General features: G+C 66.4%; 54 protein-coding genes and 1 riboswitch (1 of these 55 running past the window's edge). Of the genes, 25 read left to right on the top strand and 29 right to left on the bottom strand.

The genetic code is table 11. The features are described 5' to 3' along the window. Positions 1-1126, top strand: the 3' portion of a protein-coding gene (locus tag A5785_RS10010) for an adenylate/guanylate cyclase domain-containing protein (protein WP_197494555.1). 584 nt of this gene lie to the left of the window's left edge; 1126 of the gene's 1710 nt are visible here — the last part of the coding sequence; its start codon lies off the left edge, out of view; the stop codon is at positions 1124-1126. Positions 1127-1137: 11 nt separating this feature from the next. On the opposite strand, the gene A5785_RS10005 is transcribed toward A5785_RS10010, so the two are convergent. From A5785_RS10005 to A5785_RS09995, 3 genes are all read right to left on the bottom strand, one after another. Next, positions 1138-2934 carry an alpha/beta hydrolase gene (locus A5785_RS10005; protein ID WP_049697793.1) on the bottom strand — a complete coding sequence of 599 codons (1797 nt, stop codon included), beginning with the start codon at positions 2932-2934 and terminating at the stop codon, positions 1138-1140. Continuing rightward, entirely contained in the window at positions 2934-3152 is a 219-nt protein-coding gene (locus A5785_RS10000) for a hypothetical protein (protein ID WP_053117365.1), read from the bottom strand. The genes A5785_RS10005 and A5785_RS10000 overlap by 1 nt, the downstream gene beginning before the upstream one ends. A gap of 362 nt (positions 3153-3514) precedes the next feature. Further along, entirely contained in the window at positions 3515-4144 is a 630-nt protein-coding gene (locus A5785_RS09995; protein ID WP_049697794.1) for an alpha-ketoglutarate-dependent dioxygenase AlkB, read from the bottom strand. A 194-nt stretch (positions 4145-4338) separates the two neighbouring features. On the opposite strand from A5785_RS09995, the gene A5785_RS09990 reads away from it, so the two are divergent. Further along, positions 4339-6573 carry an MMPL family transporter gene (locus A5785_RS09990; protein WP_049697795.1) on the top strand — a complete coding sequence of 745 codons (2235 nt, stop codon included), beginning with the start codon at positions 4339-4341 and terminating at the stop codon, positions 6571-6573. Positions 6574-6611: 38 nt separating this feature from the next. Next, positions 6612-7256 (top strand): TetR family transcriptional regulator, encoded by a 645-nt coding sequence (locus A5785_RS09985; protein WP_156528028.1) that lies wholly within the window; start codon positions 6612-6614, stop codon positions 7254-7256. A 9-nt stretch (positions 7257-7265) separates the two neighbouring features. On the opposite strand, the gene A5785_RS09980 is transcribed toward A5785_RS09985, so the two are convergent. Then, complete coding sequence (locus A5785_RS09980; RefSeq protein ID WP_049697797.1) at positions 7266-7856, bottom strand: TetR/AcrR family transcriptional regulator; 591 nt, start codon at positions 7854-7856, stop codon at positions 7266-7268. Positions 7857-7982: 126 nt separating this feature from the next. Here A5785_RS09980 and A5785_RS09975 point away from each other — a divergent pair, with 126 nt between their 5' ends. Beyond that, positions 7983-9011 (top strand): NADP-dependent oxidoreductase, encoded by a 1029-nt coding sequence (locus tag A5785_RS09975; RefSeq protein ID WP_049697798.1) that lies wholly within the window; start codon positions 7983-7985, stop codon positions 9009-9011. Positions 9012-9032: 21 nt separating this feature from the next. Here A5785_RS09975 and A5785_RS09970 read toward each other — a convergent pair whose 3' ends face one another. After that, complete coding sequence (locus A5785_RS09970; protein WP_049697799.1) at positions 9033-10184, bottom strand: pyridoxal phosphate-dependent aminotransferase; 1152 nt, start codon at positions 10182-10184, stop codon at positions 9033-9035. Positions 10185-10205: 21 nt separating this feature from the next. Continuing rightward, entirely contained in the window at positions 10206-11873 is a 1668-nt protein-coding gene (locus A5785_RS09965; RefSeq protein WP_324288136.1) for a DNA repair helicase XPB, read from the bottom strand. A 183-nt stretch (positions 11874-12056) separates the two neighbouring features. Between A5785_RS09965 and A5785_RS09960 the strand changes: the two genes are divergently transcribed. After that, a complete protein-coding gene (locus A5785_RS09960) occupies positions 12057-13598 on the top strand; it encodes an MFS transporter (protein WP_049698063.1) in 1542 nt (513 codons plus the stop codon). On the opposite strand, the gene A5785_RS09955 is transcribed toward A5785_RS09960, so the two are convergent. Next, the gene (locus A5785_RS09955; protein WP_049697801.1) at positions 13595-15940 is read right to left on the bottom strand and encodes a helicase-associated domain-containing protein; all 2346 of its coding nucleotides are present in this window, start codon (positions 15938-15940) and stop codon (positions 13595-13597) included. The two genes, A5785_RS09960 and A5785_RS09955, sit on opposite strands and share 4 nt — an antisense overlap. Positions 15941-16008: 68 nt before the next feature. Between A5785_RS09955 and A5785_RS09950 the strand changes: the two genes are divergently transcribed. Genes A5785_RS09950 through A5785_RS09935 form a run of 4 tightly spaced genes read left to right on the top strand, consistent with a single transcriptional unit; the run spans position 16009 to position 17697 of the window. Continuing rightward, on the top strand, positions 16009-16212 hold the full coding sequence (locus A5785_RS09950) for a hypothetical protein (RefSeq protein ID WP_053117369.1): 204 nt from the start codon (positions 16009-16011) through the stop codon (positions 16210-16212). An 18-nt stretch (positions 16213-16230) separates the two neighbouring features. Next, on the top strand, positions 16231-16767 hold the full coding sequence (gene moaC, locus A5785_RS09945) for a cyclic pyranopterin monophosphate synthase MoaC (protein ID WP_049697803.1): 537 nt from the start codon (positions 16231-16233) through the stop codon (positions 16765-16767). Next, the gene (locus A5785_RS09940) at positions 16760-17257 is read left to right on the top strand and encodes a MogA/MoaB family molybdenum cofactor biosynthesis protein (protein ID WP_049697804.1); all 498 of its coding nucleotides are present in this window, start codon (positions 16760-16762) and stop codon (positions 17255-17257) included. Before moaC ends, A5785_RS09940 begins: the two co-directional genes overlap by 8 nt. Further along, entirely contained in the window at positions 17254-17697 is a 444-nt protein-coding gene (locus tag A5785_RS09935) for a molybdenum cofactor biosynthesis protein MoaE (RefSeq protein ID WP_049697805.1), read from the top strand. Before A5785_RS09940 ends, A5785_RS09935 begins: the two co-directional genes overlap by 4 nt. Positions 17698-17819: 122 nt before the next feature. Here A5785_RS09935 and A5785_RS09930 read toward each other — a convergent pair whose 3' ends face one another. The 5 genes from A5785_RS09930 to A5785_RS09910 form a co-directional block, all read right to left on the bottom strand. Then, positions 17820-18467, bottom strand: a complete 648-nt coding sequence (locus A5785_RS09930; protein WP_049697806.1) for a transglycosylase family protein — start codon at positions 18465-18467, stop codon at positions 17820-17822. Between the two features lie 7 nt (positions 18468-18474). Next, a riboswitch (cyclic di-AMP (ydaO/yuaA leader) is annotated at positions 18475-18655 on the bottom strand. Positions 18656-18914: 259 nt separating this feature from the next. Continuing rightward, positions 18915-19163 (bottom strand): MoaD/ThiS family protein, encoded by a 249-nt coding sequence (locus A5785_RS09925; RefSeq protein WP_049698064.1) that lies wholly within the window; start codon positions 19161-19163, stop codon positions 18915-18917. 8 nt (positions 19164-19171) lie between these two features. Further along, entirely contained in the window at positions 19172-20260 is a 1089-nt protein-coding gene (gene moaA / locus A5785_RS09920; protein ID WP_049697807.1) for a GTP 3',8-cyclase MoaA, read from the bottom strand. After that, positions 20257-20820, bottom strand: coding sequence for a flavin reductase family protein (locus tag A5785_RS09915; RefSeq protein ID WP_049697808.1), 564 nt, complete (start codon positions 20818-20820; stop codon positions 20257-20259). The genes moaA and A5785_RS09915 overlap by 4 nt, the downstream gene beginning before the upstream one ends. Continuing rightward, complete coding sequence (locus A5785_RS09910; protein WP_049697809.1) at positions 20817-21026, bottom strand: hypothetical protein; 210 nt, start codon at positions 21024-21026, stop codon at positions 20817-20819. The genes A5785_RS09915 and A5785_RS09910 overlap by 4 nt, the downstream gene beginning before the upstream one ends. Positions 21027-21266: 240 nt before the next feature. Between A5785_RS09910 and A5785_RS23900 the strand changes: the two genes are divergently transcribed. Continuing rightward, a complete protein-coding gene (locus A5785_RS23900) occupies positions 21267-21686 on the top strand; it encodes a cold-shock protein (RefSeq protein WP_049697810.1) in 420 nt (139 codons plus the stop codon). A 9-nt stretch (positions 21687-21695) separates the two neighbouring features. Here the strand turns inward: A5785_RS23900 and A5785_RS09900 are convergent, their stop codons facing one another. Further along, positions 21696-22298 (bottom strand): DUF2771 family protein, encoded by a 603-nt coding sequence (locus A5785_RS09900; protein ID WP_049697811.1) that lies wholly within the window; start codon positions 22296-22298, stop codon positions 21696-21698. Positions 22299-22301: 3 nt separating this feature from the next. Continuing rightward, on the bottom strand, positions 22302-24239 hold the full coding sequence (locus A5785_RS09895) for an MFS transporter (protein WP_420841299.1): 1938 nt from the start codon (positions 24237-24239) through the stop codon (positions 22302-22304). A gap of 119 nt (positions 24240-24358) precedes the next feature. Between A5785_RS09895 and A5785_RS09890 the strand changes: the two genes are divergently transcribed. Together A5785_RS09890 and A5785_RS09885 are read left to right on the top strand one after the other, a co-directional pair. Next, a complete protein-coding gene (locus A5785_RS09890) occupies positions 24359-25099 on the top strand; it encodes a DUF3027 domain-containing protein (protein ID WP_049697812.1) in 741 nt (246 codons plus the stop codon). Between the two features lie 12 nt (positions 25100-25111). Then, the gene (locus tag A5785_RS09885) at positions 25112-27949 is read left to right on the top strand and encodes a sacsin N-terminal ATP-binding-like domain-containing protein (RefSeq protein WP_049697813.1); all 2838 of its coding nucleotides are present in this window, start codon (positions 25112-25114) and stop codon (positions 27947-27949) included. On the opposite strand, the gene A5785_RS09880 is transcribed toward A5785_RS09885, so the two are convergent. Next, positions 27946-28530 (bottom strand): TetR/AcrR family transcriptional regulator, encoded by a 585-nt coding sequence (locus A5785_RS09880; RefSeq protein ID WP_049697814.1) that lies wholly within the window; start codon positions 28528-28530, stop codon positions 27946-27948. The genes A5785_RS09885 and A5785_RS09880 overlap by 4 nt on opposite strands. 124 nt (positions 28531-28654) lie before the next feature. On the opposite strand from A5785_RS09880, the gene A5785_RS09875 reads away from it, so the two are divergent. Further along, positions 28655-29809 carry an acyl-CoA dehydrogenase family protein gene (locus A5785_RS09875; RefSeq protein WP_049697815.1) on the top strand — a complete coding sequence of 385 codons (1155 nt, stop codon included), beginning with the start codon at positions 28655-28657 and terminating at the stop codon, positions 29807-29809. Positions 29810-29931: 122 nt separating this feature from the next. Beyond that, positions 29932-30525: a phosphatase PAP2 family protein gene (locus A5785_RS09870; protein ID WP_049697816.1), complete on the top strand. Its 594-nt coding sequence runs from the start codon at positions 29932-29934 to the stop codon at positions 30523-30525. A gap of 55 nt (positions 30526-30580) precedes the next feature. On the opposite strand, the gene A5785_RS09865 is transcribed toward A5785_RS09870, so the two are convergent. The 8 genes from A5785_RS09865 to A5785_RS09830 all read right to left on the bottom strand — a co-directional run bounded on the left by A5785_RS09865 (position 30581) and on the right by A5785_RS09830 (position 38506). Further along, positions 30581-31258 (bottom strand): TetR/AcrR family transcriptional regulator, encoded by a 678-nt coding sequence (locus A5785_RS09865; RefSeq protein WP_049698066.1) that lies wholly within the window; start codon positions 31256-31258, stop codon positions 30581-30583. 51 nt (positions 31259-31309) lie between these two features. Next, entirely contained in the window at positions 31310-32455 is a 1146-nt protein-coding gene (locus A5785_RS09860; protein ID WP_049697817.1) for an acyl-CoA dehydrogenase family protein, read from the bottom strand. A gap of 13 nt (positions 32456-32468) precedes the next feature. Next, positions 32469-33689 (bottom strand): acyl-CoA dehydrogenase family protein, encoded by a 1221-nt coding sequence (locus tag A5785_RS09855; RefSeq protein WP_049697818.1) that lies wholly within the window; start codon positions 33687-33689, stop codon positions 32469-32471. Next, positions 33686-35401 carry a class I adenylate-forming enzyme family protein gene (locus A5785_RS09850; RefSeq protein ID WP_049697819.1) on the bottom strand — a complete coding sequence of 572 codons (1716 nt, stop codon included), beginning with the start codon at positions 35399-35401 and terminating at the stop codon, positions 33686-33688. The genes A5785_RS09855 and A5785_RS09850 overlap by 4 nt, the downstream gene beginning before the upstream one ends. A gap of 29 nt (positions 35402-35430) precedes the next feature. Next, positions 35431-36180, bottom strand: a complete 750-nt coding sequence (locus A5785_RS09845) for an SDR family NAD(P)-dependent oxidoreductase (protein ID WP_049697820.1) — start codon at positions 36178-36180, stop codon at positions 35431-35433. 33 nt (positions 36181-36213) lie between these two features. Further along, the gene (locus A5785_RS09840; RefSeq protein WP_049697821.1) at positions 36214-37020 is read right to left on the bottom strand and encodes an enoyl-CoA hydratase-related protein; all 807 of its coding nucleotides are present in this window, start codon (positions 37018-37020) and stop codon (positions 36214-36216) included. A 192-nt stretch (positions 37021-37212) separates the two neighbouring features. Continuing rightward, entirely contained in the window at positions 37213-38166 is a 954-nt protein-coding gene (locus A5785_RS09835) for an esterase/lipase family protein (protein ID WP_049698067.1), read from the bottom strand. Positions 38167-38257: 91 nt separating this feature from the next. Beyond that, on the bottom strand, positions 38258-38506 hold the full coding sequence (locus A5785_RS09830) for a DUF2530 domain-containing protein (RefSeq protein WP_049697822.1): 249 nt from the start codon (positions 38504-38506) through the stop codon (positions 38258-38260). 252 nt (positions 38507-38758) lie between these two features. Between A5785_RS09830 and A5785_RS09825 the strand changes: the two genes are divergently transcribed. After that, positions 38759-40132, top strand: coding sequence for an NCS2 family permease (locus A5785_RS09825; RefSeq protein WP_231894325.1), 1374 nt, complete (start codon positions 38759-38761; stop codon positions 40130-40132). Positions 40133-40230: 98 nt separating this feature from the next. Beyond that, positions 40231-40674 carry a MarR family winged helix-turn-helix transcriptional regulator gene (locus A5785_RS09820; RefSeq protein ID WP_049697824.1) on the top strand — a complete coding sequence of 148 codons (444 nt, stop codon included), beginning with the start codon at positions 40231-40233 and terminating at the stop codon, positions 40672-40674. Positions 40675-40854: 180 nt separating this feature from the next. Here A5785_RS09820 and A5785_RS09815 read toward each other — a convergent pair whose 3' ends face one another. Then, complete coding sequence (locus tag A5785_RS09815; protein ID WP_049697825.1) at positions 40855-42096, bottom strand: GNAT family N-acetyltransferase; 1242 nt, start codon at positions 42094-42096, stop codon at positions 40855-40857. A gap of 66 nt (positions 42097-42162) precedes the next feature. On the opposite strand from A5785_RS09815, the gene A5785_RS09810 reads away from it, so the two are divergent. Continuing rightward, a complete protein-coding gene (locus A5785_RS09810) occupies positions 42163-43035 on the top strand; it encodes a TrmH family RNA methyltransferase (protein ID WP_049697826.1) in 873 nt (290 codons plus the stop codon). Then, positions 43032-43373 (top strand): DUF2537 domain-containing protein, encoded by a 342-nt coding sequence (locus A5785_RS09805; protein WP_049697827.1) that lies wholly within the window; start codon positions 43032-43034, stop codon positions 43371-43373. The genes A5785_RS09810 and A5785_RS09805 overlap by 4 nt, the downstream gene beginning before the upstream one ends. A gap of 42 nt (positions 43374-43415) precedes the next feature. Here the strand turns inward: A5785_RS09805 and A5785_RS23965 are convergent, their stop codons facing one another. The 4 genes from A5785_RS23965 to A5785_RS09785 form a co-directional block, all read right to left on the bottom strand. Continuing rightward, positions 43416-44645, bottom strand: a complete 1230-nt coding sequence (locus tag A5785_RS23965) for a DUF6928 family protein (protein WP_064866247.1) — start codon at positions 44643-44645, stop codon at positions 43416-43418. Positions 44646-44657: 12 nt separating this feature from the next. Continuing rightward, positions 44658-45617, bottom strand: a complete 960-nt coding sequence (gene sepH, locus A5785_RS09795; protein ID WP_049698068.1) for a septation protein SepH — start codon at positions 45615-45617, stop codon at positions 44658-44660. A gap of 208 nt (positions 45618-45825) precedes the next feature. Then, the gene (gene serC / locus A5785_RS09790; RefSeq protein ID WP_049697829.1) at positions 45826-46971 is read right to left on the bottom strand and encodes a phosphoserine transaminase; all 1146 of its coding nucleotides are present in this window, start codon (positions 46969-46971) and stop codon (positions 45826-45828) included. A 56-nt stretch (positions 46972-47027) separates the two neighbouring features. Next, complete coding sequence (locus A5785_RS09785; protein WP_005206634.1) at positions 47028-48155, bottom strand: citrate synthase 2; 1128 nt, start codon at positions 48153-48155, stop codon at positions 47028-47030. A gap of 185 nt (positions 48156-48340) precedes the next feature. On the opposite strand from A5785_RS09785, the gene pdxH reads away from it, so the two are divergent. The 6 genes from pdxH to A5785_RS09755 all read left to right on the top strand — a co-directional run bounded on the left by pdxH (position 48341) and on the right by A5785_RS09755 (position 54754). After that, complete coding sequence (gene pdxH, locus A5785_RS09780; protein ID WP_049698069.1) at positions 48341-49036, top strand: pyridoxamine 5'-phosphate oxidase; 696 nt, start codon at positions 48341-48343, stop codon at positions 49034-49036. 161 nt (positions 49037-49197) lie between these two features. Continuing rightward, the gene (locus A5785_RS09775) at positions 49198-49992 is read left to right on the top strand and encodes a hypothetical protein (protein WP_049697830.1); all 795 of its coding nucleotides are present in this window, start codon (positions 49198-49200) and stop codon (positions 49990-49992) included. Between the two features lie 126 nt (positions 49993-50118). Beyond that, positions 50119-51531 carry a hypothetical protein gene (locus tag A5785_RS09770; RefSeq protein WP_049697831.1) on the top strand — a complete coding sequence of 471 codons (1413 nt, stop codon included), beginning with the start codon at positions 50119-50121 and terminating at the stop codon, positions 51529-51531. 5 nt (positions 51532-51536) lie between these two features. After that, positions 51537-52250, top strand: a complete 714-nt coding sequence (locus A5785_RS09765) for a hypothetical protein (protein ID WP_049697832.1) — start codon at positions 51537-51539, stop codon at positions 52248-52250. Positions 52251-52320: 70 nt separating this feature from the next. Beyond that, on the top strand, positions 52321-53613 hold the full coding sequence (locus A5785_RS09760; RefSeq protein ID WP_005206629.1) for an MFS transporter: 1293 nt from the start codon (positions 52321-52323) through the stop codon (positions 53611-53613). A 55-nt stretch (positions 53614-53668) separates the two neighbouring features. Beyond that, complete coding sequence (locus tag A5785_RS09755; RefSeq protein WP_049697833.1) at positions 53669-54754, top strand: isopenicillin N synthase family dioxygenase; 1086 nt, start codon at positions 53669-53671, stop codon at positions 54752-54754. Between the two features lie 48 nt (positions 54755-54802). On the opposite strand, the gene A5785_RS09750 is transcribed toward A5785_RS09755, so the two are convergent. Continuing rightward, a complete protein-coding gene (locus A5785_RS09750; protein ID WP_049697834.1) occupies positions 54803-55321 on the bottom strand; it encodes a hypothetical protein in 519 nt (172 codons plus the stop codon). Positions 55322-55636: 315 nt separating this feature from the next. Here A5785_RS09750 and adhP point away from each other — a divergent pair, with 315 nt between their 5' ends. Then, the gene (gene adhP / locus A5785_RS09745) at positions 55637-56698 is read left to right on the top strand and encodes an alcohol dehydrogenase AdhP (protein ID WP_197500814.1); all 1062 of its coding nucleotides are present in this window, start codon (positions 55637-55639) and stop codon (positions 56696-56698) included. The last annotated feature ends 226 nt before the right edge of the window (positions 56699-56924 follow it).

Here is a 56924-nt window from a genome sequence, read left to right as displayed (position 1 = left end):
ACGCTCGGCCCGCCCGCTACTGATCATTGCGCTGCAGGATCACCCGGCGACCCATGCGGTGCAGGGCGTGCGAGCCCGTATGGCAGCGGTGTGGGCGATCAGTTGCCTCGTGCCGATGAGCGGATTGCTGATCATCAACCTCGGGAGGGGATCGGGACTGTTGCCCCCGGCTGCCGGCCGGATCGATTGGACGACGGTGGTGCTGGCCGCAGTCGGCCTCGCTGCGGGAGTGCGCGTCATCATGCTGGTCGGGCAGGCCATCATCGATCCGCTCACCGAACTGCGGCACGCGGTGCAGCGGGTCCAGGATGGCGACCTCACCACCCACGTCGACGTGTACGACTCGTCGGAGCTCGGCGTGCTGCAGCACGGCTTCAACGAGATGGTGGAGGGCCTCGACGAACGTGAGCGGATGCGTGAACTGTTCGCGCGGCACGTCGGCGACACCGTCGCGCAACTCGCCATCGAACACGGCGCAGGGATGCACGGATCGAACTGTCAGGTCGGGGTGCTGTTCGTCGACATCGTCGGATCCACGACGCTGGCCGAGCATCGGGCGCCGGAAGATACCGCGGCGCTGCTCAACTCGTTCTTCTCCGTTGTCGCCGATGTGGTCGATAGACACGGCGGCTTCGTCAACAAATTCGAGGGCGACGCGGCGCTTGCTGTGTTCGGTGCCCCTGTCGAACTCGACGACCCCGCGGCCGCGGCACTCGCCGCCGCGCGCGACCTCGCCAGGGGCCTGACCGAGGCGCTCGAGATCCGGTGGGGGATCGGGGTTTCCTACGGAACCGTGTTCGCCGGCAACATCGGTGCCGAACGGCGCTACGAGTACACCGTGATCGGCGACCCGGTCAACGAGTGTGCCCGTCTGTCGGAGGCGGCCCGCAGCGGTCGGTATCCGGTTCTTGCCAGCGGCGACGCGATAAACGCGTCGGAGGACGAGAGCGAACACTGGACGGCGGTTGATCGTCGAGTGGTGCGCGGGCGCAGTGAGATCACCGAGATGTATGCCCCGATCGGCCTCGACGGCCAGACCCCGTTGTCGATCGGCGGGTTGATCTCCGGACTGCTCGGCCCCGCGATCCGGATGGCGACGGGCTCGTCCAAACACTCCGATAAGTGAACGCGCGCAGCTTATTTCGGTAGGCGCAGCGGGATGTCGGGAAGGCCGAGCACGTCGATCAGGACCGCGGGCGGCAGGTGCTTCAGTGCCCCGACGAGGGGCATGTCTGGTGCTCGATAGACGTACGGTGTTGGTTGCTCGCCGACGATGACGCGCGCGATGTTGTTGAAGGCATCGGAGTTCGGGTCGTCCCAGTAGTCGCCGTGGCCTGCGGTGCCTTCCACGAGCCGCCGGGGATGCTGTCCGTCACCACCGAAATAACCCGAATCCATGCGCGTCACACCAGGGGCGGTGTCGGGATCGGCGCCGTGCGGGTTGCCGGGTAGCGACTGGATGCCCTGGATGAGGTCGCCCGGTGCGGTCATCGAGAACCGCTCGACGCGCGGATTGGCGTTGTCCCACCCGCCCTCGAACACTCCGGTGCCCGCCGACGACGCATAGATCACCCGATCGGCGCGCAGTCCCAACTGTTCGGCCGATCCGACGACCGAACCCCCGTAGGAGTGGCCGATGAACGTGGTCTTCGCGTCGGGGGCGTGGCGGGCGATCTCGGCGTCGAGTTCACGACCGAAATCGACGAGTCCCGGTGCCATGCTGCGAGCGAAGACGGGGTCGGCTGCAGAATTGTCCAAGGACTTCTCCATCCCCGACCGGATGCCGTCCCGCGCACCCGGCATGCCGTCGCGCAGCCCGCCCTCCAGTCCGTCGAGCGCGGCGGAGGGCGCACCCTCGTAACCCATCTTCTGCGGCAGTTCACCGTTCATATAGACGAAGACCGGCCCGTCGGTTTGCTTTGCGAGGTTCCACGCGGAGTTGCTGTTGCGCAGGCTGCCATTCATGTTGCTGTTCGTTCCGGGTACCACCACCGCAGCGTTACGTGTGTCCTTGTTGAAAGTGCCGATCATCTCGATGAACCGGCCGTTGCCGGTGTTGTCGAATGCGATGAATCTGCGCTCGGTCTTGTTGTCGTCGGCGAGGTAGGCGCCTGCGTTGTCGCGGTCGATCGCGGAGGCAGGGTCGTTCTTCTGTCGCAGGAAGTCGGTCAGCATCTGTGCGCGTTGACCCTCACCACGTCCGGCTGCGATCTCCGCTGCCAGTGCGGTGCGGATGTTGATCTCGTTGGCATCGGCGCGGGTGTCGAACGGCACGCCGTCGAGGTTGCCCATGACGTTCGGATCGGCCTGGATCAGACGACGCACGTCGGTGGGACTCATTGACTCCAGGTACTGGCGTCGGTGTTCGGCGGGTAGGTTACGCAGATCGGCGACCACCCGGTCCGGGTCGGCGCGGGTGCCGCCGGGCAGCGTGACGTCGGGCTGTCCGTTGACCATGGCTGCGATGTCGGATGCCAATTCGCCGATCCGACGGCCGTAGTCGGTGTCGAATTCGGTGAGGGTGTCGATGCCGATGGCGATCCGGTTCTCGCGGACGAAGGCGTTCATGTCCTCGTCGGGATCGGCGTGGGTCACCTCGCCGGTGTCGGACACGGTGAACCCGTCGGCGATCGCGTTGTCGACCTCGCGGATCAGATACGCCCGTGCATGGGCGATGTCTGTGGCGGCGTCCTTGGCCTCGTCGGCGATCTGGTTCAGCACATTACGTACCTCGGAGGCGTGGTCGCGTTCTTCGGTGATCCGCATCTGCGCGGCGTCGTGGGTTGCGCCTCGCCACGAGGCGGCGTCGTTCAGTGATCGCTCGACTGCCGCGAGGGACGTGTCGAGCGTCTGAGCCGCGGCCTGTGCGGCCGCGCCTGCGGCCGAGATCGCGTTGGTACTCCATCCGCGCACCGCTGAGATGGTCGGTTTCATCAGCGGGTCGGCACACTGCGTAGGGATGCCGCTGCGCGATCGTCGCGATCGATCGCCATGGCGTTGAACGTGACGAGCGAATCGGCCAGTGTCGCAAGTCGAGCCGAGATCGAGGCGATCGTCGGAACCGCCGAGGTCGACGCCGAGTGAAGTGCCGTCGTCACGTCACTCATCGCACCGGACACCGACGACAGCGCGTCGAGTTTCAGATCCGCCACGACCTTCGATTCACGTCGCCATGCACTCGCGGTCTGTTCGATCTCCTCGGGTCGAACACCGAAAGGTGCTCGGGCAGAGGAGGATTGGTCAGTGTCTGATCGATTAGGGCCGGGTCCAGGAGTAGGGGTGCTGTCCTCGCGGTCCGGCTTCCTCGCTCTGTTGAGGAGTTCGGCCAAACCTTCTCCGATGACATCCGCCATGCCATCGAGCGGCAGTTGAGGTGCTGTCACGTGTCGGTCCCCCTGATGTCACGGTCAGATGTTCCCGTCGGCTGGCACCGACGGCACAGACTCTGACGCACCCAAGGGGGCAAAGGTTCCAAAAATCTTTGGGTTCCAAAGATCTTCTGGGAGTCTCCCGCTCACCACACGCCGGGTGGGCGGAACTGCACGCTCATTCGCGCCCCGACGCCGCGGACTTTCGGCACCGCGTGCTCCCAGGTGCGTTGACAACTCCCGCCCATCACCAACAGATCGCCCGCCGACAACGTGAATTTCAACGACGCTCCGCCTCCGCGCGGACGCAGTGCCAACGGGCGCGGTGAGCCGAGGGAGACGATCGCGACCATCGTGTCGTGCGTGGCGCCACGCCCGAACCGGTCGCCGTGCCACGCAACCGAATCCGACCCGTCGCGATACAGGCACAGGCCCGCGGTCACGAAGCCCTCGCGCAACTCGTCGCGGTAATGCGCTGTCAGGGCCGCTCGCGCGTCGGCGAGTAACGGGTCGGGGAGTTCGTCACTCGCCTGGTAATTGCAGACCAGACGCGGGACGTCGACAACCCTGTCGTACATCCGACGACGCTCTGCCCGCCACGGAACGACGTCGCGCAGAGCGTCGAAGAGGTCGGTGCTGCCTGCGATCCATCCCGGCCGCAGATCTACCCACGCGCCGTTGGTCAGGACTCGACGCTCGACGTGCGATCCGAGATCGCGCAGCCGCGGTGACTCGGCGTCGAGGTCGAAGATCGATCCCTGGACTCCTGCGCTCATGGACGTCAGCCTACACCGATATCGAACGTGTGTTCGCAATGTAGTCGCAGGCGCTCGCGTGGGACGTCGCTCACAATCGCGGCTCGGAGGTGGCACATCGGCCGGAACGATCTGTATACCGGAGCACAAGTGTTAGCAACTAACACTTCTTAGTTGCTACCGGAATGTCGGAGTCTTCTCGAGGGAGTGCACAGATGGCGTCGTTGTTGTTTCGGGTGGGACGGTTCTCGTTCCGCCACAAGTGGTGGGTGATCGGGGCCTGGGTGGTCATCGCCGCGTTGCTCATCGGGCTAGTGGGCGCGTTGAATCCGAAGTTCGCGAAAGACTTCGAGCTTCCAGGAACCGACTCCGGGACCGCGACCTCGCAGGTCGAGGAGTACTTCCCCGAGGCGATGAAGCAGCAATCGCAGGCGTCGACCAGCGTCCTCGTCGCCGCGGACGACGGGCTGGCCGCCCATTCCGGTCAGATCGACGCACTCGTCGCCGACCTGCACACCCTGCCCGACCTCACCGACAAGGCAACGGTGCTGAACCCGGTCACCGTCGCCGCGGCCAAACCCGAGCTCGCGTCGTCGGTTCTCGGTGACGGCGGCAAGGTCGGTTTGATCCAGGTGCGGCAGAACATCGAGCTGACCGACCTCACCGTCGAGAACAAGAAGCAGTTGACCGACATCCTCGAGAAGCATCGGGGCAATGGCCTGCAGGTCGAGGCCACGGGCTCGCTGATGAGTGTCATGGAGGCGGGCGGCAAGGCCGAGCTGATCGGTTTCGCTGTCGCCTTCGTGGTGATGATCGTCGCCTTCGGGGCGCTGGTCGCCGCGTTCATCCCGCTGATCACCGGACTGATGGGCGTGATGATCACCATCATGCTGCTGCGGCTGAGCGCCGAGGTCATGACGGTCAACGAGACCGCGACCGCGATCGTCACCATGCTCGGCATCGCCGTGTCGATCGACTACGCGCTGTTCATCGTCTCGCGCTACCGCGGCGAGGTGAAACGCGGCGGAGACAGGGCCGACGCCGCGGGTCGCGCGGTCGGTACGGCAGGCTCCGCGGTGGTCTTCGCCGGTTTGACCGTGATCATCGCTGTCGTCGCGCTGATGGTGGTCGGGATCCCGCTGATCACCCAGATGGGGGCGGGCGCCGCCGTCGCGGTGTTCATGGCCGTGATCGCCGCGCTCACCCTGATCCCCGCGCTGCTCGGCGCCGTCGGACGTTTCGCGTTCACCCCGCGCATCCCGTGGATCAAGCACGCAGAAGAATCCGACACCGCCGACACCAACGGAGTTCGCTTCGGCCGCATGGTGGTTCGACGACCGATCCCGTTCATCGTCGCGGGTCTCGCGGTGCTGGTGCTCGCGGCGATCCCGGTCGGCAAGCTGCAACTGGGACTCTCGCTCTCCAGCGACGACGAGGCCCCCGCCCAGGCGCTGCTGCAGCGCGGCTTCGGTGAGGGCATCAACGGCCCGCTGCTCGTCGTGCTGCACTCCGAGGACGGCACGGTGGAGAAGGCTGCCACCGAGACCGTCGCGCACATCAAGTCGCTGCCCGACGTCGCCAATGCGTCGACGATGACGTGGCTGGGCAACGGCACACCGCAGCCGAATGTCGGGGCAACCGCCGCGCTGATCTCGGTGACGCCCGAGAGCGCGCCGTCGGATCAGGCGACGCACGACCTCATGGAGCAGATCCGCGCGTTCAGCCCCGAGGCTCAGCGGGCGGGGGCAGAGCTGCACGTCGGTGGCCAGACGGCGATCATGTCCGACCTGTCCGCCAAACTCGACAAGGCGCTGATCCCATATCTGATCGTGGTGGTCGGGTTGGCATTCCTGATCATGATCGCGGTGTTCCGGTCGATCTGGGTCCCGCTGATCGGAACGATCGGCTTCATCTTCTCGGTGTTGGCGACGTTCGGTGTGACGGTCGCGATCTTCCAAGAGGGTTGGTTCGGTCTGATCGACAACACCAAGCCGATCCTGTCGTTCCTCCCGATCTTCCTGATCGGCGTGGTGTTCGGCCTCGCGATGGACTACCAGGTGTTCCTGGTGACGCGAATACGCGAGGAGTACATCCACGGGATGAGTGCGAAGGACGCGATCATCGCCGGCTACCGGCACGGTGCGCGTGTCGTCACATCGGCGGCGATCATCATGATCAGCGTGTTCGCCGCGTTCATGCTCTCGCCCGACACGACGGCCAAGATGCTCGGCTTCTCGCTGGCAACAGCGGTCCTGTTCGACGCCTTCATCATTCGCATGATGGTCGTGCCCGCTGTGATCACTTTGCTGGGCGATAGGGCATGGGGTCTGCCACGATGGCTGGACAAGCTGGTTCCCAACCTCGACATCGAGGGTGAGAAGGTGCGCGACCGAGGCATCCCGCAGGCGAGCACCGACGAACCTCGCGAGGTGGCCGCGGCGTCGAGTTGAGCGGACTGGGATAAAGAGTAGATAGGGAGAGCACTGCGATGACCGAGGCGACGAGTACGGCAGCGATGGCTTCCGCGCCCGCCTCGGTCTCGCATGCGCCAGCCGCCCCGGTGCCGCCGATCGGGTTGCGCGAGAAGCACAAACGTCGTACCAGGGCGGCGGCGATGGAACTCTTCGACGCCAACGGCTACGCCCAGACGACGGTCGCCCAGATCGCCGAGGCGGCCGACGTCTCGCACACCACCTTCTTCCGTTACTTCCAATCCAAGGAGCAGGTGGTCATCAGCGATGACCTCGACGACGAGTGGCAGGCGGTCCTCGAGGCAATCCCGCCGGGGCTCGGCCGATTCGATCTGCTCCGCGCGATGGTGCGGGGACTGGTCGAGTTGGTGTTGGCCGACGACTGGGCGTCGGACCCGGCTCGCATGAAGCTCATCCAGTCCGAGCCCGCGCTGCTGCTGGTCAATCAGATCGAATCCGACCGCGCGATCTCGGAGGCGGCAGATTTCATCGCCGACTATCTCGGCGTGGAGCGCGACAATCCACGGTTACGCGTCTTCATCGCGGCGGTCGGCGGCATGATGTTCCACATCGCCAACGGCACCGAGGACGTGCGCGACGGCAGATTCCTCGAGACGCTTCTCGAGGCGATCGACCTGCTGGAGCAGGGCCTACCGCTGTGAGTTCGCGCGCTACGCAGACGTGCCGAGTGCGCTGGTCGCTGCGTCGACCGTGCGTGCCGCTTCGTCGGGATTGATGCGCGCGAGGCACTGCGCAGCGATGATCGCGGCGACGGTGAGTCGTGTGTGATGGTCGACGATGTTCGACGACGCGTCGGGCATGCGTGCCGCGATGCCGCGTCGGACAGCGTCGGACAACATCGCCCGATAGTTCTCGATGACGCTGTGCACCGCATCGTCGGCGCCGATCGGTGTCGCCGACGCGGTGAGTATGAGGCATCCCGACGGCGTCGCAGCGTCGGCCGCCGACGCTGCCGTGATGGCGTCGCGCAGTTCCGAGAGGTACGAGCAGATGGCGTCGGGGTGCACGTCGTCGCGGTTCAGCTCGGTCAGCAGCGGTGTGACGATGGTGGTCAGGTAGTCGTCGACCGCGGCGTCGAACAGTCCGCGCATGCTGCCGAACGCGTGATAGATGCTGGAGCGGCCGACACCTGACGCGGACTCGACGTCGGCAACCGAGACGTCGCTGAAACCCTTCTGCCAGAACAGGTCTCGAGCAGAAGCGATGAGTTCGGTCGAATCGAACGTTGCTGTGCGTCCCACGGCTGCCTCCTCGCACTGATTTTGCAACGATCATTCTACTATGCCTATAGTGCAATGAACAGTCCAGAATGTGCCCTGAACCAGAATGTGCCTTGACTGCGCACGCACACCGAGGAGAGTGGAGACATGACCGCAACCAGTACCCAGATCCAGTTGGTGTCCCGTCCGGTCGGATGGCCGAAGCAGTCCGATTTCCGCACCGTGACAGTCGTTCTCGACGATCTCGAGCCGGGTGAGGTGCGCGTGGCCAACGAGTTCATGTCCGTCGACCCGTACATGCGCGGGCGGATGATCGACACCCGCAGCTATGTTCCGCCTTTCAAGCTCGACGAGACGATGACCGGGGGCGCTGTGGGGCGCGTCGTCGAATCTCGCTCCGATGACGTGCCGGTCGGCGCGTTGGTGCTGCATCAGTACGGTTGGCGCGACGTCGCGCAAGGTCCGGCGAAGGCGTTCACCGTGCTACCGGAGCCGCCGTCAGATGCCAACGGCGACAGGGCGTTCGACTCGTCGCTCTATCTCGGTGTGCTCGGCATGACGGGTCTGACCGCCTACGTCGGCCTGACCGAGATCGCGAAGATGAAGCCGGGCGACATCGTGTTCATCTCCGGCGCCGCGGGTGCCGTGGGGACCGCCGCGGGCCAGATCGCACGACTGCTCGGCGCCAAGGCGGTCATCGGCTCGGCGGGTAGCGACGAGAAGGTCGAATTGCTCACCGGCCGTTACGGATTCGATGCTGCGGTCAACTACAAGGACGGCCCGATCCGCAAGCAGCTGCGCGCAGCCGCTCCCGACGGCATCGACGTCTACTTCGACAACGTCGGCGGCGACCACCTCGAGGCAGCCCTCGACGCATTCAACGACGGCGGGCGTGCGGCGCTCTGCGGGGCGATCGTCAGCTACAACTCCACCGAGCGGGTCCCCGGCCCGGACAACATGTCCAACATCATCACCCGCGCACTGACGCTGACCGGCTTCACCGTGGGGCATCACTTCGACAAGGCTCCGGAGTTCACCGCCAAGATGTCGGAGTGGCTTGCGGCCGGCGACGTGGTCTTCGACGAGACCGTCGTCGACGGCATCGACCACGCGATCGACGCCTTCCTCGACATGATGCGCGGCGCGAACGTCGGAAAGATGGTCGTGCGTCTGTAGGTGAGGGCTGTCGGGTGACGGTCAGAGTGTCCGCAGCCGCCGCGCGGCCTCGGCGATGACGTCGTCGCGTTTGGAGAATGCGAAGCGCACCATGTGTTTCCACGGCTCCTTGTCGTCGGCGAAGACGCTGACCGGCACCGCCGCGACCCCGATCCGCTCGGGTAGTGTGCGGCAGAACTCGACGCCATCGTCGTACCCGAGCGGCCGCGGGTCGGCGCAGACGAAATAGGTTGCCTCGCTGCGATGTACGTCGAACCCGGAGTCGACGAGCGCGGAGGTGAGGAGGTCACGCTTGGCCTCGAGCTCTGCCGCGGACTTGCGCACCCACTCCATCTCGTTGTCGAGTGCGACGGCAACCGCGGGCTGAAAGGGTCCCGACCCGACGTAGGTCATGAACTGCTTGGCCGCGCGTGCCGCCGCGACCAGTTCGGGCGGGCCGCTGATCCAGCCGACCTTCCAGCCGGTGCAGTTGAATGTCTTTGCGGCGCTGGAGATTCGCAGGGTTCGTTCGCGCATTCCGGGTAGCGTCGCCAGCGGGGTGTGGGTGCGGCCGTCGAACAGGAGGTGCTCGTACACTTCGTCGGTCACAGCGACGACGTCGTGCTCGATGCACAGGCGCGCGATCTCGGCGAGGTCATCGTCGGAAAGCACCGTCCCGGTGGGGTTGTGCGGTGAATTGACCAGCACGACAGAGGTGTTCGGTCCGAAAGCGTCGGCAAGCCGTTCGCGGTCGAGCCGGAATCCGTCGCCGTCGGCGATGAGCGGGACGACGCGTCGAACCCCTCCCGCCATCGCAACCGTTGCGGCATAGGAGTCGTAGTACGGCTCGATCATCACCACTTCGCGCCCGGGCTCGACCAGCCCGACGATCGCGCCCGCGATGGCCTCGGTGGCGCCGACGGTGATGAGCACCTCGGAGTCGGCGTCGTAGTCGAGACCGTAGTGCTCACGCTGGTGCCGCGCGACGGCGTGACGCAGCGCGGGGACACCGATGCCCGGCGGGTACTGGTTGTGTCCGGTCGAGATCGCGTCCTTCGCGGCGGCCAACATCGATGCGGGCCCGTCGGTGTCGGGGAAACCCTGGCCGAGGTTCACTGCATCGTGAGCCACGGCCAGCGCCGACATCTCGGCGAAGATCGTGCTGGAGAACGGACGAAGGCGCTCGACGGTCATGGGGTCAAGGCTAACCGTGGATCAGTCCACGGACTCCTCGCCGATGGCCGGGCCGAGCAGGTCGTCGGCGTCGGTGATGCGGTACGCGTAACCCTGCTCGGCGAGGAAACGCTGCCGGTGGGCGGCGTAGTCGGCGTCGAGGGTGTCGCGCGACACCACCGAATAGAAGTGCGCCTGGCCCCCATCCTTCTTGGGGCGCAACAGACGACCGAGTCGCTGTGCCTCCTCCTGGCGAGACCCGAACGTGCCCGACACCTGCACCGCGACCGACGCCTCCGGCAAATCGATCGAGAAGTTCGCGACCTTCGAGACGACGAGCGTCTGCAGCTCTCCCGAGCGGAAGCGGTCGAACAGCGCCTCGCGCTCCTTGTTCTTAGTCGAACCCTGGATCACCGGGGCGTCGAGTTCACGGCCGAGTTCTTCGAGCTGGTCGATGTACGCGCCGATGACCAGCGTCGGCGACCCCGCATGCTTGGCGAGGATCGACTTCACGACGTTGACCTTGGTGTGCGCCGTCGAGCAGAGCTTGTACTTCTCCTCGTTCTCGGCGACCGCGTACTGCAGGCGTTCCTCGTCGGTGAGCGTCACGCGCACCTCGACACAGTCGGCGGGCGCGATCCAGCCCTGCGCCTCGATGTCCTTCCACGGAGCGTCGTAGCGCTTGGGTCCGATGAGGCTGAATACGTCGCCCTCACGGCCGTCCTCGCGCACGAGCGTCGCGGTCAAACCGAGTCGACGCCGCGACTGCAGGTCGGCGGTCATGCGGAACACGGGCGCGGGCAGCAGATGCACCTCGTCGTAGACGATGAGGCCCCAGTCGCGGGAGTCGAACAGATCGAGATTCTTGTACTCGCCCTTCGACTTTCGCGTCATCACCTGATAGGTCGCGATGGTGACGGGACGAATCTCCTTGCGCTCACCCGAATACTCGCCGATCTCCTCCTCGGTGAGCGACGTACGCGCGATGAGCTCACGCTTCCACTGCCGTCCCGCAACGGTATTCGTCACCAGGATGAGCGTCGTCGCCTGCGCTTTGGCCATCGCCGCGGCACCGACCATCGTCTTGCCCGCACCACAGGGCAGCACGACGACGCCCGAGCCGCCCGCCCAGAACGAGTCGGCGGCCATCTCCTGATAGTCGCGCAGATGCCACTCGTCCTGCTCCAGCTCGATCGGATGTGCCTCACCGTCGACGTAGCCGGCGAGATCCTCCGCGGGCCAGCCCACCTTCAGCAGCACCTGCTTGAGCCGACCACGCTCCGACGGATGCACCACGACGGTGTCGTCGTCGATCCGCGCACCGAGCATCGGCGCGACCTTCTTGTTGCGCAGGATCTCCTCGAGGACCGCGCGGTCGAAGCTGACCAGGGTCAGCCCGTGCACCGGACTCTTGACAAGCTGCAGCCGACCGAACCGACCCATCGTGTCGACGATGTCCATGAGCAGCGGCTGCGGGACGGCATACCGCGAAAACGAGACGAGAGCATCGACGACCTGCTCGGCGTCATGCCCGGCCGCGCGCGCGTTCCAGAGCGCCAACGGCGTCACCCGGTAGGTGTGCACATGCTCAGGAGCGCGCTCGAGCTCGGCGAACGGGGCGATCGCTCCACGCGCCGCCGCCGCGTCGGGATGATCCACCTCGAGCAGCAGCGTCTTGTCGGATTGCACGATCAGGGGTCCATCAGTCACCCGCGCCATTGTATAAGGGTTCATCTGCGCGGCTCGTGGCTGCGTCGTGTGCCACCGGCCGACGTGTGTCCCTTATGCCCGTTAAATGACACTGTTCTGCGTGGCTGTCGCGGCGTAGAGTAAGCGGAGCAAACCTCCGGATATGTTCGCGGTACTACGACGCAAGTGGGGATCTCACTCTTCATGTCAACTTCCGAGAAGCCATCTTCTGGGTCGCCAGCTTCCGAAAAGCCGACTCTGGCCGCCGAGCCCGACCCGCGCCGGTGGAAGGCCCTGGTCTTCATCTGCATCGCGCAGTTGATGGTCGTGCTCGACGGCACGGTGGTCCAGATCGCCCTGCCCGACGCCAAGGTCGACCTCGGCATCAGTACGGCCAATCAGCAGTGGGTCATCACCGCGTATGCGCTGGCATTCGGCGGACTGCTGCTCTTCGGTGGTCGCATCGCCGACCTGTGGGGGCGTCGGCGAGCACTGATGGTCGGGTTGGTCGGATTCGCACTCGCCTCGGCGCTCGGCGGCGCCGCGCTGAACCAGAGCATGCTCTTCGGTGCCCGCGCGCTGCAGGGCGCGTTCGGTGCGCTCCTGGCGCCGGCGGCACTGTCACTGCTGACCGTGATGTTCACAGCGCCCAAAGAGCGGGCAAAGGCGTTCGGCATCTTCGGCGCGATCGCCGGCGGTGGAGCAGCGGTGGGACTGCTGCTCGGCGGCCTGTTGACCCAGGTCCTCGACTGGCGCTGGACCATGTACATCAATGTGGTGTTCGCCGCGATCGCACTGTTCGGGGCGATCGTCGAGATCAAGGAGCCGCCCCGCGCCACCGACCACACGCCGGGCCTCGACATCCTCGGCGTGATTCTCGGCGGTAGCGGACTCGCCCTCGTTGTGTACGGCTTCAGCCGCGCCGCCGAAGAGGGCTGGGGCGACACCGGCACCGTCATCTGTCTGATCGCGGCGGTGGTGTTGCTGGTGGCGTTCGTCGCGTGGCAGGCGCGCAGCCCACACCCGCTGCTGCCGTTGCGCGTCGTCGCCAACCGCGCACGCGGTGGGGCATACCTCAGCGTCGCGCTCGCGGTGGTCGCGATGTTCGGGTCGTTCCTCTTCTTGACGCTGTATATGCAAGTGGTGCACCACTATTCGCCGCTGAGCGCGGGCGTGGCGTTCCTCCCGATGGTCGGCGGCATGCTGGTCGGGTCGACGCAGATCGCAGCCCGGCTCATCACGCGGGTACCGCCGAGATACCTACTCGTGCCGGGTGCACTGCTCGCCGCGTGCGGGATGTTGCTGCTCAGTCAGATCTCGGCCGAGTCGACGCGGTACTGGACCGTGATCTTCCCGGCGCTGTTCCTGCTCGGCATGGGTATGGGCACGGTGTTCATGACGTCGATCAACCTGGCCACCTACGGCGTCGAACCGCGGGATGCCGGCGTGGCGTCGGCCATGGTCAACACCTCGCAGCAGGTCGGCGGCGCCATCGGCACCGCGCTGCTGAACACGATCGCCGCGACGGCGGCGGCGTCGTACGTGACCAGCCACATGGCGTCGGTTCGCGGACCCGCCGACGCGCAATCGCTGCAGGCGGAGGCGATGGTGCACGGGCAGAGCATCGGCTTCTACGTCGCGGCGGCGATCCTGGTTGGCGTGGCGCTGGTCGCCGGTTTGCTCATCGACGTCAAACGGCCGATCGGTGAGGCACACGGCGCCGAGACAGAGACGGCGCTGGCCTAGCTGTCGAGCAACTCGACGCTGGTGACGCGGTGCAGGGTGAAGTGCTGCTCGTCGTCTGAGCCCTCTTCGGTGCCGACGAGTTGTCCGGCACCGAGCAGCCGGGGTGTGACGACGTGTCTGCTGGCCGAGCCGTGGGCGTCGACGTAGCCGACGAGTAGACGTCGGTTCGCACGAAGCGCCAATTGGATGAGGGCAGTGGTGGATTCGCCACCGCCGACGGCGCGTACCGGTGCGGCGTCGGATTTTCCGGGAGTCGCCGGGGTTGCCCGCGTCGCCCTGTCGTGGGAGCGCATGCGGCTCACCACCGATTGCAGCTGTTCCGGGGTCGGTGTCGAGCGTCGGGGTGTCGGGCGTCGACGCCCCCGTCCCGACGACACGCGACTACCGCGCTCGCGCAAGTCGACGAGCGAGCCGGATGAATCCTCGCCCGCGGGAGCAAATCCCGCGTCCCGGAGTCGGTCGATGACCGTGCGAACCTCCGACGGCGAGATCGCTACCGTCGGTGCGAGTGCGCGCAGTGCGAGGTGTTCGGCTGCGTCGCTACGCAATACGGCGGCGAGCATCGTCGGGTCCTCGCATCGGATGAACGACGACGCGATGCCGACGCGGAGCTGCCCGTGCTTACGTGCAACGTCTTCGATCAGATAGGTCAGCGACTGCGGAACCGGCGTCGACGAATGGGCGGTGAACATCGTGAGCAGTTCGCTGCTGGTCTTGCCCGCGTCGAGAGCTCGTCGGACGCTCGCCTCCGAGACGCGATACACCGATGCGGCGCCGCCGGATTCGAGGTCGGCGACCAACTCGACCTGGTCGCTGAGCTCCGGGGTCATCGGGCCGGGAACGGTGAGCGTGAGGTCGGCCTGGGTCAGGAAGTGGTCGACGGGTTCTGGCAGCGCCTTACGCATCGCGGCGAGCACCTGCGAGTCGACGGCCTCGGGGTCGGTGTCCGACAACGCGACTCGACCGATCGAGGTCAGTGACTGATGTGCGATCACTCCGAGGCTCTGTGCCTCGGCAAGCGTTTCGCCGACGACGCGCGGGGAGAGTCGACGTATCCGATGCGGATGTCGCCAGGCGAGTGATGCGGTGACCGTATCGATGGAAAACGGTGTGGCACCGTCGAGTTCGGTGAGCAGGTCGAGGATGAGATGACGCTGCACGGGCGCGGTCGCGTCGTAGAGCTCCGACGAGAGCGCTGGATACGCGTTGCCGTCGCGGTCGGGTTCGCCGACCTGCCACGCGCGTCGCGGCATCGACAGCCACGCGTCGAGCAGTGTGGCCCACTGCCTTTCGGGTGCCGAGTGCAGCCAGGTATCGGCCGACGACGTCGGTGCGAACGCCTGCTCACCCCGATCTCCCGCCGGTGGGGGATCGGGAAACCCGACGTCGATGAGACGTGCGTGGCCCAGGAGTTCGACGAGGAACGAGACGCGTTTCTGGTCCAGCCCGGTTACCTTTGCGAGCCTGCGCAATTCGCGGACACCTAGCGCACCTGAGCGCAGCACCGCTGCGGGTGCCCGTCCCAGCACGTCGAGCAGCGCCGTGGTGTGGCGGATGAGTTCGAGCGCCTCACCACCTGCGGCGGCGTCGACGGCTTTGGCGCCGAACCGCAGTGACGCGTGTTCGTCGGCGAGGCCTGGGGGCGCGAGAGTGTCTGTGTGCAGCGGAGGTTCGCCGCGGATGAGCGCTGCGACCATCGGCGGTAGTTCGACGGTCTGGTCGTCGATACGTGCGAGGAGGCCGAGCGCGATGAGCCGAGCGACCGGACTGTCCGGATCTGCACCGGGTGCTGCGTCCCGACTTCGTCCGAGCGCGGGGCCTCGCGACAGTGTCGTCAGCAGATCGCGCTGGCGCTCGTCAATGCCGTCGATCAGCTTCTGCACGTCGTCGGGCGTCAGGTGGGCGAGAGGGCCGGTGAGGTGCAGCGCTTTCCACGGCAGGGCCGAGGCGAGGTGTGCGCCCGCGGTGAGTGAATCGGCGACGCCCCAGAACACCGCGCGACGTCGTAGATCGTCGATGCGTCGGGTGATCTCGGCGGACTCGGCACGGTTCGACAGCGCTTTCACGAGGGTATCGGCGTCGACGTTGGCGGGTACCCGCGCGACGCCCGGACCGGTGGAGAGCGCGATGAACTGCTCGATCACCGCCAGCGTCAGCAGATCGAGTTCCTCACCCACGAGCGCGATCGACGCCGCGGCGAGCGCACGCTGAGCGAGCACCGAGGTCCCCTGCGGCGGCGGGGAGGCGAGGTCGGGGCGAAGCGACAGCAGATCGCGCAGGTCGTCGTCGGTGCGCGCGGCCAGATCGTCGGCCAGGCCGATCCGCTGGTCGTCCGTGCTCATTCGATCAAGTCTAGTGGTCGAACCAAAACAGCAGGCGAGTCGTCGGACAGCGGGTGGCATGGCACAATATGCCCGTGGCTGAGAAGGAAAAGAAGAACCATTACGTCGACAACGGCTGGCCTCGTCATGACGACGGCAGCGTCCCCGACCACGCGGTCTCGGAGTTCGCGGCGGAGATCCCCGGTGCACTCTCGCCGTTCGGCGATGTCGAGTTCCCGCTGCCTGCTGACAAGGTCAACTACGTCCAACCGAAGACCGTCGTCAATCGCTGACGACGTGACGTCGACCTGATGCCTCCCCGGCACGCGAGCGGCCAAGACGAGACGTCGAATCCCTCTCGTCTTTCGCACCTCGACTCGACGGGTGCTGCGCGGATGGTCGACGTCGGCGACAAGACCACGACACGACGACGCGCTGTCGCCGCAGGTACCTTTCACACGACCACCGAGGTCATCGACCTACTGCGCGATTCCGCGCTGCCCAAGGGCGACGTTTTGGCCACCGCCCGCATCGCAGGAATCATGGCGGCCAAACGCACCGACGCACTCATTCCGCTGTGCCACCAGTTGGCGCTGTCGGCGGTCGACGTCGACTTCACCGTCGCCGACGATCACATCGACATCGTGGCCACCGTCGAGACAGCCGGGAAGACCGGCGTCGAGATGGAAGCGCTCACGGCGGTCGCAATCGCAGGACTGACCCTGCACGACATGACCAAGGCCGTCGATCGACGCGCCAGCACGGGGGAGATCCGACTTCTCGAGAAGTCGGGCGGCCGGTCGGGAACCTGGACTCGCGCCCGAGCGACAGACGAGAAAAATGACTGACGAGAAGCTCGTGGCCCGCGTCGTCGTGGCGTCGACACGCGCAAGCCGCGGCCTCTACGTCGACCGCAGCGGCCCGATCATCGCGGAGTGGCTCACCGCCCGCGGATTCGTCGTCGACGAGGTCGACGTCGTCGCAGATGGCGCACCGGTCGGCGACGCGATCCGCGCCGGGATCTACGCCTCCGACGCGCTCGTGATCACCACGGGCGGAACGGGTCTCACCCCCACCGACCGCACCCCGGAGGAGACGCGAGCATTGCTCGACGTCGAGATCCCGGGTCTTGCCGACGCGATTCGCAGCTCGGGACTTCCGACGGTGCCCACGGCGATCCTCTCGCGCGGTGTCGCAGGCGTGGCCGGCCGCACGCTCGTCATCAACCTGCCGGGGTCGACCGGCGGAGTCCGCGACGGTCTCGACGTACTCGACGGCGTCCTCGACCACGCGCTCGACCAGCTCCGCGGTGGCGATCACCCGCGGAGCGACGAATGACCGTGCGAGTCGTGAAGGCCGCTCTCGCCGCCGACCCCATCGACCTTCCATCTCACGAACAACTCGTCACCGACGCCGCTGCAGGCTCGGCCGGCGCGGTCGTCGGGTTCGCGGGCGCAGTGCGCAATCACGACGGAGATCACGCGTCGGCGGTAACCAAGCTGTCGTACTCGTCGCATCCGAGCGCACCCGAGGTGCTCGCCGAGGTGGTCGACGAGGTGTCGGCGTCGGTCGCGGGAGTTCGCGCGGTGGCCGTGTCGCATCGCGTGGGCGAACTCGACGTCGGCGACGTGGCTTTCGTCGTCGCCGTGGCGGCCGACCATCGGGCGCCCGCATTCGAGCTGTGCGCGCGCCTCGTCGACGAGGTCAAGGCCCGCCTGCCCGTGTGGAAGCACCAGGTGTTCGCCGACGGTTCCGACGAATGGGTCGGCTCGGCCTAGAGATTGGAAGTCGGCTCCGCCTAGAGATTGGAAAAGGACCCCGCACGGCCGTTATGGCGTCGTGCGGGGCCCTTCGTCTCGGGGTCCGGCGGTCAGTGCAGCCGGGACTCGGGCGAGATCGCTCAGGGGAGCGGGATCAGGCCCTTGTTCTGGTTGTAGATCTTCAGCTGGTCCGGGGTGAGCTGGTAGCCGCTGTCCTTGGCTGCCTTCCAGAGGTTCTTGACCTCGGGGCTGACGTTGGCGGCGTCGAGCGCGCCGTCGACCTGGCCCTTGACGTCATCGGTGCTCTTGGCCTCGGGAGTCTTCTCCAGCGGGGTCTGCGGCTGCGCCTCGGGCTTCACCTCAGGCTTGGGGGCCTGCAGCGGCTTGGGCGAGTCGGTGGGAGCGGTGCGCGGGGTCGAGCCCGACAGTCCGGTGCCACACACCGGCCATGCGCCCTTGCCCTGCGATGCCAGCACGCGCTCTGCAACGGCGATCTGCTGCTCCTTGGAGGCCTGATCGGCGCTCGGTGCGTATGCGGTGCCACCGTGGCCCGCCCAGGTGCTCGGGCTGAACTGCAGTCCGCCCTGGTAGCCGTTTCCGGTGTTGATGGCCCAGTTGCCGCCGGACTCGCACTGTGCGACCTGGTCCCACTCGGAGTCGGAGGCTGCGTGCGCTGAACCGGTGCCGAGCAGAGCGGCTCCGCCGCCGAGCACTGCGCCGGTGAGGGCGACCTTCGCGAAGGTCTTGGTGGTCGTGTTGGTCGTCGACTTGCGATGACGTCCGGCCATGAGTTTTCTTTCCTCTCTCCACGCGCCTACGAAGTCAGCTGTCGGGTTCGAACGAGAGGTTGCTCGGTCCGTGGTCGCCGTGGCGGCCGGTGGACTTAACCCCAAGGGCATCCGGGTCTGGATGTCCGTATCTCCGTCGGAGATGTTGGGTCCCCCGTCCTCGTTCCTGAGTTTGTTGTTCGTCATTCGATCGGGGGAACGAGGCTTGGCGCGCCCGGTCGAATGTTGTGTTCTTTTGGCTGTCCTGTGATCTCCCTGGAGGAGACTGTTCGTACAGTACGACGGATGCGCCGCTGAATCACCCTCGTCCGCAAGTTGTTTTTTGGGCTGCGCGTGGGACTTTGGACCCAATTCCGTCGTCATCGCTGCTCAACCCGACGATGGTCGGTTCGTGTCCATCCCGTTATCGGCTCGTTATGTGACTAAGGTCACATGGCCTCGGACGCCTCAGCCGCCGGCAAATGGCGGTAGAACGTCGATCGTCTCGCAGTCGCCGAGAGGCGTCGTGCGGTCGCAGACGGCGATCGCGTCCCGCAGATATGAGCACCGGGCGAGCACGCGCGTGAGGTCGGGGTGGTCGACAACCAGGGCGCGTTCGAGGTCGCCGAGCGTCGCGTCGGCCGGCACGTCGATCTCGGTCAGATCGGTGCCCGCGGCGGCACGTGCGGCCGCGAAGAACCGAACGGTCAGCGTCATCGAGTCGCTCACCCTCCGATGGCCGACATCGGGCGGTCGGGTTGACGAAAGTCCGTGGTGTTCACCGCATGTCCCGCAGCCTTGTGCCACATGTCACCCCGCCAGCGTCGCGCGATCTCGGCGTCGAGGGCGGTTTCGCTGAGCCCACCGCGCAGCGCGGGCATCAGTGACGTCTCGGCGTCGGCGAACAAGCAGTTGCGCAGGGCGCCGTCGGCGGTCAGTCGGGTGCGGTCGCAGTCGCCGCAGAATGGCCGCGTCACCGACGCGATCACCCCGACGCGGGCTGTCTGTCCCGTCGGGTCGGTGTGCCCCCGCACGAGCCACGTGGCCGCCGGTGCCCCGCCGCGCGGGCGGGGATCGGGGTCGAGTTCGAAGGTCCGACGCAGCGTCGTGAGGATCTCGTCCGCCGTGACCATCGCGCCGCGGTCCCACCGGTGATCGGCGTCGAGCGGCATCTGTTCGATGATGCGCAGCTGGTAGCCCTCGCCGAGGCAGAACCGCAGCAGGTCCGGTAGGCCCGCGAGGTCGTCACGGTTCGGCACGACCGCGTTGACCTTGACCGGCTGGAGTCCCGCGTCGCGGGCTGCGGCGAGCCCGTCAAGCACGTTCGAGAGCCGGTCACGGCGAGTGATCTGCGCGAAGCGGGCGGGGTCGATGGTGTCGAGTGAGACGTTGATGCGGTGCAGGCCTGCGTCGGCGAGTGCCTGTGCGCGGTGTCGCAGCCCCAGACCGTTGGTGGTCAGAGCGAGTTCCGGCGCTTCGGGCATGTTCGACGCCGCGGCGATCAATTCCTCGAGGTCGCGGCGCAGCAGCGGTTCGCCGCCGGTGAAGCGGATGCGTCGGATACCGAGGTCGCGCACGGCGACGGTGAGCACCCGCACGAACTCGTCGGTGGTCAACAGATCCTCGGACGGCAACCAGTCCAGACCTTCGGCAGGCATGCAGTAGGTACACCGCAGATTGCAGCGGTCGGTCACCGATACCCGCAGATCAGAGGCAACGCGACCGAACGTGTCGATCAATGGCCCCGACGACGGCGCGTCGTCGTCGCGTACGGAGCGCGGGGTGATCGGAAGTCCGAGGTCGATGATGCTCATGTCGGCCCGGTCGTCGTCGGTTGCAGTCGCGGGCGTGCTTCGAGCGCACGGAACGTGCTGGCGTGAAAGACGAGCGGTTCGACGTCCGGATCGCAGTCGAGTGCGTCTATCTGCAGCAACACGACGGTGTGATCGCCCGCGGGTACCTCGCTGTGAATGTGGCAGGACAGTTGCGCCGCGGAGTCGGGCAAAAACAGCGCGCCGTCGTCTGTGGCCCGCGGGGTGGTGCCGTCGAATCGATGTTCAGCGGGCCCGGCGAGTTGACGACACAGCGCCGACTGCGTGTGCGAGAACACGCTCACGCCGAGCGCGGGTGCCTCGCGCAGCCGCGGCCACGTCGTCGAGGTGTTCTGTACGCAGACCGAGACCAGTGGGGGGTCGAGTGAGACTGTCGTGAACGCCGACGCCGCCATGCCGAGCGGGGCGTCGGCGGTGCCGAGGCAACACACCGCGACAACTCCGGTGGGAAAGCAGCTGTATGCACGCTTGAGTGCGCCGGGCTCGGACACCGGCGACAGAGCACCGAACGCACTGCGGCTCGCGTCGCCCTGACTCGTCATTTCACGCGCCGCCCGGAGCGGAGCGCGTAGACGATGCCGAGGAGGAAACCGATCGGAGTGCACATCGCCAGCAGGTAGACCCATGTGGGAGCGGTACCGCCATCATCGACGGCAGGCATCACGAACAGCGCGATCAGCGCGACAATTCCGACGCCGAACACGATCCCCGCGAGGACGAGAAGAGCCGTGGACGATTTCTTCTGCATACCTCAACGGTAGAACACATTCGAGAGTCGCTGCTCCGGACCGAATGTGAGGTGACTGTGCAGCAGGCCATTGGCTAGAATGGTGGGTAACCAGGCGCCCTGCTCATCTGATTGTCGTGGGTTGGGCGTCTTTTGCTGTGACAGGGCAACTGTTGTGAACGAGAAGCCAGTTGTTACGGCAAGACCCGCTGCGGTAGATGACCGCGGTGGTGAGACCGAGCGAAGATGAGGGTGAGCACAGTGCCGACCGGCAAGGTGAAGTGGTACGACGCGGAGAAGGGCTTCGGCTTTCTTGCTCAGGAGAGCGGGGAGGACGTCTATGTCCGCTCGTCCGCGCTGCCCGAAGGCGTCGAGGCTCTCAAGCCAGGCCAGCGCGTCGAATTCGGCATGGCTGCCGGTCGTCGTGGGCCGCAGGCACTGACCGTGACCGTGCTCGAACCCGCCCCGAGCGTCGCGAAGAACACCCGCGGGGCCGCGCGCAAGGAACAGCAGGCCAAGCGGCACAGCCCCGACGAGTTGCACGGCATGGTCGCCGACCTCATCACGCTGCTCGAGGGCAAGGTGCAGCCCGACCTGCGCAAGGGGCGCTACCCGGATCGCAAGACGGCGCAGCGCATTTCTGAGGTCGTGCGGGCCGTCGCCCGCGAACTCGACGCCTGACCCGACCCGCTATCCCGTTGCCGACGGTTCCTCGACACGCTCGCTTGGCGCGCTCGGGTTCTGCGGCGACGGCTGCTTGACGCGAAATCCGTCCGGGGTGGTGTTCAGTGCGAGCACCCCGCGCGCAACCTGGAACTGGCCGTCGACGACGACCGCAGACAGCGGCTGCACCTCGATGTTGACGAGCACCCGATCGGGCCGTGACGGCAGTTCGAGGGTGAAGGCCGATCCGCTCGTCTTGTACTCGGGCGTCGGGTCGGGGTTGATGATCACTCCGTTGCGGTCGGCGTAGAGCAGGTAGAGCAGCCACGGGTGGTCGGAAATGTTCTCCGACACCGACAGCATGGCGCTCTGCCCGATGGGCAACGGAGCGTGTTGGCCGCGCAGCGCCTGGTCCTGGTCGGCTGTGCAGTTCTGCATCAGTACGTCGCACCATTCAGTCGGCTTCACGGTGATGAGTTGGTCGTCGATTGCGACGTGCAGATATCCGCGCTCGTCATGATGCTTGCCGACGACCAGAGCGCTCACGATGCCGCCGACCACGCCCGTGAACACCACCGCCACGATCGCGATGATCGCGACTGCCTTCTTCTCACCGCTGTTGAATTGCACGGTTCAATGATGGCCTGTGCCGTGACCGCTCGGGTGGACAGGTCCGTGTGGCGGTCTGCTCGGCTGCGGCCGGGTGGGCGCTTCCGATGGTCTCGGGTGGGCTGTTTCGGGTCGCTCACCAGCGCGGAAAGCCCGCTCGGTCGGGTGGGTGAATCGCGTGGTGTCGGCGGCGGCGAACGAGACGGTCGGAGCCGCCTGGTCGGGACGGTGGCCTCCGAAGCCGGGAACCAGCGTCGACCCGCGAGTGGTCATCACGGTCTGCGCCAACCCGAGGCCGAGGAGCACGGCGACGACGGTGAACCCGATCCACAGCTTCGGCGGAAGCAGCACGCCCAGCGCGGCGCCGAATACCCAGCACAGCTGTAAGACGGTCTCCGAACGGCCGAAGGCGGATGCTCGGGAACGTTCGGGAAGGTCGTCCTGGATCGATGAATCGAGGCACACCTTGCCGATCGCGCTGGTCCCGGATGCGACGAAGCCCGCGACCACCGCGAGCAGGACGTTGCCGAAGATCGCGGCGAGCACTGCGACGACGAAGCAGGCGGCGGTCGCCCACACGATCACCTTCGGGGGATTCTTCAGCTCCAGCCGAGTCCCGACCCCGTTGCCGATCGCGTTGCCGACCCCGGCTGCCGCGCCGACCGCGCCGAGCAGGGCGAGTTGCATCCACCCGCTGTGCGAGCCCTGCGACTTGGCGTAGAACGCGATGTAGAGCGTCATGAAGCCGGTGAGGATGCGGATCGTCCCGTTGCCCCACAGACCAGCGACGACGGTCCGGCCCAGCGGCTGGCGCATGGTCTTGGCGATCTCGCGTGCTCCGCGCCTTGCGCGGGATGTGCGTCCCGAACTCGACCCGGCCTCCGGCTGATGCGGCTCGTGGTAGGTCAGGGTGGTGGGAACCTCGCCCTCGGTGACCTCGACCCACGACGGAATGCGCAGGCACAGGTAGGCGCCGACCACCGAGATGATCGCCAGCCACACCATCGCACCCGGGATGTGGATCGGGAGCGCTCTGGCCAGCACCACCTCGAACAGCGCGGCGACCGCACCACCGATGATCGTCCCGCCGATCAGCCCGAACGTCGTGAGTCGGGAGTTGACGCGCGGAAGGTCGATGCTCGGTGGCACCACACGTGGCGTCACCGCCGACTTCAGCACCCCGAACGATTTGGAGAGCACCAGCAAACCCAGTGCGCACGGGTAGAGCACCCATGGGTCGTACTGCAGTTGCTGCGTGGCGGGGTTCCAGGCGACGTTGCTGATGATGAGCAGCGCGAGCACGGTACGCAGGCCGAACGTTGTGGCCATCGCGATGCGTCGACCGTGTTGGAGACGGTCGAGCATGGGCCCGATCACCGGGGCGATCAGCGCGAAGGGAGCGATCGTCAGCGCCAGATACAGGGCGACGTTCGTTTTCGACTCGCCGGTCGCGGCCGCGAAGAACAGCGTGTTGGCCAGTGCGACGGCCATCGCGGCGTCGACCGCGAAGTTGGCGATGACCGGCAGGGTCAGCGCCGTCAGCCCCGACTTGTCGGCGCCGTCGGCCGTCGCGGCCTGATAGATCTTGTCGACGCCGCGCCCGGTCAGTTCGCGTCCGCGCATCGCGGCCACGCGCATGACCGTGATCTTCTTCGGACCCTTGGCCGACGCAGCGGACGCGGAGTCGTCGGGCATCGCGCGCGTGGCGCCGACGGTCGGCGATTCGTCGAGGGGAGGCAGGTGCGGATTGTGTGTACGGGGCGGCAGGTAGGCCTCGCCGACGGATGCGTGGGCACGACCGCGTTGCCGACCGTCGCCCGCGGGATAGTTCGCGCTGCCCGGGTGGGCCGCTGGGCGTCGTCGGCTGTACTCGTCGATGCGCGAGGTCTCGCTCTCGGGTACTGGCGTCGTCGGGGGGTCGTCGTTCGATCGGCCCCCGTCGGCCCGCCTCCATCGGATCACCTGATCAATTGTTCCTCATCGGTGTGACTGTGTGGCGCAACCGTCGATCGTGTGGGGCGCCACAGCGCGTCGAGGTGGGCGGTTGGCCTGGCGCGGCGTCGATATTGCACACTGGAACAGTGATCGCAGTGACCGGAAACCAGCTCCTGCTCGACGCCGTCGAGTCGGCTCGCTCAGCGCTCGAAGCCGACGGGGAGCATCCGGGCGACCACCGCGCCGCCATCGCGGAGGGGGAGTGGGCCGTCGCCCACTACTTCGACTCCGACATCCCCGGCTACCAGGGGTGGCAGTGGTGTGTCGTCGTCGCGGGCTCCCCGAACAGCGACGAGGTGACGATCAGCGAGACCGCGCTCCTACCCGCCGACGGTGCGCTGCTCGCGCCCGACTGGCTGCCGTGGTCGCAGCGCGTCGAGTCGGGCGATCTGCATCCCGGCGATGTGCTCGCCGCCGAGGACGACGACCCGCGGCTGGTGCCCAACCAGATCGACACCGGCGACGAGTTCCTCGCCGATGACGACGACGTCGCGCAGGTGGCGGGCGAACTCGGACTCGGCCGACGACGCGTACTAAGCCGCGAGGGACGTGACGACGCCGCGCAACGCTGGTACGACGGCGACTTCGGTCCCGAGTCGGAAATGGCTCAGGCCGCACCGTTCTCGTGCGGGACATGTGGCTTCTACATTCCCCTCTCCGGCGCGCTGCGGGCTGCGTTCGGCGCGTGCGCCAACGAACTCGCCGCAGACGGCCGCGTGGTGTCGGCCGAGTACGGCTGCGGCGCACACTCCGACGTCGAGCCGCATCGGGGCGAGGGATCGCCCGCGTACGAGGCATTCGACGACGGCGTGCTCGAGATCGTCTGAGAACGGCCGACCCTGACGACCGACCGGCGCGACAACGACGACCCGTTCGGGACGGGGCGCCTGCGCGCAGCCACTCTTGACGCCTGGCGCTCGTCGCCGACCCGGCTGGTCGAAGACAGTAACGCCGAGGACGACCTGGTCACCGTCGGCTACCGCGACCGACTGTTCACCGAGCTCGCAGTCAACGCCGCAGACGCGGCAGCCGTCTCGAATTCGCCTGCGCGCATAGCCGTCTGGCTCGACGACCGCGAACTGCACGTCGCCAACACTGGTGCTCCGCTGAGCGCAGATGGCGTGCGTTCGCTTGTTGCGCTGCGGGCATCGGCGAAATCCGACGACACCGCCGCAGGTGTGATCGGCCGCTACGGTGTCGGCTTCACGGCCACCGCCACCGTCGCCGACCACGTCGAGATCCGCTCGACGACGGGCTCCATCCGCTTCGATCGCGCCGATACCGTTGCGGCGGTGCGGAATTCGGGCATTTCGCTGCGCGACGACGCGTCGGTTCCGTTGCTGCGCCTGGCGTGGCCCGTCGAGGCTGCGCCCGCTGCCGACTTCGACACCGACGTCGTGCTGGGGTTGACGCCGGACGTCGACGCGCAAGCGCTGCTTTCCGACATTGCGGCGCAGGCGCCCGATCTACTGCTCTCGCTCGAGGCCGTTGAGTCGATCACGCTGCCGGACAGGAGTTTTCGGATAGAGCGGACGGAGTTCGACGCTGCAGAGGAAGACGGCGCGCAGCTTGGCCCAGACAGTAGTGCTCGACGGCTGCGCGTGTTCGTCGACGCCGACGGTGCCGAGCGGGTGTACGCCTCGTGGCTCGAGGTGACACACACGCGCGACGGAGTTGTGAACCGTTGGCTCGCACCGCAGTCCGATGCAGCTGTGGCCGCTCGTCCGGTGCGGGGAGTGCTGTACGCGCCGACGGCGACCGACATCGAGCTCGGGCTGCCCGCCAGAATCATCACATCGCTGCCGCCGACGCCGGACCGACGTCGACTCCTTCCCGACGTCGACATAGCCTCTGCCGCAGCTGGTTACGCAGACTTGTTGCGCATCGTCGAACCGTCCGATCGGCTCGCCCTGCTACCCGCGTCGCATCGGATCGCGGGACTCGACGACGCGCGGCTCACCGAGGCCGTCGTCGACGAGGTGCGCGACGCACCGTGGCTGCCCGCGGCCGAAGGTCCCGACCTCGTGCCGTCCCGTGCGACGCTTCTCGTCGGACTGACAGACGAACTCGCTGACGTACTCGGTGATCTGTTCGCCGACCTCGTGCACCCCGACCTCTCGACGTCCAGCTCGCTTGTCGCGCTCGAACGCCTGGGGGTTACGCCGATCGGGCTTGCGGCCCTTGCAGACCGGCTCGTCGGGGTCGACCGGCCCGCGTCCTGGTGGCAGCGGCTCTACGCCGCGCTCGCGCCGCTCGTTCCGACGGCGCGCGAGGTCGAGGAGCTGGCTGCGCTGCCGGTCCCGCGTGCGGACGGTCGCATGAACATCGGCGCGCGTGGGCTCTCCGTTGTCGCGACGTCGCGGCCACTGCGGTGGATTCGCACCGTCGATCCGGACGCCGACCATCCGCTCCTCGAACGTCTTGGCGTGCAACGGCTCTCGGTGGCGGAGGCGCTTGCCGACGACGGGCTGCGCGCACTCGTCGAGGATGAGGAGGCGGTCGACGACGAGGACGCAATCGACGACGAGGACTCGACACTTCTCGATGAGATCGTCGAACTGCTCGTCGCGGACCCCGCCGCGGACGCACCGGAGTGGTTGTCGCGCATGACGTTACCCGCCGACGGCGAGTGGCGCAGCGCCGACGAACTTCTGCTGCCGAACGCCCCGCTGCTCTCCGTGCTCGTCGACGACCATCCGTTCGGCATCGTCGACGACGAGCTGGTGGCGCGTGTCGGCGTCGACGTGCTGCGCAGGATCGGCGTCGGGTGGGGTTTCACGACCGTCTCCGACGAGTTCCCGACCGCGCCGGATCACGACCTCCCCGACGAGGAGTTCTGGTGGGACGGCCTCGCCGATCTTCCCGAAACCCTCACCGCGGTGCGCGATCTCGATCTCGTCGACGACGAGCGCTGGCCCGAGGCCCTGACGCTCCTCGCTCGCGACGAGTCGCTCGAATCGGTGCTGGCCGACCGCCAGGGCTACACGGCGTGGTGGTTGCGTCATCAAGCGGAGATCGACGGGCACGCGCTCGGCTGGTACCGCGCGCCGTCGGAGTCGGCGCTGGCAGGAGTCCGCGACGTCCTCGACCATCCGTACGCCGACTCGCTCGCCGCGGCGCTCGGCGGCAGCGACGTCGAATCGGTCGCCGATGCCGACACCCTGCTGCACAATCTCGCCGATCCGGCGCGCGAAGTATCGGCCGGCGCGGCGTCGACGACCTACGCCGCGATCGTGCGTGCGTGCCGACACGGGATCGTCGAACCGATGGATCTCGCTGTGCCCGAACGTGTTCGCGCGGTGTCGGGCAGAGCGGTCACCGACGCGATGGTGATCGATCGCCCGTGGCACGTGCAGGTCGTCGACGCCGACGCGATGGTGGTGTTCGCGAGCGCTAACGCAGACGACGCCGCTCTGCTCGCCGACATTCTCGACGTTCCGACCTCGTCGGAGGTCCTCAGCGCCGTCGTCGCTTCGGAGGGAGAGCCGTCGACCGCTGCAGACACCGACGCGGTGCTCTTCACCGCGCTCAGCGGGCGCGCAGTGGACGGCGAAGTCAGAGTCCACGACGACCTGGTTGTCACCGTGGCCCGCGACGGTGAGAGCGTCGACGTGTCCCTCGACTGGTGGGTCGACGACCGGGGCATCACTCACCTTCGACGCCGCACGCGGCGCTAACCTCGGTCGACGTCGATCCCGCGCATGAGTATGGACGCGAGCTGCCGGTAGGCCTGCGCGTCGTCGAGGCCGGTGTGTGCTTCGACGTCTCGTCGTTGGATGCGACTCATCATCGTCGCCGCGAGGTCGCCCGCGAAAGCGGCGTCGACGTCACGGAATTCGCCCGCGGCCACGCCTGCGGCGATCAGTTCGCGCACGCGTGCGGCGGCTGCTGCGGTGTTCTGCTCGTAGAGCTCGCGCGTCGGTGCGAAGGCGTGCAGGTCTGCCATGAACTGCGCGGACGCCGGCGAGAGCGCGTCGCCCACCGCGATCAGATACTCGACGACGGCGTCGCGCGACGTCGCGGCGTCGGCAACTCGCGACTCGACCTGTTCGGTCGCCGTGCGGAAGAAATGGGTGACCGTCTTGGTGACGAGCTGTTCCTTGCTGCCGGCCAGGGTGTAGAGCGTCGAGCGTGAACAGTGCAGGCGCGCTGCGAGGTCGGCGATCTGGAGGTGTGCGAAGCCGTCGGCGAGCATCAGCGCGAGCAGGCCGTCGAACAACTCGGTTCGACGCCGCGTCGCGAGCTCGGCTCGGGTCATCGGTCACCTCCTGGGCTGTGGCGGGAGCATTGCATTCTCGCTCGAATAGTACTAGGAAGAGTACCTGAGTACTATTAGCTGTAGGCACTGTTCGCAGTCCAGATCACGCACCATCGGAGGATTCATGCCCGTCGACCGTCTCCTGCCCACCGACGAGGCCCGTGATCTGATCGCGCTGACCAGGGACTTCGCCGACAAGAAGTTCCTACCCATCGTCGACGAGTACGAGAAGGCCGAGCGGTATCCAGACGGCCTGTTCGCCGAGATGGGCGAGGCAGGACTCCTCGGTCTGCCCTATCCCGAGGAGTGGGGAGGCGGCGGCCAACCCTACGAGGTGTACCTGCAGGTGCTCGAAGAACTCGGCGCGCGCTGGGCGTCGGTTGCCGTCGCGACCAGCGTGCACGGCCTCGCCTGCCACCCGTTGTTCACCTTCGGCACCGACGAGCAGAAGCAGCAGTGGCTCCCGGATCTGTTGGAGGGCAAGCTGATCGGCGCGTACAGCCTGTCGGAGCCGCAAGCCGGATCCGACGCCGCTGCACTCACCTGCAAAGCCGCGTCCGCCGAGGGCGGATACTCCGTCACCGGCGCCAAGGCGTGGATCACCCACGGCGGCATCGCTGATGTCTACAACCTGTTCGCGCGGACGGGCGAAGGCTCCAAGGGCATATCGTGCTTCCTCGTTCCCCGCGACACCGCAGGCCTCTCGTTCGGAAAACCCGAAGAGAAGATGGGCCTTGCCGCGGTGCCCACCACCTCGGCGCACTACGACGACGCCTTCATCGAGGAGGGACGTCGACTCGGCGCCGAGGGCCAGGGACTCCAGATCGCTTTCTCTGCACTGGATTCCGGCCGACTCGGCATCGCGGCCGTCGCCACCGGCCTCGCACAGGCTGCACTCGACGCCGCCGTCGACTACGCACACGAACGAACCACGTTCGGCCGCAAGATCATCGACCATCAGGGCATCGGCTTCCTACTCGCCGACATGGCCGCCGCCGTCGACTCCGCCCGCGCAACCTACCTCGACGCCGCGCGTCGTCGCGATGCGGGACAACAGTATTCGCGCGCCGCTGCCACCGCCAAGCTGATCGCCACCGACGCCGCCATGAAGGTCACCACCGACGCCGTCCAGGTGCTCGGCGGCTACGGCTACACCCGCGACTTCCGCGTCGAGCGGTTCATGCGCGAAGCCAAGATCACCCAGATCTTCGAGGGCACCAACCAGATCCAGCGCCTCGTCATCAGCCGCGCCCTCGCCGCCACGCAGCCCACTGCGTGAGGCGTCCGGCCCACCTCTAAATGTGTGTCCTACGTAAAGATGTGTGCGCTGCAGCACCCACTTCCTTCAACACGACACACATTCACCGCTGATCGACGGGCATCGTCGGTAGTGTGGCGAGAATGATCGTGCAGATCACCGACGTCGACCAGCACATCACAACGTGGGTGGTCGACCACCGAACCGCGCCACTGACGGGCCTCGCGCACGTCGTCACGGTGTTCGGCAACACGATCACCCTCTGGATCGTCGCGACACTCGTCGTGATCGCACTCGCCGCCCGCAAGCACGTGACCGAGGCCGTCTACGTCGGGTTGGGTTCACTCCTCGGAGCGTCGTTGATGGTGATCCTCAAACATCTCGTCAGGCGTGAGAGGCCCCCGCGCGACGACCGGCTCCTCCACATCGAGAGCTACTCGTTTCCCTCGGGCCACTCGATGATGACGATGGTCGTCTACGGACTCATCGCCATCGCGGCGTACCGGGTGATTCCGTGGGTGCGCGCGCATCCCTGGACGCTGGTGCTCGCGCCGGTGATATCGATCCTCGTCGGCCTGACCCGCATCTACCTCGGCGTCCACTGGACCACCGACGTCCTCGCCGGCTGGCTGTTCGGCGCCGTGTGGGTAGGGCTGTGCACCTGGGTGCTGTCGCTCTGGCTGTCCTCGCGCGGCCGATCCGACCGCCCCGTGGCCGAGCCATCGGACTCCGCCTAGTCGGTCGAGCTTGTCGAGACCACCCCACCGCTGGTCGAGCTTGTCGAGACCACCCCTACAGCGCGGCCAGGTACCCGCCGAGCCGATCTTCGACGACCAGCGCCGGCAGCGCGAACCGCAGCTGTGCCGTCGCGTACTCGTCGATCGTCAGCGCAGGCGCGAAATGCCAGTGCTTGAGCGCCCACCCGTGCGCGAGCATCATCAGATCGAACACCGCGAGGTCGACGTCGACGTCCGCCTTCATCGACCCGTTCTCGATTGCTGCAGTGATCGCGTCGCGCATCGGCGCCGACGTCTCCACCTCGAGTTGCTTGATCTGGTCCCGACCCTCGGCGTCGAGCGTGCGGCTCTCCCGATACGTCAGCACGACGGCATCGCGATTCTCGTCGACGATCCGCGCGTACTGCCGGAAACCGGCGATGAGTTGTTCGACGGGGTCGTCGCCCGCGAGGTCCATCGCTGGTTGCAACTGATCGCGGAACTTCTCCAGGATGTCGACGATCGCGGCGAGGAGGATGTCCTCCTTCGACCCGAAATACTTGTAGAACAATCCGACGCTGACCTGCGCCTCGTCGGCCAGCGCCTGCATCGACATCTGGTGAAACCCGGTGCGCTCCATGACGGCGACGGCGGCGTCGAGCAACTGTCGTCGACGTGACGAGACCCGGACCGCACGCACCGCATCTTCGACGGCCAGATCCGACGTCGAGCGTGCGGTTGCGGATTTCGCCACGAGTACTCCTCTTGCATCGAACGGTGAATCGCCGTTCATCACTGTAGCTGCTCAGATCCCCAGATCTTTGGCGACGATGGTCTTCATGATCTCCGACGTCCCGCCGTAGATGGTCTGGATACGCGCGTCGACGAATGCTCGTGCCACCGGATACTCCCGCATGTAGCCGTATCCGCCATGCAGTTGCAGGCACCGGTCGGCGGTCCGGACCTGTAGTTCGGTTGCCCACCACTTCAGCCGCGCCGCCCGTGCAGCGCTCAGTTCTCCCCGGACGTGTTCTGCGATGCAGTCGTCGAGGAACGTCCGTGCGATGTCGAGTTCGGTTGCGAGCTCGGCCAAGACGAACTGGGTGTTCTGGAACGACGCGATCGGCGAACCGAACGCCGTGCGCTCCTTCACGTACTCCAGGGTGCGGGCGAAAACACCCTCGGCGGCAGCGATGGCTCCCACGGACAGCGAGAGTCGTTCCTGCGGAAGGTTTCTCACCAGTTGGTAGAAGCCCTCGCCCTCCTCTCCGAGTCGGTTCGCCACCGGTACCCGCATATCGTGAAAGGAGAGCTCGCTGGTGTCCTGTGCGTGCAGCCCGATCTTGTCGAGATTGCGGCCACGCTCGAAACCCGGTGTGGCAGCGTCGACGACGAGCAGGGTGAGTCCCTTGTGCTTGTCCGCACTCGTCCTCGTCGCGACGACGAACAGGTCGCCGTTGCGGCCGTTGGAGATGAACGTCTTCGACCCGTTGACCACGTAGTGATCACCGTCGCGCACCGCCGACGTGGTGATGCCGGTAAGGTCGCTGCCCGCCCCCGGCTCCGTCATCGCGATGCCGAGCACGGTCTCACCGCTGACGACGCCTGGTAGCCAGCGCGCCTTCTGCTCGGCGGTGGTCAGCTCGGTGAGGTAGGGAAGTACGACGTCGTTTTGCAGTGAGAACGCGATCGCTTCGGCAGCCGCGCCGGTGCGTGCGATCTCGTCGATCAGGATTGCGTTGTACCGGAAGTCGTCGACGCCTGGCCCGTCGAACTGCTCGTCGACCTCGAATCCGATCAGCCCGTTCTTGCCCGCCTCGGTGAACAGGCTGCGATCCCATTGGCCTGCGGTTTCCGAGTTCTCGTGCGAGGGAGTGATCTGCTCGGCGACGAATCGTGCTGCGGTGTCGCGGAATTGCTTGTGCTCGATGTCGTGGGTGAGTGCGCTCATGGGGAGTCTCCGTTCAGCGGAAGGCGTTCTGGCCGGTGAAGGCCTGGCCGAGGACGAGTTGGTGCATCTCTGGGGTGCCCTCGTAGGTGAGCACCGATTCGAGGTTCACCATGTGACGGATCACCGGATATTCGAGCGAGATGCCGTTGCCGCCCAATATGGTTCGCGCCGTGCGACAGATCTCGATGGCCTCACGGGTGTTGTTGAGTTTGCCGAAGCTGACCTGGTCGGGACGCAGCCCGACCGAATCCTTCAGGCGTCCGAGGTGGTAGGCCAGCAACTGGCCCTTCTGCAGTTCGACGGCCATGTCGGCGAGCTTCGCCTGTGTCAGTTGGAATCCTGCGATCGGCTTGCCGAATTGTGTTCGCTGCGTGGCATACTCGAGTGCTGCCGCCCAGGCGGTGCGAGCCGCACCGATCGATCCCCAGATGATTCCGTACCTGGCCTCGGTGAGACTCGAGAGCGGCCCTTTGATTCCCTTGCCCTTGTGCAGGTCGTCGTTCCCGGGCATCAGCGCATCCGCCGGTAGCCGCACGTTGTCCAGCACGATCTCACCGGTGGTCGACGCCCGCAGCGACGCCTTGTGCTTGATCTCCGGCGTCGAAACACCCGGTGTGTCGGTGGGCACGATGAAGCCACGCACACCCACGCCGCCGTCGGGGAGGTCGGTCTGCGCCCAGACGACGGCCACGTCGGCGATGGGGGCGTTGGTGATCCACATCTTGCGGCCGTCGAGTATCCAGTCGTCGCCGTCGCGCCTGGCGCGCGTCTTCATCGACGCGGGGTCTGATCCGGCGTCGGGTTCGGTCAGGCCGAAACAGCCGACGGTGGTGCCCTCGGCCATGGACGGTAGCCACTGCGTTTTCTGTTCTTCGCTGCCGTTGTTGTAGATCGAGAACATCGCGAGCGAACCCTGCACCGAGACCATCGACCGGATGCCCGAGTCGCAGGCCTCGAGTTCGAGACTTGCCAGCCCGTAATGTACCGACGACGCTCCGCCGCAACCGTATCCGTCGAGGTGCATGCCGAGAACGCCGAGCTGACCGAACTGCTTGAACAACTCGCGCGCGATCGGGATTCCGCCCTCCTCGAACCAGTCGGCGATGTACGGGGTCACCTGGTCGGCGAGAAATCCGCGAACCGAATCGCGCACGGCCAGTTCGTCGTCGGAGTATCCGAGATCGAGGTTGAGGGGGTCGAGTGCGGAAAACTTCGTGCTGGCGGTGGTGCTCATCGGGCGGCTCCGTTGGTGGTCGACGTTGTGAGGGTTGCGGGGGCATCGAATTCGCTGGCTGTCATCTCAGCGGCAGCGGATGTGGTTGCCCGGTAATGGAGTTTCTTGCCGGTCGCGGAAACAGGTAGCGACCCGACGATGCGATAGGCGCGTGGACGTTTGAACTGCGAGAGCATCGGATGCTCACGGCAGAAGTCGTCGAGTTCCTCCGGGGACGGGCGGGCGCCCTCGACAGGCACGATGTAGGCGACGACGAGTTGACCCCACCGATCGTCGGGAACGCCGACGACAAGCGAATCCGCCACTGCGGGATGGCCGTTGAGGGCCTCCTCGACCTGTACCGGATGCACGTTCTCACCGCCGGAGATGAGCATGTCGTCCTTACGTCCGACGATCGTGACGAACTCGTCGACGTCCCAGGTGGCGAGATCGCCGATGTGCAGCCAGCTACCGTTGTACTTCGCCTTCTCCTGCTGAGGTGAATCAAAGTACGCTGCAGCACATTTCGGCGAGCGGATGATCACCTCGCCCACCTCGTCGCCGTCTCGTGCGACGACGTCGTCCGGGTCGGCCAGCCGTCCGTCGTCGCGGACGTGGACCACGCGCACGTCGTCGTCGAGGCAGGCACGCCCCGCGGTTCCGGCGTGCGCCGGCAGGTCCGTGGGGCGCAGGAAGGTGTTCCAGAAGCCTTCGGTGCTGCCGTATCCGTTGAAGATCCTGGGGGTGAGTACCCGCTGATAGAGCAGTGCGGCGTCGCGTTCGAGGGGAGCGCCCATGGTGACGATGCCGTTCAGGCTGGATAGGTCGCGCGGACGACGTTGCTGCTCGGCAGCGAGCATCGCGAGGTTGGTTGGCGCACCGATGAGGAATGTCAGTCCGTAGCGTTCGACCCAGTCGAGTGTCGTCGCCGCGTCGAACACACGCATCGGCACCAGCGACGATCCGAGGTAGAACGTGGGATTGGGTCCGGCGCAATAGAGTCCGCCCCGGTGGAACCACGGGGTCATGTTCAGCGTGCGATCCTCCGGCGAGAGCGGGAAGTGCATGATCACGTCGTGCGCCGAGAAGATCTCGATCGCGCTGTTCATCGGCACCGCTTTGGGCATGCCGGTGGTGCCGGAGGTGTAGAGCCGGGCGGTCTCGTCGAACACGCCGCGGGTTGTCCGCGGTGCAGGAGCGTCCGCCGGCAGGTCGGCGAACCGGATCGACCGCGGGCCGTCGACGAGAGTGCCTGTGCCCACGCCGATCAGGACCTCTGGGGTGTGCTCCGCGCGCTCGATTGCCGTCGACACCATGTCGGTGAGCTCGGTGTCGTAGATGTAGACCGACGGCCTGCTCACGTCGAGGATGACCGCCGTCTCGCCTGCGGCCAACCGGAAGTTCATCGGTGATCCGACGGCGCCTACTGCCTGGGTGGCGAGGTAGAGCTGCGCGAACTCGGGACCGTTGAACAACTGATATCCGACGACGTCGCCGTCGCCGACGCCGTAGGCCGCGAGGCCTGCGGCCAACGAGTCCACGGCGGCGCCGAGCTCTGCGTACGTCCACTCGGTATCGGTGGTCGGGTCGATCATCGCGGTGGTGTGTGCGTATCGGGAAACGTTGCGGCGGAAGCCGTTCAGATACGTAAACTCGTGCTCGAAGAACGAGCGATACTGTGCTGCGTCGTAGACGTACGGTGTTGCGGCGTCGTGACTGTCGAGGGTGCTCATGATGATCTCCAGTGACCTCGGGTTGGGCCCTAGCCGGCCATCGTGAGTCCGCCGCTGACGCTGATCACCTGGCCGGTGATGAACGACGCCGCGGGGGAGGCGAAGAACAGAACGGGCGCTGCGACCTCGTCGGGACGGGCGAGTCGTCGGAACGGAATCGCTTTGACGAGGGCCTCTTTGAGCTTGTCGGGCTGAGCCTGGAAAAGCGGGGTGTCGGTGGGGCCGGGGCACACGGCGTTCACGGTGATCTGGTGACGAGCCATTTCGCGTGCGAGCGACTTGCTCAAGGCGATGACGCCGCCCTTGGCGCCCGCGTAGATGGATTCGCCTGCGCTGCCGACTCGTCCGGCGTCGGAGGCAAGGTTGATCACCCGGCCGCCCTGCCAGCCTTCGGTTTTCGACGCCTCGACCATTCCCGGCAGGAAGGCGCTCGCCATGTGGACCGGTCCGAGGTAGTTGATAGCGACGACCTTTTCCGCGAATTCGGTGCTCGCATTGAGGAATTGGTCGGTGCGGTCCCATCCTGCGGCGTTGACGAGGATGTCGGCGACCCCGACTTCGGCATTGACGGCGTCGCGCAGCGAGTCAACGGTGGCCCGATCGGCGACGTCGACGGACATCGGCACGATGGCTGCATTCTGCTCAGCGGTGCGCTTGGCGGCGTCGAGGTCGAGATCGGCCGCGACGACCGTGGTGCCCTGCTCGGCGAATGCGAGCGTGATGGCCTTACCGATACCCGATCCTGCGCCGGTGACGACGGCGATGCTGTTGGTGCTCATGGGTTTTGCTCCTGTGGTCTGTGGTTGCTGCGGTCAGGCGCCGACGTACTTGTTGAAGTCGGGTGCGCGCTTCTCGGCGAAAGCCGTTGCGCCCTCGAGTCCCTCGGGGGAGTGGGTGAAGAGGTCCAGTGCACTCATCGCGAGATTGGAGAGTCCGGCCTGATGGTCGGAGTCCGCGTTGAAGCTCTGCTTGAGGAAGCGCAGCGTCGTCGGCGACTTCTCGGCGATCTCGGCAGCAACCTTCTTGGCCTCGTCGAGCAGATCTGCCGCCGGCACGACCCAGTTCACCAGGCCCCAACGCTCAGCGGTGGCGGCGTCGTATTGGCGGCACAGGTACCAGATCTCGCGCGCCCGCTTCTCGCCGACGACTCGTGCCAGGTAGGCCGAGCCGAATCCGGCGTCGAATGAGCCGACCTTGGGGCCCGACTGGCCGAAGCGTGCGGTGTCCGCGGCGATGGTCAGGTCGCACAGCACATGCAGCACGTGGCCACCGCCGATCGCGAGTCCGTTGACCGCCGCGATGACGGGCTTGGGGATGTCGCGGATCACCTTGTGCAGGTTGCCGATCTCGAACATGCCCGACTCCGACGGCCCGTAGTCGCCGGTCTCGGCGCGCTGCTTGACGTCGCCACCGGTGCAGAAGGCCTTCTCTCCCGCTCCGGTCAGGATCACGGCCTGCACGTTGCGGTCGGCCCAGGCGCGCCTGAAGGCGTTGATCATCTCCTCGACGGTCTTGGCGCGAAATGCGTTGTAGCGCTGCGGGCGGTTCATCGTGATGACCGCCGTCGGGCCCTCCACGACGTACTCGATGTCTTCGTAGTCGGTGGTGCCGTAGCTCATGTCGCTGCTCCTTCGCGAAGGTGGTCGCCGAGACGGACTGACTCGGACTTCATAGTGAATGAACGTACATTCACTCAATTGGACGTGTCAAGGGTCACAAAGAAGCGGATTGTCGTTCGCGCAGGTCAACGCCCGTCGACGGGGCGCTTCGTTTCGCCGACTGGGCGCTACGTCACGTCGACTGGGCGCTACCTAGTACGCGCCGCCGCTGAGCGGTGCGGCTCGATCGCAAGGCACCGGGCGGGGGTGTGCGGGGTCGAGCGCGTTGAGCACGAAGTACGCGGCGCGACGCGAGCCTGCGATGCCCGCGTGTTCGGTGTAATCGACCGGGCAGCCGTCCTGGACGACGATGTTGCGCACGTTGGAGCCACCCGGCGGCAGGCCGAGCGTGTACGGGACGACGGCCTCGTCGTAGCGGGTCGCGATGTTGGTGTAGCTGATCTCGGGGTAGTAATAGCCGCCCGCCGCGATCTTGCGCATCACGTCGGAGGTGGGGTCGAGTTCGGCGCATCCCTGGCAGAGCGGGGTCTGTGCCGCGGAGATGCCGAGCTTGCGGACCGTAGGCAGGATCTGGTCGGCTCCGGCCACCGTCGAGCCTCGCCATGCCGGGGCGATCGATACGTGCTTGTCGATCTTGCCCCGACCGCCAAGGTATTTCGCGTAGTACGCGGGCACGACGGTGCCCTGCGAATGTCCGACGACGTCGACCTTGGAGGCACCCGTTGCCGCGAGGACTTTGTCGACGAAACGTCCGAATTGTGCTGCGCTGTCTTCGATCAGTCCCATTCCGCCGACGGCGGGACCAGGCCACGGCAGCTCATCGAGCGCCCCGTAGGTGAGCGCGAAGACGCAGTAACCCTCGTTCTTCAGCAGCGGAACGTATGTGCCCCAATTGGTTTGCTGTGATCCGCCCGTTCCGTGTGCGAGCACCACGGGGTAGGGATGTTTCGACGTCGGGCGGCAGGAGAAGTCGTTGGAGCCCGGTAGCGATCCGCCATGGTTCGACAACTCGGCAGGGATGCCCGAGAAGAAGTTGAACGTCACCGGCAGAGGAGCCGCCGACGCGGTGCCCGCAGTCGTCGTCCCGGCGAGCAAGGCGAGTGCTGCCGCGACCGTAACCAGTAGTGAGAATCCCCGAATCCGCATGAACACTGAACCTAGCAAGTGCTTGGTGAGCGTGGGTGCGTTGCGTCGAAACCGTGTTCTCGACGCCCCGCCGTCGGCTCGGCGGTCGGGCTCAGTCGAGACCGCGTTGCGCGGTCCGGTCGCCGCGTCGAGACGCGGCGCGCTGGACGAGGAAGAGTCCCGTGCCCGCTACGCCGACGGCGAGACCGACAAGACATACGGCAAGCGTGCGGCCGCCGCCCCATCCGGTGGCCCACACGACGATGGTCGCCACCAGCCACGCGACCATGCCGACGACGATCACCGGCTCGGGCGCCCGCAGCGCTTGCGGCAATTGGGGGATCTCGGGTTCATCGGCCACGGAGGACAGGGTAACTTCCCCCTTGTGACAAGCGATCCCTCGAGTGATCCGACTGGGCCATCGAACTCCGACGCCCAGTCGGCGGAACCGAGCGCCCAGTCGGCGGAACCGAGCGCCCAGTCGGCGGAACCGAGCGCCCAGTCGGCGGAACCGAGCGCCCAGTCGGCGCAACCGGCGCAACCGGCGCGGCGGTTCGGGGCCGTCGACCGCTTCTTCAAGGTCAGCGAACGCGGTTCGACGCTGAGCCGAGAGATGCGCGGCGGGTTGGTGACGTTCTTCACCATGGCCTACATCGTGGTGCTCAACCCGATCATCATCGGCGGCATACCGGGCGAGTCCAAGAACGCCGACGTCCTCGGCAACGTGCTGCCCATCGCGCAGGTCGCGGCTGTCACGGCGCTCGTCGCGGGTGTCATGTCGATCATCTTCGGCTTGGTCGCCAACTATCCGTTCGCCATTGCCACCGGTCTGGGCATCAACAGCCTGCTGGCGGTGACCATCGTCCCTGAGGTCACCTGGCCCGAGGCGATGGGGCTGGTCGTGGTCGACGGCATCATCATCGTCATCCTGGCGATCACCGGATTCCGCACCGCGGTGTTCAATGCTGTTCCCGCAGAGCTGAAAGCAGCGATCGCAGCGGGTATCGGCTGCTTCGTGGCGTTCATCGGATTTGTCGACGCCGGGTTCGTCCGACGTATCCCCGACGCCGCGGGCACCACCACGCCCGTCCAGCTCGGCTTCGGTAACTCGATCACCACGGTGCCGACGCTCATCTTCGTGATCGGCGTCCTGCTCATGGGTGCGTTGATGGTGATGAAGGTGCCGGGTGGTCTGCTCCTGGGCATCATCATCACGACGATCATCTCGATCATCCTGGAGTCGACGCTGCATCTCGGCTCGGGCGCCGAGAAACAGGGCGGCTGGTCGCTGTCGGTGCCCAAGATCCCCGACTCGGCAGGCGGACTGCCCGATCTGAGTCTCGTCGGCAACGTCGACCTCTTCGGCGCCTTCACACGTATCGGTGTGCTCGCGGCCTGTGTGTTCGTCTTTGCGCTGGTGCTGTCGAACTTCTTCGACGCGATGGGCACGATGACCGGCCTCGGCCGCGAAGCCGGACTCGCCGACGACAAGGGCAATCTGCCCGGCGTCGGTAAGGCGCTGGTCGTCGAGGGCACGGGCGCGATCGTGGGCGGTGTGGCGTCGTCGTCGTCGAACACGGTTTTCGTCGAGTCGGCGTCGGGTATCGCCGAAGGTGCCCGAACGGGTCTGGCCAACATCGTGACCGGTGGACTGTTCATCGTGGCGATGTTCCTGACGCCCCTGTACGAGGTCATCCCGTCCGAGGCCGTCGCGCCGGCCTTGGTCATCGTCGGTGCGCTGATGATGGGTCAGGTGACCCGCATCGACTTCACGAAGTTCGAGTACGCACTCCCGGTGTTCCTGACAATCGTCACCATGCCGTTCACCTACTCGATCGCCAACGGCATCGGCGTCGGATTCATCAGTTGGGTGGTGATGGCCGCAGCGGCGGGCAAGGCGCGCAAGGTGCACCCGTTGATGTGGGCGATCGCAATCGTCTTCGCCCTCTACTTCGCGCGCGAACCCATCTCCAACCTGATCAGTTGACCAGAAAAACGGGCAATTCGGGCTGATGTCGTCCGTTCGAGTTGTGAAAACGGTCGGTCAGTACTGCAAATGCTGTGCGGCAAACTAATGTAAAGCCCGTGAGTACACCGACCGACGACGGTTTATCGGGTGCCCTGGCGCTAGCGATTGTGCGCTTGGCGCGGCGACTGCGCCTACGTAGGCAGAACCAACTCGTATCTTTGACCCAGTTGTCGGCCTTGTCGACGCTACACATCGAGGGCGCGATGACGCCGGGCGCGCTGGCGGCCGCCGAGCGGGTCAAGCCGCCGTCGATGACGCGCGTGCTGGCATCACTGTCCGATCTCGGCATGATCGAGCGCGCGCCGCACCCCACCGACGGGCGTCAGGCGATCGTGACGCTCGCACCCGCAGGCGAGGAGGTGATCGTCGCCGAGCACGCCGCCCGACGCGCCTGGCTGTCAGACCAGATCGACGCCTTGACCGACGACGAGCGCGCCACCCTCCGCAGCGCTCTGCCGGTCCTCGCCAAACTCATCAGCGAAACCGACGAGCCCAACTGAGCGTGCCGCCCCGACCCTCCCGGGTCGAGCGGCCCCCTCGCTGATCGAGCTTGTCGAGATCACCCGCTGATCGAGCCGGCCCCACGCTGATCGAGCCGACCCTTCGCTGATCGAGCGCCCCACCCGCTGATCGAGCCGGCCCCGCTGATCGAGCTTGTCGAGATCACCCGCCCGTCGAGATCAGAAGAACGTCCCGGCGAACGGAGCGCGGTCGGTGGCGAACGCCCGTGTCAGCGCGCGCAGCGTGTAGTCGGAGTCTGTCCACAGGCGCCCGGCGCTCGCGAACAGCGACGGCTGCACCCCGCCGAGGAACAAGCTCGACAGCACGGAAATATCCATGCGCACAGTCGGTTTCGACGTCGACGGCGCGACGATCGCGCCCCCGTTCCGCACCGATACGTCGTAGACCCCCGCCCGCTCCCGGTAGCCGTCGGTGACCTCGAGCACGATGTCGAGGTCGGCGGAGTAGGTGCGCGTGCTGAGCGCGGCGGGGACGTCGAGAATCGACACCCACATCTCGTCGGAGCGTCCGGTGGTCGGCGCGGACCGTAGATCGGTGAGTTTCGCGCGCAGCGGGTCGTCGACCGGGATCGACGCCGTCAGCGACGGCACCAGGTCGAGTCCGAGCAGAACCCGCCACAGCTCGGTGTGCGCGTCGTCGGTGATCGCGAAGAGTTCTTCCACCTCGCCGCGGACCTGGCCTGCAGAGCTCTTGTGGATGCGGTAGCTCGCGTAGCCGTCGGGGTGCAGCAGGTAGTGCAGGCCGCTGGCGGCCGGGGGACGTTCCGACGGACGGTCGGCGAGGATCGGAGGCCACCACTGCGGGGTCCGCGCGAGTGCGCCCGGGCGTGTGCGCGCCCAGCGCTCGTGGATGTCGGGGATCGTCGCGGCGACCTGCTGCGGGTTCGCGAAGTAGACCTCGGGGTGGTCGGGGGCCTCTGCGCGCAACGTCGGACGGCCCGGGGTCACCTCGACGCTCTCGGAGAAGCATGCGGGGCCGAACCCGAACCGTTCGTAAATGGTCCCCTCCGACGCCGTGAGGATCGCGAACGCGAAACCCTCACGCTCCCACTGGGTGAACAACTCGGTGATCATCCGACGCAGAATGCCTCGCCGACGATGCGTCGACGCGACCGACACCCAGGACAGACCGGCCGCAGGAACCTGCGTCCCGCCGGGAACCGTCATCTGCATCCGATAGAACATCGACACCCCGACGAGCGGGCGGTCGTCGTGCCAGGAGTCCCGAACCAGTACGACGTCGTCGTCGGAGACCTTCCCGCGGAGATCCGCGCGCTCGTCGTCGGAAATAGGGTTTCGCATCGCGAACGCGCGCGCATCCGTGGTGATGATCTCGTCCCAGTCGGCGTCCGTGGCCCGTCCCAGGTCGAGTGTGCTGCTGCGATTGTCCGGTGATCTCACTCCTCAACCGTGTCACATGGGAGGGCAGGAGAAGCAATTCGGACTGCTTACGGCAGACTGGACCGCGTGTCCGAGCCTGTTTCAGCCCCACCTCTGGCAGTCGACGTCATCGACATCGACGACCCCGACGACCTGCGCGTCGACGACTTCCGCGACCTCAACTCCGTCGACCGCCGCCCCGACCTGCCGACGCTGCCGGGCGGTCGACCGGGCAAAGGGCTCGTGATCGCTGAGGGCGTTCTGGTGGCTCAACGCATGATCGCGTCGCGGTTCACCCCGCACGCCTTCCTGGGCGTCGACAAGAGACTCACCGAGCTGTCCGACGACCTGCGGAACCCCAGCCTGTCCGGGGTGCCGTTCTACCGCGCGAGCGCCGAGGTGATGGCCGAGATCGTCGGATTCCATCTCAATCGGGGAGTCCTGGGCGTCGCGCGCAGACCAGCCGCGTTGGAGGTCGACGACGTGCTCGCGACAGCCACGACCATCGCCGTGCTCGAGGGCGTCAACGACCACGAGAACATCGGCAGCATCTTCCGCAACGCAGCGGGCCTCGGCGTCGACGCGGTCCTGTTCGGTGCGGGCTGCGCCGATCCGCTGTATCGACGCTGCGTACGCGTGTCCATGGGCCACGCGCTTCTCGTGCCGCACGCGCGGTTCGACGACTGGCGCGGCGCCCTCGACCTCCTCGCTGATCACGGCTTCACGACGGTCGCGCTCACCCCACGCGAGTCCGCGGTCCCGCTCGCCGACGCGGTCTCGGCCGACAAGGTGGCCGTACTCGTCGGAGCAGAGGGCCCCGGCCTCAGCGAGACCGCCATCCGCGGCTCCCACGTCGCGGCACGCATTCCGATGAGCAGGGGCACGGATTCGCTCAACGTCGCGACTGCTGCGGCAATCGCCTTTTACGAGCGCGTCCGATCAGGGACGATAGACCGGTGAGCCTCGCCGAGTTCGACACCGCCCGCGCGTCGACGGTCGGCCTTTATCGCCGCGAACCGACGCCATGGGCGAGCGGACTCTTCGTCGCGACGACGTGCGCGATCTACTGCTCGCTGCTGCTCGTCGGCCTCTACACGCTCGTCGCCGACATCACGCCGTGGTCGGTGGCGGCTCGCTGGATCGGGGTTGCTGTTGCGATGCTCGTCGCGGGAGGACTCGGCTGGACACTGTGGCCACTGCGTGACCGACCCGTCTGGCGGTGGATCGTGTGGGGCTCGCTGATCGGATTTCTCGCAGGCGTCGGCTCATCGATCGCCCTGGCGCTACTGAATCCCTGATCCACCCGGCGAAGACCTACCCGGCGGACCTGCTCGAACTGCCTACTTGTCGGCGCCGAAGCCGAAGTACCGCGCGACGCGGCGCGTCCAGCCCGCCGACTCGTCGACGTACTCGCCGTTGGTGGGGAGTTCTGCTTCGACGCTCCCCGGCTCGCCGTAACTCCCCGGCTCGTCGAAATTCGCTGCCTCGCCGGCGTTCACGGTTGGAACCGGCGCCGTGACAGCATCCTCGACGCTCGCTGCTGGTGCATCACGCAGCTCGGACTCGACCACCGGCCGACTCTCCTCTGACCTATCCGCCCCGGTCTCGACCGCTTCGGCGTCGACCACTTCGGTGTCGACGATCCCGGCGTCCACGACGTCAGCGTCGACCTCGGGCTCACCCGGCCCATCGGCCATCGGCGGCGCCGCGACCGGTTCGGCGACCGGGATGCCGACCGCTGGTGTGTTCCCTGGAACCGGGGCAGGCGGAGCGTCGACGGGATGCTGCGCTGCGGCTTCGGCCTGCAGGACCTGCTCGCGCGCGCTCGCCGCGGCCGCGGTTGCAGCAGCAGTTGCGGCGGCGGCCGTGGCGCTGGCCTCGCGGTAGCGCTCGTCGTCGGCCTCGGTCGGCTCGTAGTCTGCGGGCCTGATGGCGAAGCCGGTGACGGGAATCGTCAGCGGTTCAAGATCGCTCGGCGCGAGGGGTCGGGTGAACCGGAAACCCAACCACTCCCGATTGCCCTGCTCGGCGAGTTGCTGCGGATGGAACGGCAATGCCAGCGGATCGGGTGCCACGCCGGGGGCGTACCGCAGCGGATGCTCGCCTCCCCAGAAAGGCTTCTCGAAGGGGTACGGCAGGCCGTCGTCCTCAATGATGCTGACGGGGTCGGCGGCAAACGAACGTCGAAGTGTTCCGTCTTCCCACCGCGCGAAAACGCCTGTCGCAGAGTCGGGTTCGGTGTAGAGCAGGACTGCGGCAGCGCTCTCGGGGATCGACGCCGCCGTGCGGATGGTCTCGACGGTGCGCGTCAGCGTCGACGGCTTCGACGTCGCGAAGAGCGAACACGACACCACGGTCAGCGGGCCGTAGAAACCCGCGTACACCTGCGAACTGTCCGAGTCCATCGCCGCGGCGAGGTTGGTGTCGACGGACGGGACGAGAACGCTGTCGCCATAGATGGCCGATGCCAACTTCTTGGCCGCGTCGACGTCGTTGGTGACGCCGGATCGGAGTACGTCGACGGGAGTGTCGGTGTCGATGAACCACAGTGTGACTGCGCGCGCGGACATGGAGGCCGGTGCTCAGCTGTTCCCGTTGCTGCGCACACCGAGCAGCACGTCTTCCCAGGCGGGCACGGCAGGCTTGCGCGACTTGCGACGACGATGCTCCGTCGGCTTGTCGTCGGTGCTCGACGTCGAGGTGTCGGGGCTTGTCGACGCGTCCTGAGTGCCGCGCTCGGAGTCCGTGGCAGGAGCTTCGTCGACGACGGTCGGCTCCTGTGCAGCGTCGTCGTCGATGCCGAAGTCGAGGGTGTACGTGTCGTGTTCGACCCGCACCTCGACGTGCCGTGAACGCTGGGCCCCGATCAACGCGTTGGCGTCGAAGGTGACTTCTTCGTGGTCGTCGTCGGCGGGAGTGATCGTCGGCGTGCTCACCGGGATGAGTCGACGTCGCGGTTCTATCGTCTCGGGGTGGATGAGTTCCTCGGCGAGATCGTCGAGCGGAACCGCGGTCCCGCCGTGCGAGCCGGGAGAAAAGCGCCAGTGCGCGTGATGCTCGGTGTGTCCGACCTGCCAGTTGACCTGGACGACCCACTGCCCGTCGTCGCCCTTCCAGGCGTCCCAGGTCGCTTCGTTGGGGTTCTGGCCGTACGCGGCGAGTCCCTCGGTGACCGTGTCGCCGAGAGTTTCGGTCGACGGTCCGTCGTGGCGAACGGGGTGGGCGAGTGCGCCGAGTTCGGTCGCACGCTGACGTTCGAGCAGCACCGGGTGGGCGAAGCGCTCGATCTTGTCCTTCGGCACTCCGGCGACGGCCGCGACCTCCTCGACACTCGCGCCCGCACGGATGCGGGATTGGATTTCTCGGGGGCGCAGCGACGATTCCATTTCAATCTCGATCTGTCCGAGGCGGGAGAGGTCACCGCGGGCGGCCGCGCGGAGCCGCTCGTCGGCGTCGAGCTTGAAGCGCTCACCGGAGTCGGTGTCCTGGCAGATGACATGCGAGCCGTCGACGTCGACGCCGACGACCCGAAGTTCACGCATCATCTGCTCCTCCTCTGGTGGCCATGAGTGCGGGCATTGTCGTCAGGTTAGACCACAGATCCGCGTGAGACGGTCGGGACACGCGGCAAATCCGCAGGTCGCACCCAAACGCGCGGCGCTGCTAAGCGCCAGACGCGGCCCGAACTGGCAGACGCGGCGGGTGTACCAACCGCGTCTGCCGACTCGAGCCGCGTCTGTGCGGAAAATGTCAGAGCTTGCCGACGACGTAGTCGATCGCGGCGGTCAGGGTGCTGACGTCGTCGGGCTCGATCGCCGGGAACATGCCGATGCGGAGCTGGTTGCGGCCGAGCTTGCGGTACGGCTCGGTGTCGACGATCCCGTTGGCGCGCAGCACCTTTGCGACCTGCGCGGCGTCGACGTCGTCGGTGAAGTCGATCGTCCCGACGACCTGGCTGCGCAGCGCGGGGTCGGCGACGAACGGTGTCGCGAACTCGCTGGCCTCGGCCCATGAGTACAGGCGCGAGCTGGAGTCGGCGGTACGCGCGACGCACCAGTCGAGTCCGCCGTTGCCCAGCATCCACTGGATCTGGTTGTCGAAGAGCAACAGCGTCGCGAGTGCGGGCGTGTTGTACGTCTGGTTCTTCGCGCTGTTGTCGACGGCCGTCGGCAGCGACAGGAACTCCGGGCACCAGCGATCGGTGTGGGCGATCTGGTCGACGCGCTCGAGGGCGGCGGGACTCATCACTGCGATCCACAGGCCGCCGTCGGAGGCGAAGCACTTCTGGGGCGCGAAGTAGTAGACGTCGGTGTCGGCGATGTCGACCGGCAGGCCACCTGCGCCCGACGTTGCGTCGATGGCGATCAGCGCGTCGTCGGAACCCGCGGGACGGACGACGGGCACAGCAACACCGGTCGACGTCTCGTTGTGGGCCCACCCGATGAGGTCGACGCCGCCGAAGTCGTCGACGGTCAGCGCTGCCGGATCAGGTGCGGTTCCCGGATCGGTGGAGATCACTGCGGGGGAGTCGAGGAACGGCGCCTTCTTGGCGACCGTCGCGAACTTGGAGCTGAACTCGCCGTAGGTCAGGTGCAGCGAACGCTGCTTGATCAGGCCGAACGCCGCCGCATCCCAGAACGCAGTGGTGCCGCCGTTGGACAGCACCACCTCGTAGCCCTCGGGCAGCGAGAACAGGTCGGCGAGACCCGCGCGGATCGAGTCGACGACGTTCTTCACCGGCGCCTGGCGGTGGGAGGTACCCATCACCGACGCTCCGATGTCGACCAGGGACTGCAGTTGCTCGGGGCGCACCTTCGACGGTCCGCAGCCGAACCGGCCGTCGGAGGGCAGCAGCTCTGCGGGGATGGTGATGGATTCGATGGCGACGTCGCTCATGCCCGCAATTCTAGGGATGTGGCGCCGACCACTGCGTTCCGCCCCTCCCCGCGCGCTTACAACCCCGGTTTGACGACGTCGCCCCACCCCTCGACGTCCTCGGGTCGACGCGGCGCGGGACCGGTGTAGAGCGCCGCGGGGCGGACCAGCTTGCCGAGCTGCTTCTGCTCGAGAATGTGCGCGCACCAGCCGGCGGTGCGCCCGCAGGTGAACATCGCCGGCATCATGTGGGGTGGTACCTCGGCGAAGTCGAGGATGACTGCCGCCCAGAACTCGACGTTGGTTTCGATGGCCCGGTCCGGACGTCGCTCGCGCAGTTCGGTCAGCGCGGCCTGCTCGAGTGCGGCGGCCACCTCATAGCGCGGGACGTCGAGTTCCGATGCGGTGCGGCGCAATACGCGTGCTCGCGGGTCCTCGGCACGGTACACGCGGTGCCCGAAGCCCATCAGCTTCTCTTTGCGGTCGAGGATTCCCCTGACCAAACCTCTTGCGTCACCGGTCTTTTCGACCTCTTCGATCATCGGCAACACCCGCGCCGGTGCGCCGCCGTGTAGCGGTCCCGACATCGCTCCGATGGCTCCAGAGAGCGACGCCGCGACGTCGGCTCCGGTGGACGCGATCACCCGCGCTGTGAAGGTCGACGCGTTGAGTCCATGCTCGGCTGCACTCACCCAGTAGGCGTCGATCGCCGCGATGTGTTTCGGGTCGGGTTCTCCCTTCCACCGCGTCATGAATCGGGCGGTGACTGTCGGGCATTCGTCGATAATCCGTTGCGGCACTGCGGGTTGGTGGATGCCGCGTGCCGATTGCGCGACGTACGAGAGCGCCATCACCGACGCGCGCGCGAGGTTGGCGCGTGCGGTGGCGTCGTCGATGTCGAGCAGTGGCTGGTAGCCCCAGATGGGGGCGAGCATGGCCAGCGCGGCCTGTACGTCGACGCGGACATCGCCGGTGTGGATGGGCAGCGGGAATGGTTCGGCGGGCGGTAGTCCGTCGCCGAACCGGCCGTCGACGAGTAGGGCCCACACATCGGCGAAGGTGACGGCGTTCTCGACCAGATCCTCGATGTCGACCCCGCGATAGCGCAGGTTACCGCCGTTCTTGTCCGGTTCGGCGATCTCGGTCGTGAAGGCGACGACGCCCTCGAGTCCCGGTACGAAGTCGTCGGGAATGCTGTTCGCCACAGGGGCCACCTCTCTCCACGCAACACCGTGGGAAGTGCGCGGCGCGGGGCTGCGGCGCCACCCCAGCACTCTAGGTCACTCCAGCAGGTGCGGCACAGCGGGACGCCTCACCCAATGGGCGGTGACGGGTCGGGTCGGGGAGTACCGTCGGCGTCGTGGACAACGACCCCATCGACCTGCCCGGTATGCGCGTCGGTTACGGCGGCGGCATCCCACCCAACGTCGGCGATGGCGATCGAGCGGCTGGCGCAGACGGGGTGCGGGACAATCTCGATCCGAGCTGGCTCGACGGTGAGCCGCCGTGGCTCGAACTGTTCACGGTGTGGTTGCGCGAAGCCGTTGCCGCGCGCATCCCCGAACCCAACGCGATGGTGCTCGGAACTGTCGACGTGAACGGACTTCCGGCTACACGGACCGTGCTGTGCAAGGGAGTCGACGCCGGGGGCGTCGTGTTCTTCACCGGGTACGACTCGGACAAGGGACACGACCTCGCCGCCAACCCTTTTGCCGCCGTGACCTTTCCATGGATCGCATTGGAACGACAGGTTCACTTTCGCGGGCCTGTGACCAAGGTCAGCGACGCCGAGACGCAGGCGTATTGGAACAACCGCCCGCGCGGCTCTCAATTGTCGGGTTACGCGTCGGAACAGTCACGCGAGATCGGTAGCCGTGCCGAGCTCGAAGCCAAGGCCGCGTCGGTCGCCGAGCAGTTCGGCGGATTCGACGACGGCGACCCTGTACCCGCGCCGTCGAATTGGGGTGGGTACCGAATCGAACCGGTCTTCGTCGAGTTCTGGCAGGGCCGAGCCAACCGACTGCACAACCGGGTGCGGTTGACCATGATCGACGGTTGCTGGCGGGCGGCTCGGTTGCAGCCGTAGAGCTTTCGCCAAGGTCACAGGGGCGGGAGCCAAGCGGGCGGTACGACAAGACCCATCTGCCGGTCCACAGGGGACCGTGTTTTCGTGACCAAGTTCTTCGCATGCGTTAAGCTTCGCGGCAGCATGTTCGGGGAGTGGTTGCGACAGTTGGGGAGGGCTGGTTGAGCGAGAGCGATCTCGAGCAGTGGTTTGCCGACCTCCCGCCGTGGCCTACCTCGGGTACGACTCCGATGCACGAACTCGCGCGCGAGTCGTCGAGTGTGTTGGTGGCCTCGAAAGTCGCCGGTTCGGATACCGCTTCGTCGAGCGAGGGATCCGGGTCGGCCTCTCCCTCGCAGGAGCTCGACGCCTTCCTCACCTCCCAGGCCGAACGCTTGCGCGAGGACACTCGCCAGAAGCGAGAGAACGCGGCAGGTCCGCGCACCTGGCACAAGAGGCGGGGAACACTCGTCGGCGCGGGAGCAGGGATCCTCGTAATCGCGGTGATCGCAACTGTTCTCGGTGTCGCTCTATCGGGGTCCGACGAACGCGAGTCGACCACTGCGCGGCCGTCGGCCGTCGGTCCGACAGGCAGCAGTACCGCGTCTAGCAAATGCCCTGCCAGCGTGAATGGCGCCGTGACCACGGGAGCTGGTGCGGGAGACCAGAGTTCGGGCCCCAACGTGATCAAGGCGTTCAACTATGCGTACTACGTCGACAAAAACGCTCAGAAAGCCAAAGCTGTGACGACGCCGAACGCGGTCGCTGCTGTCGATGTCATGCAGAAGTTCATCGACCAACGCGGCGTCGGCACCAGTCACTGCCTCTCGATCACTGATCGCGGGAACAACACCTATGGTGTGACGCTCACCGAGACTCCACCGAATGGCGGGGCGCCGATCGTCTACCAGCAGACCATCAGTACTGTGCAGGCCGGTGGCAAGTACTGGATCACTTCGATCAAGTCTGAAAACTGATTTTCAACGCCACTATTCGGGGTTCTCGGTCTCAGGTCGAGAAGTAATGAGGGGGACAACGCGACGATGACACGGTCAGCCAAGAACCGGACTCGCGAAGCAGCATTGGACGTACGCCGACCTTCGATGAAGACGGCGGTCACCTCTGCGGTTCTCGTCGCCTCCATCGCGACTGCGTTGGGTGCCGGTTCGGCGGCAGCTGTGGAACAGGGCGGAACGAACCCCAACGATTCCGCGCCGCAGCAGGGCGGCACCGCGCCGACCGATACCGCTCCCCAACAGGGCGGTACGGCTCCGACGCCGGCGCCCGAACCATCCGCGCCGATCAACGTCCCCGGTGCCGGTTCGATCCCGGCCCCGCCCCAAGAAGCTCCTTACCAGCCGTACACCGCTGCCCCGCAGTATGAGGAGTCGGGCTACACCGACCCCGGCTACAGCACGTACTACAGCCCCGTACCCGACGCGCCGCTCCGGGCGCCGAAGCCCGTTGCGCCGGTGCGCCCGATTGCCCCGCCGCCCAACAAGATTCGCGTCGGAAACTTCGTGACCGACATCCCCGACGGCATGTCGGACAAGGACGTCAACTCCATCAACGCGTGGTCGGCCTACGGTGAGGCCAAGATCGCCCAGAACCTGATCTCCCTCGGCGTGCCGAAGGACAAAGCGTCGCGTCAGGCCGCGGCCACGATCATCGGCGTGGCCATCGGTGGTGCCGCAGGTGCTGCCGCCGGTGTCATTCCCGGAGCGCTTGTCGGCGTGCTGCCGGGCGCAGCGGTCGGTGCGGGGGTCGGTGCCGGTGTCGGTGCCGTTGCCCTGACCCCGGTTTCGGTGCCCGGCGTGGGAACACTCTCGGGGGGCGCCGTCGGCGCTCTCATCGGCCTCCCGATCGGCATGGCAGGCGGAGCGGCAGCGGGCGCTGTCGGCGGAGCCGCCCTCGGCGCGACGATCGGCGGCACCATTGGTGGCATCGCCGCGTACACGCTCGGCGCAGGCGATCCGGGCGCGCACCCGCAGGAGCCCTGGAAGCTCGACGAGAACGGAAATCCCAAGCAGCCCAAGCACGCCAAGCCTGAGCCGGTCGATCCCAGCATCAACCAGTTCGAGCTGTCGGTTCCTGCTGAGTCGGCCGCCGAACAGGGGCTGCCCGGCGTCGACTACGTGGTCAACTATCGCGGCGATGTCAACGTGAAGGTTGGCAACCAGACCACCACGTGGTCGGCAGAGCAGGCGCAGGCGCCGTACAAGGCACTCGGGCCGCTCGGCGCTGCGCTCGAGAAGCACTTCCGCGAGCTGACCAAGCAGATGACGGGCAGTCTCGACGCTCAGGTTCCCGGCTCCGAGGTCAACTGGCCCCAGGAGGCTGTGGGTCGCCACGCGCTACCCGACGACGCAACGGCATCGGAAGCCGTTGCGGCACAGTCGACTCCGGTGGCAGCGACCGTCGACGCCCCGGCGGACGCGACCAAGACAGACGTATCTCGATCCGAAGAAGCAGCACCCGCCGTCGCCAAGGTGGGTCGGCACGCAGCAGGCCGCTGATCGACATGTCCGACACCAGCGTGCAGGGAGCTCAACAGGCGGCCGCGATGCCACACGCGGTCGTCGTGGTGGGCTCTGCCGGTGGTGTCGGAACGTCGGTGATCTCAGCACTTCTCGCTGAGTATCGGGCGGCGACGACGCTCGGCGCTGCGTCGTGGTGGGTTGACGCATCGGGCAACGACTGCGATATCGAGTTGCGGCTACAGGGGCGTGGCGACCCGTCGTTGCTGCGAAGCGAACTCGGTACCGGCCTCCACCTCGCCGCCGAAGGAGCATCGGTGGTCGACACGGTCGAGGAAGTCTGGGGCAACGGCGCCGTGCCGGTCGTCGACGCCGGTGCGCGTCTACTCACATCACTTGCCGATCTCACCGACGACGTATTGATCGACAAAGTCACGCCGGTGATCGTGCTCGGTGTACGGCCTGATCTCCTCAACCGGGCGCGCCCGTTCTTGTCCGAGTGGCACAAGGCGGGCGTACTCGAACGGTCCGTCGTCGTGATCAACAACCCCGTTCCGCTACCGAATCAAGCGTCGCTCCGGACACTGCTGATCGACACCGTCGGCGCGAGCGTGGCTGCGGTCGTCGGATTCGACTACGAACCGGTGCTCGGCAGCGGGCTGGCAATGGGCCGTGTTGCGCAGGAGAAGTTCCTCCCGGCGACATGGGTGTCATTGCAGGCTCTCGCGCGGGCGACGCAGGGCACTGCCGCCCAGTAGAGGTATCGCCCAGTAGGTAATACGCCAACGGGATTCACTCGCTGGTAGTACGTGTCGCTAAACTGCTTCGGTGCCCCGCCTGCTCGCCGATACGACGCCTCTGCGCAATATCTACTTTCGGCGTCTCTGGGTGGCGAACATCGTCACCGTCATCGGTGCTCAACTGACGATCGTCGCGGTACCGGCCCAGATCTACACCATCACAGGCAGTTCCGCGTATGTGGGACTCACCGGACTCTTCGGTTTGGTGCCGCTCGTCATCTTCGGTCTGTGGGGCGGGGCGCTCGCAGACGTGCTGGATCGTCGAATCTTGTTGATCTGCACCACGATCGGGCTGATCGCGTGCAGTGCGGCATTCTGGGCACAGTCGGCGTTCGGTGTCGGAAATGTCTGGATTATCCTGTCGCTGTTCGCAATTCAGCAGGCATTCTTCGCGGTCAACCAGCCGACGCGTACGGCGGTGCTGCCGAGGCTGCTTCCCGACGAGGAGCTCCCTGCTGCGCTGTCATTGAATATGACGGTCATGCAGGCCGGCGCGATAGCGGGTCCGCTCGTCGGTGGTGCGTTGATCCCGATACTTGGGTATCCGCTCCTCTATCTCCTCGACACCATCTTCCTCGTACCGACGCTCGCGGCGGTCGTGATGTTGCCCGCGCTCCGACCGCTCAGTGGCGACGCGCCCAAGGTTCCCGGGCTGCGCTCGGTCATCGACGGTCTGCGCTATCTCGGGGCGCACAAGATCCTGATGGTGTCGTTCGTGGTCGACCTCATTGCCATGATCTTCGGCATGCCGCGGGCGCTGTTTCCGCAGATGGCCCACGAGAACTTCGGTGGGCCGATCGACGGCGGCTGGGCGTTCGCGCTGTTGTTCGCATCAATCCCTGCCGGTGCCGTGATCGGCGGTGTCTTCTCCGGATGGGTGAGTCGCGTTCAACGGCAGGGCCTGGCTGTCATTGTGTGCGTCATCATTTGGGGCGTCGCGATCGCCGGTGCGGGTATCGCGGTGGGATTTGCACATGGTCGCGCGATGCCGTGGCTCCCGGTTGCCCTGGTGCTGCTGATGATCGGTGGTGCCGCCGACATGGCGTCGGCGGCATTCCGTCAGTCGATCCTGTTGGCCGCGGCCAACGACGACGTGCGCGGTCGACTGCAAGGCGTGTTCATCGTCGTCGTCGCCGGTGGTCCGCGAATCGCCGACGTCGTACATGGCGCGGTCGCGGTGTCGATCGGCGTCGCACTCACCACGACCGGTGGTGGTGTGCTCGTCGTGATCGGCACAGTCCTTGCCGCGCTTGTGGTTCCGGCATTCGTGCGATACCGCATCGGGCGCACCATCACCGAGCGGGCCGAAGGCCAGGGGTGAGCGTCGAGATCGCCGACGATGCCCTGACCAGCGGACCAGAGATTTCGATGCCAAGATGGAGCGCATGACTGTCACCGTCGGGGAATCGCGCAGCGGCTTTCGTGTCCCGCTCATCGACATCACGCCGTATATCGCGGGCGGCAGCGCCGCCGACAAGGCTGTCGTCGCCGCGCAGATCGACGACGCCGCCAGTTCGGTGGGCTTCATGCAGATTGTGGGGCACGAGATTCCATCGGCCGTGATCGACGAGTTCACCGCGGTGCTCGACGATTTCTTCGCACTACCCCTCGACCAGAAGAAGGCGTATCGCACCCCGCCGGAGATCAATCGTGGGTACGCGCCGCCGAAGTCCGAATCACTCTCGTTGTCGCTCGGCGTCGAATCAGCGAATCGCATGAACGACTTCTTCGAGGCGTACAACGTCGGCGTCGAAGCCAAGGAGTACCCTGATCTCGAGCTCCCAGACGACCAGTACGCCGACAACACCTGGCCGCAGGTCGACCACTTCGAGGCCGCGGTGTCGACGTACTTTGCCGAGGCTCGACGGGTCGCGCACACCCTGACCAAGATCTTCGCCGACGCACTCGACCTCCCGTCCGACTTCTTCGACGGCTACACCGATCACTCCCTCGACGTGCTGCGCATGAACAACTACGCGCTGCCGCCCGGCGAGGTGGAGCTCGACGGCGAGCTGACGGGCATGGGGGAGCACACCGACTACGGCATCGTCACCGTGCTCTGGGCCGACCAGGTGCGCGGTCTGCAGGTCCTCGACGGCAACGGTCAGTGGCACGACGTCGCTCCCGAAGACGGGGCATTACTGATCAACCTCGGTGATCTGATGGCCCGCTGGACCAATGAGCGATGGATGTCGACGTTGCATCGGGTCAAGCCGCCGATCGTCGACGGGAGTATTGAACGCCGACGCTCCGCCGCCTACTTTCACGACGGCAACATCGACGCGACGATCTCCACGCTTCCGTCGTGCGTCGGCGCCGGAAGCCGGTACTCGCCGATCACGGTGGGCGAGCACATCGGCGCAAAACTCGCCGGATCACGTGCGGGACAGGCAAATCCGTACGCCAAACGTGAAGCTGCCCGAGTCCAGCGCGCCATGCAGCGGGGACTCGGGCAGCAGTAGATCGCTCACGGCCGGTGTCCGGTGGTCAAGGGGCCGCGGTCGGACTCGTCAGGGAACGATCACCCAGCCGCCGAACCCGTAGCCCTGAAGAACTCGTACCGGAGTGTTGAGTGCGTACGCACCGATCATCACCTGGACGGCGCCCGAGCCCGTACGCAGTTCGAGCGACTGGGTCTCGCCTGGTTTGCGCCCGAACGTAGCGCGCAAAAACTTCTCCTGCGGAATCAATGAAGCACCGTTGCTGAGCATGATGAGCGAGCTGCACCGCGGATTCCGTGCCCACCCGGCACCGTTGCCGGTGAAGCCGAACGAGGTCAGTGTCGCCTTGAGCACGCCGCGCTTGGGAGAGGTCAACGTGACATGGACAGAGCCACGACAGTAGTCATGGTCGCCGAAGAAGCCGAAGTTGTCGCCGGTGCTTGTGTAGTGGGGCAACGGTCGGGGCGCCGGCGCCGCATCCGCGCCACCTCCGCCGATTCCGATGCCCAGAGCTGCCGACGCTGCGACAGCGACCCCGGCGGCGAGCCGACGACTCTTACTGCGGAACTTTGACCCGAAAACGGGCATGTACGCACCTGATCCTTGGGTTTGGGCGTCGTGGACGCAACGGTGATCGTTCATTTGCGCAAACAAATTAGCACGACGTTCCGTGGCTTGGGTCACAGGTTTCGAGGGCGGCAGAACTGTAACGAACCGCGCGGCGTCGAGCGCATCGCTGATATAACGGCAGTGAGGGCACGTGTGTCGGGGAGGGTCGGTGGAACGTCGCCGGAGCCGAGGAACCTGGGCGTCATGCGGAACCTTTGGGGCGGAAAAGGACGATACGGCAGATGCCACCGCGTCCGAACGTCGAGACGTGCAAAGACCGTGCAGGAGAGCACAATGACCACATCCTCGCAAACCCCTTCGACGATGCGCGCAGCCGTCGTCCATGACTTCACCAAGCCCCTGACAGTCGATTCGATCGACGTTCCGGCCCCCACTGGAAACGAAGCGCTGGTGCGCGTCGACTACACCGGCGTCTGCCACACCGATCTCCATGCGGCACATGGTGATTGGCCCGTCAAGCCAGAGCCGCCCTTCGTGCCGGGCCATGAGGGAGTCGGGACCGTCGTTGCGGTGGGCGACGACGTCACCCGTATCAAGGTGGGCGACGTCGTCGGAAATGCGTGGCTGTGGAGTGCTTGCGGCGAATGTGAATGGTGCGAAACCGGTTGGGAGACACTGTGTCCCAACCAGAAGAACGGTGGGTACTCGGTCGACGGTTCGTTCGGCCGCTACATGCTCGTCGACTCACGCTACTGTCCCATCATTCCGTCAGGTGCCGATCTCGCCGCCGTCGGCCCGATCCTGTGCGCGGGCGTCACCGTCTACAAGGGTCTGAAGTGCACCGACACCAAACCCGGTGAGTGGGTGCTGATTTCCGGTATCGGCGGACTCGGGCACATCGCGGTGCAGTATGCGATCGCGATGGGTCGTCGGGTGGCGGCGTTCGATGTTGACGACGAGAAGCTCGAACTCGCCCGCCATCACGGCGCCGAGATCACGGTCAATGCCGCGACGTCCGCCGACCCGGGCGCCGAACTGCAGGAAGCCACGGGTGGTGGCGTTCACGGCGCACTCGTCACCGCGGTCAACAAGCACGCGTTTCCACAGGCGATCAGCGCACTGCGGCGCGGTGGGACCGTCGTCCTGGTCGGTCTTCCGCCCGATCAGTTCCCGCTCGACATCTTCAGCACGGTGCTGCTCGGGTTGACTGTGCGCGGCTCGATCGTCGGAACCCGCAAGGACATGAGCGAGGCTCTCGATTTCTACGCGCGGGGCAAGATCACGCCCACCTACTCGGTACGCAGTCTGACCGATATCAACGCGGTGTTCGACGAGATGGAGCACGGCAAGATCGAAGGCCGCGTCGTGATGGATATGGCCAAGGACGCCGGCTGAGCGGCGTTGTTTGTAACGGCTCCACTTATATCGAGAATGTGTGTCGTATCGGAAGATGTGGGTGCTGCAGCACACAGATCCTTCGATTCGACACACATCTAGCCCGGCCGGGATGCTGGGCGGTGTATACGGGTGGCAGGGTCTGGCTCGAGCCGGGGTGCGTACACAATCGTGACGTGAGCGGGGCGCCGAGGAGATTATTGTCTTGGCGTCGCGCTGACGACCG

This window comes from Gordonia sp. 852002-50395_SCH5434458, assembly GCF_001665905.1.
GTDB lineage: Bacteria > Actinomycetota > Actinomycetes > Mycobacteriales > Mycobacteriaceae > Gordonia > Gordonia jacobaea.
Note: the sequence above shows the minus strand (reverse complement) of the source record. Positions and strands in the feature narration are given on the sequence as shown.

Bases quoted from the DNA above. Each gene is read 5' to 3' on its own strand.
- A5785_RS10005 (WP_049697793.1), bottom strand. From the start codon at position 2,934: ATGAAACCGACCATCTCAGCGGTGCGCGGATGGAGTACCAACGCGATC.
- A5785_RS09985 (WP_156528028.1), top strand. From the start codon at position 6,612: ATGACCGAGGCGACGAGTACGGCAGCGATGGCTTCCGCGCCCGCCTCG.
- A5785_RS09915 (WP_049697808.1), bottom strand. From the start codon at position 20,820: ATGACGAGTCAGGGCGACGCGAGCCGCAGTGCGTTCGGTGCTCTGTCG.
- A5785_RS09855 (WP_049697818.1), bottom strand. From the start codon at position 33,689: ATGAGCACCACCGCCAGCACGAAGTTTTCCGCACTCGACCCCCTCAAC.
- A5785_RS09910 (WP_049697809.1), bottom strand. From the start codon at position 21,026: ATGCAGAAGAAATCGTCCACGGCTCTTCTCGTCCTCGCGGGGATCGTG.
- A5785_RS09955 (WP_049697801.1), bottom strand. From the start codon at position 15,940: ATGAGCACGGACGACCAGCGGATCGGCCTGGCCGACGATCTGGCCGCG.
- A5785_RS09880 (WP_049697814.1), bottom strand. From the start codon at position 28,530: ATGACCCGAGCCGAGCTCGCGACGCGGCGTCGAACCGAGTTGTTCGAC.
- A5785_RS09765 (WP_049697832.1), top strand. From the start codon at position 51,537: ATGTCCGACACCAGCGTGCAGGGAGCTCAACAGGCGGCCGCGATGCCA.
- A5785_RS09870 (WP_049697816.1), top strand. From the start codon at position 29,932: ATGATCGTGCAGATCACCGACGTCGACCAGCACATCACAACGTGGGTG.
- A5785_RS09940 (WP_049697804.1), top strand. From the start codon at position 16,760: ATGACTGACGAGAAGCTCGTGGCCCGCGTCGTCGTGGCGTCGACACGC.
- sepH (WP_049698068.1), bottom strand. From the start codon at position 45,617: ATGCGTGAACTTCGGGTCGTCGGCGTCGACGTCGACGGCTCGCATGTC.
- moaA (WP_049697807.1), bottom strand. From the start codon at position 20,260: ATGAGCATCATCGACCTCGGACTTCCGATCACCCCGCGCTCCGTACGC.
- A5785_RS09875 (WP_049697815.1), top strand. From the start codon at position 28,655: ATGCCCGTCGACCGTCTCCTGCCCACCGACGAGGCCCGTGATCTGATC.
- A5785_RS09770 (WP_049697831.1), top strand. From the start codon at position 50,119: ATGAAGACGGCGGTCACCTCTGCGGTTCTCGTCGCCTCCATCGCGACT.
- moaC (WP_049697803.1), top strand. From the start codon at position 16,231: ATGCCTCCCCGGCACGCGAGCGGCCAAGACGAGACGTCGAATCCCTCT.
- A5785_RS09990 (WP_049697795.1), top strand. From the start codon at position 4,339: ATGGCGTCGTTGTTGTTTCGGGTGGGACGGTTCTCGTTCCGCCACAAG.
- adhP (WP_197500814.1), top strand. From the start codon at position 55,637: ATGACCACATCCTCGCAAACCCCTTCGACGATGCGCGCAGCCGTCGTC.
- A5785_RS09850 (WP_049697819.1), bottom strand. From the start codon at position 35,401: ATGAGCACCCTCGACAGTCACGACGCCGCAACACCGTACGTCTACGAC.
- A5785_RS09825 (WP_231894325.1), top strand. From the start codon at position 38,759: ATGCGCGGCGGGTTGGTGACGTTCTTCACCATGGCCTACATCGTGGTG.
- A5785_RS09840 (WP_049697821.1), bottom strand. From the start codon at position 37,020: ATGAGCTACGGCACCACCGACTACGAAGACATCGAGTACGTCGTGGAG.
- A5785_RS09750 (WP_049697834.1), bottom strand. From the start codon at position 55,321: ATGCCCGTTTTCGGGTCAAAGTTCCGCAGTAAGAGTCGTCGGCTCGCC.
- A5785_RS09950 (WP_053117369.1), top strand. From the start codon at position 16,009: ATGCCCGTGGCTGAGAAGGAAAAGAAGAACCATTACGTCGACAACGGC.
- A5785_RS09845 (WP_049697820.1), bottom strand. From the start codon at position 36,180: ATGAGCACCAACAGCATCGCCGTCGTCACCGGCGCAGGATCGGGTATC.
- A5785_RS09970 (WP_049697799.1), bottom strand. From the start codon at position 10,184: ATGACCGTCGAGCGCCTTCGTCCGTTCTCCAGCACGATCTTCGCCGAG.
- A5785_RS09975 (WP_049697798.1), top strand. From the start codon at position 7,983: ATGACCGCAACCAGTACCCAGATCCAGTTGGTGTCCCGTCCGGTCGGA.
- serC (WP_049697829.1), bottom strand. From the start codon at position 46,971: ATGAGCGACGTCGCCATCGAATCCATCACCATCCCCGCAGAGCTGCTG.
- A5785_RS09995 (WP_049697794.1), bottom strand. From the start codon at position 4,144: ATGAGCGCAGGAGTCCAGGGATCGATCTTCGACCTCGACGCCGAGTCA.
- A5785_RS09930 (WP_049697806.1), bottom strand. From the start codon at position 18,467: ATGGCCGGACGTCATCGCAAGTCGACGACCAACACGACCACCAAGACC.
- A5785_RS23965 (WP_064866247.1), bottom strand. From the start codon at position 44,645: ATGTCCGCGCGCGCAGTCACACTGTGGTTCATCGACACCGACACTCCC.
- A5785_RS09860 (WP_049697817.1), bottom strand. From the start codon at position 32,455: ATGAGCGCACTCACCCACGACATCGAGCACAAGCAATTCCGCGACACC.
- A5785_RS09925 (WP_049698064.1), bottom strand. From the start codon at position 19,163: ATGACGCTGACCGTTCGGTTCTTCGCGGCCGCACGTGCCGCCGCGGGC.
- A5785_RS09960 (WP_049698063.1), top strand. From the start codon at position 12,057: ATGTCAACTTCCGAGAAGCCATCTTCTGGGTCGCCAGCTTCCGAAAAG.
- A5785_RS09755 (WP_049697833.1), top strand. From the start codon at position 53,669: ATGGAGCGCATGACTGTCACCGTCGGGGAATCGCGCAGCGGCTTTCGT.
- A5785_RS09935 (WP_049697805.1), top strand. From the start codon at position 17,254: ATGACCGTGCGAGTCGTGAAGGCCGCTCTCGCCGCCGACCCCATCGAC.
- A5785_RS09835 (WP_049698067.1), bottom strand. From the start codon at position 38,166: ATGCGGATTCGGGGATTCTCACTACTGGTTACGGTCGCGGCAGCACTC.
- pdxH (WP_049698069.1), top strand. From the start codon at position 48,341: ATGCGCGTCGGTTACGGCGGCGGCATCCCACCCAACGTCGGCGATGGC.